Genomic DNA, 57,671 nt, shown 5'->3' on the forward strand with positions numbered 1-57,671 from the left:
AACCTTCGTCCGATTGTCCGGTTGAACGGCCAAGTGCTGATACAATGCCTGATGTTACAGTTTGCCCTAAACCAAAAGGATTTCCGATTGCCACAGTAAAGTCGCCTACACGGAGTGTATCTGAATCGGCAAATTTAATTTCGGTAAGATTCTTAGGATTTTCAACTTGAATTAATGCGACATCTGAAAGTGGATCGCTACCTACTAATTTTGTTTTAAACTCACGTCCGTCTTCCAGTTTTACTGTGATTTTATCTGCATTGTTAATGACGTGATTGTTAGTAATAATATAGCCTTTTTCTGCATTAATAACCGCACCAGAACCCATTCCACGGAAGTTACGAGGGCCGGAGCGATCTCCGAACATATCTACATTCGGACCAAAGAAGAATTCAAATTCCTCCGGAATATCGCGGGTATGACGAGATTCCCCTTTTGTTTTACCTTCAACAGCAATACTCACTACTGCAGGTCGAACTTTTTCCAGCATTGGAGCAAGGCTTGGTAATGCTTGACCGTTTACTTCTGTCGGTAAGGTTGCTTGTGCAGCAATCGGCATTGCAGCGATTGTTGAGCCTAAAATTAATGCAGTTAAAAATGATTTCTTCATTGTTCTATTCATATTGTGTATGTTCCTTATATCCTATGTTTTTTATATTTACGAGTGCAAACACTCGTATTTGCTAAGACAAAACCTTTCTTTTTCAGTTCAGCGAATTTGCAAAAAATTTAGAATATCTGACCGCTTGTTACTCAATTTTTTTGTCAGATTCTTAAAAGTATTTTGACATTCGCTGAAATTTGATAGACCATAACTGCCATTTTTATTAATTTGAGTCCATATTTTGATGTATAAAACGGAAAATTTGGTTGAAGTGAAGAATCTGACCTTTAAACGAGGGGAAAGAGTCATTTACGATAACCTAAATCTGCAAGTGCGCAGAGGGAAGGTTACTGCCATTATGGGGCCTTCCGGCATTGGTAAAACAACTTTGCTACGTTTGATTGGTGGGCAGATTTTACCGCAATCCGGTGAAATATTATTTGATGGAAGAGATGTTTGTAAAGCTAATAACAAAGAGCTTTATGAGATCCGTCAACGTATGGGAATGTTGTTCCAATCTGGGGCGTTATTTACTGATATGTCAACTTTCGATAATGTAGCATTCCCGATTCGAGAGCATACCCGTTTGCCCGAAGAAATCATTCGAAAATTAGTTTTGCTAAAATTAGAAGCGGTTGGACTTCGTGGAGCGGCTAATTTAATGCCGTCTGAATTATCGGGCGGTATGGCTCGCCGTGCGGCTCTTGCTCGTGCGATCGCATTAGATCCTGATTTGATTATGTATGATGAGCCGTTTACCGGACAAGATCCTATCAGTATGGGGGTGATTGTTGAGCTCATTAAAGAGCTGAATCAGGCGTTAAATTTAACCTCAATTGTGGTTTCACACGATGTAAAAGAGGTACTGAGTATTGCCGATTATGCTTATATTGTGGCAGATAAGCGTGTGATTGCAGAAGGCACGGCAGAGATGTTATTGGCAAGTGAAGATCCACAAGTGGTACAGTTTTTGAGTGGTAAATCAGATGGACCGGTAAGGTTCCATTATCCGGCAAAAGATTATACAGAGGAGCTATTTAATGGTTAAGTTTATTAGCTCAATTGGGGCTTTTGTGATTAACTTTATCCGCACATTTGGGCGTTCTACCTTTATGTTATGGGGAGCGTTAGTCGGTAAGCCGGAATTTCGTAAACATACGCCGTTATTGATTAAACAACTTTATGTTTTGGGTGTACAATCCTTGCTGATTATTATGCTCTCAGGCTTATTTATCGGGATGGTATTAGGCTTGCAAGGCTATGTGGTATTGGTTGATTTTGCAGCAGAAAGCAGTTTAGGTACTTTGGTTTCCCTTTCGCTTTTACGTGAATTAGGGCCTGTGGTAACAGCATTATTATTTGCCGGGCGGGCAGGTTCGGCATTAACGGCTGAAATTGGTTTAATGAAAGCAACAGAGCAGCTTTCCAGCCTTGAAATGATGGCGGTAGATCCGTTAAGACGAATTATTGCACCGCGTTTTTGGGCGGGTGTAATTTCAATGCCGATTTTAGCGGTAATTTTTACTGCAATCGGAATTTGGGGCGGTTCTCTTGTCGGGGTTGACTGGAAAGGAGTCGATGGTGGAAGTTTTTGGTCTGTGATGCAAAATTCAGTGACCGCCACCGATCTGATCAACGGTTTTATTAAAAGCCTGATTTTTGCTTTTGCAGTCGTTTGGATTGCACTTTTCAATGGTTATGATTGCTTACCAACTTCAGAGGGGATAAGCCAAGCAACTACTAGGACGGTAGTTAATGCTTCATTAGTGATTTTAGGATTAGATTTTATTTTAACTGCCATTATGTTTGGTAGTTGATTTTAGTAAAAGGAACAGACAATGCGTCAATCAATTAAATATGAATTTTGGGTAGGTTTATTTGTATTACTCGGTTTAGCTGCACTCGTTTTTTTAGGCCTGAGAGTAGCAAATGTGCAGGGGTTTTCCAGTGAGAAAACTTACACCCTTTATGCAACTTTTGATAATATTGGTGGACTAAAAGTGCGTGCTCCTATTAAAGTAGGGGGCGTTGTAGTGGGGCGTGTATCTGATATTTCTCTTGATGAAAAAACTTATACTCCTAAAGTCGCTTTAGCAGTGAACCAAAGTTTTAACCAAATTCCAGATACAAGCTCACTTTCAATTAAAACCTCCGGTTTATTAGGTGAGCAGTATGTTGCGTTAAATGTCGGCTTTGTGATGGAAGGCGAAACCGCAATGATGAAAGAAGGTGATACTTTTGTTGATACAAATTCGGCAATGGTATTAGAAGATTTAATCGGTCAGTTCTTATATGGTGATAAAAAGTCAAATAAAACTGAAGATGAAAAAGCGAGTGACTCTGCAGAACCAAAAGCAGAGTAACTTAAGTAATAGTAACCTCTAATGAGAGTTTTGGAGATTATCAGTAATGTTAAAAAACATTAAAAAAATTATCGTGACAGCTTTAGTAGCTGTTTCTACATTATTTTCAACAAATGCGTTTGCAGAAAACAGCCCTTATGTATTAATGCAGCAAACTGCAGATAAATTATTTGGCAATATCAAAGCAAATCAAAGCAAAATCAAAGCAAATCCGGAATATTTACGTACTATTGTACGTAATGATTTAATGCCGCATGTTCACGTAAAATATGCAGGGCAGTTAGTGCTAGGTAAAAATTTAGCTTCAGCCACTGATGCACAAAAAGAAGCATTTTTTACCGCTTTTGGTCAGTTTGTTGAGCAATCTTATGCGCAAGTATTAACGCAATATCAAGATCAAAATGTGCAAATTGAAAGCCCGAAATCAGTTGATGGCAAATCTATCGTGAGTATTCGTGTAAATGTATTGGCGAATGGTTCTGCACAGCCAATTAAATTAGATTTTAAATGGCGTAAAAACAGTAAAACAGGCGAATGGCAAGCATACGATATGGCGGCCGAAGGTGTGAGTATGGTTGCAACCAAACAAAACGAATGGGCGGGTGTGATTCGTCAAAAAGGGATTGATGCTTTAACTGCACAAGTGGCTCAATCTGCAAAACAACCGATTACATTAAAATAAGTAGTTTAGTTATGCCTCAAAAAACATTACAATGGGACATTCAGCAAAACAATGAAAGTTTATTTGTGAGGTTGTCGGGCGAATTAACTCGTAACACGTTGCTTCCGTTATGGAAGCAACGTGCTTCTTTTTTATCACCAAAAGCGAATCAACATTTATATTGGGATTTAAAAGAAATTACTCGAGTGGATTCTGCCGGCTTCACTTTGCTTGCTGAATTATTAAACCATTATCATAAAATCATCCCAAACAGTTTGATTAATATCCCAGATTCTGTAAAAACATTGGCAGATTTATATGACTTAGACGGTTGGTTTGAGCAGTTTATTATTTAAGAATTGATTATCAGATCATAGTTAGGACTTAACATGAATCCATCACAAATTGAAGAAATTTTAAAACAGGCCTTTCCTGATGCAGCAGAAATACACGCACAAGGTGAAAATGCACATTTTGGTGTAATTGTAGTAAGTGACAGCATTGCGGCTCTTTCAAGAGTTAAACAACAACAAGCCGTTTATGCACCTTTAGCAGAGCATTTCACGACAAATGCTATTCATGCTTTAACTATTAAAGTATTCAGCGTAGAAAAATGGAAAACTGAACGCTTACTGAATATGGTTGGCTAATTCGAGCCTTTATCTTAATTAACAAGCGGTGCTTTTTACCTAAAACTTTGCAATTGCAAAAAAATTTACTTTTTTGACCGCTTGTATTTTGTTATAAATCGTTATTCTTAATATTAGGATTCCAAATGGAAAAATTTCGTGTACACGGCCCTTTCACTTTAAGCGGAACCGTTGATATTTCTGGTGCGAAAAACGCAGCACTACCTATTTTATTTGCTGCAATTTTGGCAGAAAAACCGGTGACGTTAAAAAACGTACCTGATTTAAAAGACGTTGATACTACTTTCAAAATTTTACGTCAGTTAGGCGTTGTAGTTGAAAAAGGAACAGAAAAAGGCGTGGTTCATATTGATGCAAGCCAAATTAACAACTATGTTGCACCTTATGAATTAGTGAGAACCATGCGAGCATCAATTTGGGCACTAGCACCGTTGGTAGCGCGTTTTCAAGTTGGCCAAGTTTCTTTGCCGGGTGGCTGTACTATCGGAGCTAGACCGGTAGATATGCACATTTCCGGTCTCGAAAAAATGGGGGCTCAAATTGAATTAGATGAAGGCTATGTAAAAGCAACATCTCATGGCCGTTTAAATGGTGCCAGAATCTATATGGATAAAGTCAGCGTTGGTGCGACTTTATCTGTTATGATGGCAGCGACTTTAGCAAGAGGGATAACTGTTATTGAAAATGCTGCCCGTGAGCCGGAAATTGTTGATACCGCTGAGTTCTTAAATGCTATGGGAGCGAAAATTTCCGGAGCAGGCAGTGATATGATCACCATTGAAGGTGTTGAGCATTTAGGTGGCTGTGAACATAGTGTGGTGCCTGATCGTATTGAAACAGGTACATTCTTAGTCGCTGCTGCCGTATCCGGTGGCAGAATCACTTGCCGTGGTACTAAAGCGGATACGCTTGATGCTGTGATTGAAAAATTACGTGAAGCCGGAATGCAGGTAGATGTTACAGAAGATACTATCACCCTTGATTCATTAGGTCGTAGACCAAAAGCGGTAAATATTCGCACTATGCCACACCCTGGTTTCCCAACGGATATGCAGGCTCAGTTTACTTTGTTGAATGCAGTGGCAGATGGTACAAGTCGTATTACTGAAACCATTTTTGAAAACCGCTTTATGCATATTCCTGAACTTAACCGCATGGGTGCAAAAGGTGAAATTGAAGGCAATACTGCTATTTGTTACGGGGTTGAGCGCTTAAAGCCTGCAGAGGTTATGGCAACAGATCTGCGTGCTTCTATCAGTTTGGTGTTAGCTGGTTGTATAGCAACCGGTGAAACTATTGTTGATCGTATTTACCATATTGATCGCGGATACGAGCATATTGAAGAAAAACTTCGTGGTATTGGTGCAAGAATTGAACGTTTTTCAGCACCATTTGAAGGTGAGTAAAATTTTATGAAAAAATGGCCGTTTGTCACAAAACAAGCGGTCGTTTTTTTATATTCATTTTGCAAAAGCAATGTTTAACCCTTCAGCCTAAACCGCCCGCGGCTATAGCGGGTTTTCATTAATGCTAAGATTTGTTCTTTTTCGCTGCTGACATTTTGGTTACTTTGTTTGGCGACAATCAGCGAATGTTGCATAGAATGGGCGTGTGTAATTGCAATTGCCAGTGCATCGGCTGCATCCACTTGTGGTTTAGCTGAGAGTTGTAGCATTCTGGTTACCATATCTTGTACTTGAACTTTATCTGCTGATCCAATCCCTGTAACCGTTTGTTTTACTAATCGTGCGGCATATTCAAATACAGGTAAATCGTGGTTAACTGCTGCCACAATAGCTGTTCCACGTGCTTGTCCGAGTTTTAATGCAGAATCAGGGTTTTTTGCCATAAAAACTTGTTCAATCGCAAACATATCTGGTTGAAATTGAATAATAATTTCACTCACACCTGCATAAATACGCTTTAAACGAGTTGGAAGATCGTCTGCAGCAGTACGTATAGAACCGCTGCCAAGATATTCTAAATTCCGACCGTTTTGACGGATAATACCGTAACCTGTTACCCTTGAACCCGGGTCAATTCCTAAAATAATAGACATTTTTCCATAAAATAAGCGAGAAGATAGAACATATCTTCCCGCTTTTTAAATTTAAATCAAGAGATTTTATTTATTCAATTTTGATGTGAGGCCTTTATTCACATTACAAAGTTTAGCTAAGATTTTATCCGTTTTATCACCATATTTCACTAACATACCGGATTGGTTGTTAGATGAAAGAGAAAAACCGCTCTCTAAACTCCAATTGTATTTGTCTGATTTAAACACTGGAAAATCTTGACTTGCAGTATCACGTGTTAATGTTTCGATTTTTTGCGATTTTTTACCGTTAGTTAAAACTAAATTTACTGCTTTAGCTTCTTCACCTTGGAAGGCATAAGTCGCGCTTACTTGTTTACCGTTTTGGCAACGATATACGATAGATTTCGCTCCATCAGTTGCTTTTTCTACTTTTACTGCACCTGTACCATGTGCTGTGCCTGCAATATCGTTAACTTGCTGAGCCGCTTTTTCTGCAGCTTGTGCTACAGGGTTCTCTTTAGGTTGAGCAGGCTGTTGATTACCAGCATTAGAACAGGCAGCTAAGACTAATGTTGCCGCTAAAGCAGGAACAAATTTCACTAATTTCATAGTTTTCTCCTTGTTGTTATAAATAAGTAGTCACATTTAGTTAGACCACTTATTTTGAAAAAGTTCATTTTCTTTAAAAGAATTGCAAACTTTTTAAAGAAGAGCAGCTACTTCATCACTGATTTCACCATTGTGATAAACATTTTGTACATCATCACAATCTTCAAGACGATTGATTAAATCAAGTAATTTTGGTGCGGTTTCTGCATCAAGTTCAACGGTGGTTGATGGAATCATTGTTACTTCTGCAGACTCAATTTTAAAGCCGGCAGCTTCGATACCATCACGCACATCGCCTAAATCTTCCCAAGCAGTGTAGATTTCAAATGAGCCGTCTTCTTGTACTTGAATATCATCTGCACCCGCTTCAATCGCCGCCTCGGTTAACGCATCTTCATCGCCTGATGCGATTAAAATTAAGCCTTTTTTGCTGAATAAATAGCCTACAGAGCCTTCTGTACCTAAGTTACCACCGCATTTGGTAAAGCTTGGGCGAACTTGAGAGATTGTGCGGTTTGCGTTATCACTTAAACATTCTACCATTACCGCCGTGCCACCCGGGCCGTAACCTTCGTAGATTTTGGTTTCCATATTGGTGTCATCACCACCACCTACACCACGCTCGATTGCACGGTTGATGGTATCACGCGTCATATTGCTGGATAACGCTTTATCTACTGCCGAACGTAAACGAGGGTTTGCACTTACATCACCGCCGCCTAATTTTGCTGCGGTTACTAATTCACGAATTAATTTAGTAAAAATTTTACCGCGTTGAGCATCTTGAGCTGCTTTACGGTGTTTAATATTTGCCCACTTACTATGGCCTGCCATTTTGTTGTCCTTATTTTAATGTTGTTAGATATTGTTTTATCGCCTGTGCGTTGTTCGGGGATTTCGTCATTTTGACCGCTTCCTCAACCGAAACCCAACGATAGGCTAGATGTTCGCTTAAAATTGGTTCTTGCTCGCTTTCAAGTGGCAGTAAGAACCAATGTTCGACACAATGTGTGATATTAGGTGCGTATTTATACCGAAAATGCGGAAAAATTTCAAATTCTATCTGTTGATTACAATCAACAAGCGGTTGTTTTTGTGTAGAAATTTGCAAGCCAGTTTCTTCAAATACTTCACGATATGCAGCATCAATAGGTTGCTCGCCAATGCCGATAGATCCTGTTACCGACTGCCAAAAATCGGGATCGTCTTTGCGTTGTAACATTAATACCCGGTTTGTGTTTTTTGCATAAATAATCACGAGAATGCTATAGGGGTTTTTGTATTGCATCACTTACAATTTTCTAAATAAGAATGAAGTAATAATACCTCAAAACCTATAATCTTACTCTGTTAATACTGATCTTTTTTATTTTATCTTGATAATGAGCCAAGGAGGTGTACATTTTAAGATTTACAACTCGCTGGGTAGTTATTGAGACACATTAGCTGTTTGGAGTGGCTTCGAAAAGTATTTGATTGTTTTAAGAGAATTGTTAATTCTAATCGTATCATTTTAATTGAAAAACAAAACAATAATTATTATTATTTAAAGATTGATGAAATCAAATGGACTCTAAAAATGAAATCTTTTTTTCTTTCTTTAATCGCAATTGTTTTATATTCAAATATAAATATCGCAAAAGCGGCGGATAAAATTGTATCTACTGCAGGCTATGCATCTGAAATTATAGCTATATTAGGAAAATCTGATAATTTGGTTGGGGTAGATACCACATCTGTTAAGCCTCGGGATATGATGGATAAAAAACCAAAAATCGGTTATCGTCGTCAACTTTCTGCAGAAGGGATTCTCTCATTACAACCAGATCTCGTTATTCTTGCTTCAGATGCGGGCCCACAAGCTGTAGTTGAACAAATTAAAGCCAGCGGTGTTAGATTACTAACCCTAGCTGGCAAACAAAGTTTAGAGGGTATTCGAGCTGATATTACGCAAATTGCCAAAGCGATTGAAGCAGAATCTGAATCTAAAACTTTAATTAAACAAATTTTGACTGATGAAAAAAAACTAGTTGAATTTCGTACTCAGCATGACACGGGTAAAAATGCATTAATACTCATTGATACTGCTTCCCAAGGGATTTTCGCTTTGGGTAAAAATAGTGTTGGTGATCATTTCTTACAATTAATTAATCTTACTAATAATTTTCAAGCGGAGGGGAATAAACCATTATCTACAGAGTCTTTAGCAAGCAGTAATGCACATGTAATTTTATTAGCTTCTCGAAATGAGGCAAAAGACTCTGTCACGATAGAAAAATTGGCACAAAACCACCCACAATATGCTCAGTTATTCAATACGCAAGCGGGCAAAAAAGGTTGTATTTTTGCAATTAATATTTTAGATGCATTAGGCTTTGGACCTTATACTGCAAATTATGCGTACCAAATTTTAACCACCATTCAACCTTGCTTAAAATAAGTGGATAAGCCTTGAAACTGCCTTTAATCTTAATTTTTACCCTCATTATCGGTGTAGTGGTTTGTACCCACCTTGGAGCAATGCCATTACCCTTATCAGCTTGGCATTGTACCTCTGTTGATTGTGAAAGTTCTGCCTACATTTTATGGCAGATTCGTCTTCCACGTTTGCTTGGATCCTTGTTTATTGGGGCAGCCCTTGCGATTAGTGGTGCCACAATGCAAGGGTTGTTTCGCAATCCCTTAGTTGATCCTGGAATCATTGGGGTTTCTTCTGGTGCTGCCCTAGCAGCTGCTTTATATATTGTCATTATTCAACCATTGCTACCTGAATCTTTCAATGCCTATGCTTTGCTTATAGCTGCTTTTCTAGGCGGTTGGTTGGTTACTTTTGTGCTTTATCTACTTTCGCAACGTAACGGACAGTTACATATCGCTATTATGTTATTAATAGGTATTGCCTTAGCCGCTTTTACAGGAGCGTTAACTGGCGTGCTAATTTATATTGCTGATGACACTCAACTGCGTAGCTTGACTTTTTGGGGGATGGGATCACTTGCAGGAATGAACTGGCAAATGGTTACAACAATAGCAATAGTTGTGATTATTTGTGGTCCACTTATTTGGCGAGAACACCGAGTCTTAAATGCTCTAACGTTAGGTGAAGAAGATGCACAGTATATCGGTTTTGATATTGCTAAAGTGAAGCGACGTTTAGTGTTTTATGTTGCTCTATTAACTGGCGTAAGTGTAGCTTGTGTCGGCACTATCGGCTTTATTGGTTTGGTTATTCCGCACTTAATGCGATTAATGGGGGGGAGTAATCATCGTTATTTATTACCGAACAGTTTGATTTTAGGAGCAATTTTACTAATGCTAGCAGATACGCTAGCAAGAACTTTAGCTGCACCGGCAGAAATTCCAATTGGTATTTTTACCGCTTTATTTGGGGCTCCGTTCTTAGCTGTAATGGTTTGGAGAAGTGGGAAACATTTATCATGACAAATTTATTAAGCTGCCAAAATTTAAGTGTGTATCACCAGCAAAAAAGGTTATTACACATTCCAAGTACTACTTTTGAGCAAGCTAAATTCACTACTATTCTTGGACCGAATGGAGCAGGTAAAACAACCTTGCTCAAGGCATTAAGTGGGAATAATGTCAGCACAAACAATGCCGTATTTTATAAAAACCAAAGTCTGAAAAATTTAGCCGGTAATCTACTTGCGCAAAAACGGGCAATATTAAGTCAACAAAGTCAAATTGCCTTCCCGCTTAAAGTAAAAGAACTCGTTCAGCTTGGTAGAGAACCTTATCGCAATAGTGAATTTGCAAAATTTAATGAAAATATGACCGCTTGGGCGATAGAGGCGATGTCTTTAACTGAGCTACAAGACAGAAGTAGTACGCAACTTTCTGGAGGAGAGCAACATCGAGCGCATATTTCTCGTGTGTTGGCTCAATTATTGCCTGAACCTAATGCTGATTTAACAGGCAAATGGCTATTGCTTGATGAGCCGACTAACCATTTGGATATTCATCATCAGTATCAGCTTTTTGCTTTGTTACAGAATCTCAAACAGCAGGGTTTAACCATTATTGCGATTTTGCATGATCCGGCACTTGCGATTAATCAGTCTGATCGTATTTTAATGCTGAAAAATGGTGAGAAATTTGCTGAAGGAGCTGCTAAGGAAGTTGCAGAAAGTTCATTATTAGATGAGCTTTATCAAATGAAAATGGGATGTCGATACTGCCCTTATACTGAGCAGTATTATCTTTCTCCTAAATCAGCATAATTGCAATCAAGGAAACAAAATGACCGCTTGTTAGGCGGTCATTTTTTATATTAGAAGCGAACTTCTGCCCCTAAAGTGTAAGTTTTTCCCCTTGCACTGTTGGTAAAACGATAGGTGTTCGTATCGTAATCATAATCCTCTGACGGCGAAGAATTATAAGCATTTAGTGCATCAAGATAATTTCGGTTCATTAAGTTTTGTACACCTGCCTTTAATGTTAAATGCTTATTTACTTTATAGTTAGCGTATAAATCAATAATTACAGGAATGTTCGGTAAATTTTCGTGAATAATATTACCATCTTCATCTAAATCAATGCCGACACGTTTTGCTTTACCTGTATATTTAAAGGTGCTGGATAAGGTTAACTTTTTATCAAGCAATTTAGCCCCTAACTCCAGTGTAGCATAATCTTTTGGCAGTTTAGTATAAGCTTCTGCTCCAAACCCATAAAGAATAGCTGCCCCTTTTGAGGTTGGTGCCGTGCTTTCTGTACGAGTGTAGCTACCATTCACAAATAAGTAATCAGAATCATAAGCTAGCTCTACTTCCCAACCTCGGTTTTTTACTTTTTCATGATGATTCAGATAAATTTGAAAATGGGTTGTATCGGTAGAATCATTCACATTTCTACATACGGTTGGACCACAGCCATAAAGTGATAAGTTATACAGGTAGCCTTTAATATGTGAATTAAAGTACACTACTTTTAAACCTAGAAGGTCATTGTTTAACATTAAATTATCTTTATGAATATTAAAACCAACCTCATAAGTTTTTGCCTTTTCTGGCTTCAAAAACGGATTCACACTCAAGCCATTGCGGCTGGTGTTAAACATTTCTTGCACATTCGCCGAGCGAGAACTTTCTTTATAACTAACAAAAGGCTGCAGCCAATCTGTTAGTTCAAATGATAAGGTTGCAGATGGATTAACAGCGCTGTGTTTTTTATTCACATCAAATGCAAAAGAAGGGAAGCAATAATCCATATCATCAGCATCGCATTTTGGTTTGTGCCCTTTTAATTGATAACGCGAGTAGTGAATGCCTGCATTTAATGTTGCAATACCATATTTAAATTCAGAACCTAAATAAAGTGAATTGATATTCTGAGTGCCTTCGGGACCAAATGCTGCATTTCTGACTGCGCCATCATCATTGACATTTTTCGGCAGAAAACGAGAATATTTATTATGCAAAAGGTTCAGACCATAGGTAAATGATGTGGCTAATTTACCTATTTCAAAACGGCTGGTGTTATTTAAATCAAACATCCACATTTTGTTTTTGGTTGAGGCATCTTCTAATGTCCATAACTTCGCATCGTCATGGAAATCTTGGTTGGTTTTAGTCATTGCGGTTAGCAGTTTTATATCAATCCAATCTGATAGAGGGCGGTAGCTTGACTCTAAAGAATAAGTGGAGCTATTAATGTTTCGTCCAACTAAACTATTTTTATATTGGCGGCCTGATAGTTTGAACTCTGTATCTGCGTTTGGCTTAAACGCAATTTTTCCCATATAAGATTCAGGATGATTTTTTAGTCCTCGCATATAGGCTGAGTCCGTTGCGATTGTACCGTTACCACGACGATAATTCTGGCTAATACTGCTTTTACTAAAGGCCAATAAGCTGCCAAGTGAGCCAGTTTCTAACACGCTTGTTTTACCTGCTAAGGCAATCATCCCGTTTTTTCCTAGATCGTTATTGCCGTAATTAAAACGGCTTAAAATACCGACTTTGTTTTTATCTAATAAAATATCTTCTACATCAATGGTTTTAAAATTCGCACTGCCGGCTAATGCATTCAACCCTGCTGCTCCAGCGGAATTTCCTTTGGAGATATCTACTCGGGTTAAGAAATTTTGATCGATAAGCGTGCTAAATTGGCTCATTGGTCCATTACCATCTGCATGGAATTTGCCGCCACCATTTGCTGATGTACCAAGTTGAGTTTGTGGCACACCATCAATCATTGTATTTACACGACCAAGCCCTGTCATGCTACGAATATTCACACTCACGCCGCCTTGACCCGGGTCAATTTGGGTATAACCGCCAGCAACTGAACGAACAATGCTATCCAAACTTTGCATTGCGTTTACATTCATTGCGCGAGAACTCACCGATCCTGCCTTAGTAAAATTTCCAAAATTTGGATTTTCCAGGTTGCCATAAACGGTTACTGTATCAAGCTCAGCAATCTCTTTTTCTTCCGCTGCTGATACATTATGTAATAGTCCAACGCTCAAAAATGGCAGTAAAACACGTGTAATGATATTTAATTTCATAATTTTCCTTATTTTGTTAACCAAAGATAATCTGCTTGTGAAGAAGTGATATCTTCTTTCCTTGTTTTTAGCATTAACACTGCGACTTTTTTCGTTTTATCATATTCTGCAATATGTAACGGTACACCGAATTCTTTATTTACATGATGATTACCCGCAATAAGTATGCTCGTAAATAACGCATTTTTTATTAATTGTTCCGCCATTCTACGATCTCGAAATTGCTGCACGGCGACCATATTTTCAATTGAAGAAGGTGAGTGGTGACTTATTGAAGATACTAGTTGAGCAATTTTTTGTTTAACCTCATTAGAGGTTGAAAATGTACCGCTTAATGGCAATGCTCCTTGTAATAAAATTTCAACCTCTCTATCCGTTAAATTAGTCGCAATCAGGTGGCTTTTTGATTGCAAACTTTCAACAATTAAGTCTCGATACATTGCCCAATCCCAGCTTTTCCATCTAATTGCTTTTCTTAATTCAGAATCGGACAAAGAAAAGCGGCGATTGAATTGGATATCATTAATAAAAGGTTGCTGCTCAACATTTAACATTTCTAAAGCCAGTAAATGCACCCTAGTTTTTTGAGTGAGCTGATTGAATAAATATAATTCGATTTGATGATGAAGCTGATTATCGTGTTCTTCCCCAATCAAAATATAATCCTGAGTGGAGAGCCGAGATAATAAATCATTAACAGACATGAGCTGATTCGTCTTTAAATCAATAATTTGACCGATAGAATCCGCCTCTTTGGGCGTTAAAGGTTTATATGAAGACGAGCATCCTAAAATAAAAAAAGTAAAACCTAGACTAGTTAAAAAAGAGAAAATACGAGATAACATAATAAAATTAATTAATGAGAATTATTTTCATTATGTTGTATGAAAGAGGAAAAATCAATAATTTTCCACTAAAATATTTGGTTGATTCGATAAGAATACCGATATTGAGATTTCATTAGCCTAGCACCACCAAAATTGCTGCTACTACGACTAAAATTAGCCCGATAAAATCTTGAATTTTTAGGCGCTCTTTAAACACGAAATAGGAAATGCCTAAAATAAAGAAGATCTCAATTTGTCCGAGAGTTTTCACAAAAGCAACGTGGTTGAGGCTCATTGCATTAAACCAACCAAAAGAGCCGAGAAACGAGAACAAGCTTGTTAGGATCCCAAGTTTTGGGGAGCGGAAAAATTTCTTTAAAGTGTCAGGCTGGAAAATAGCTAAATAACCCACCAATAGCACCGCTTCAAAGCTGATGACGGAGAAAAGCACCCAAGCAGCGGAAATCAAAAAATGGCTATTCAGTTGCAAGCTGGCTTCTCGTACCCAAAGAGATGTGAGGGCAAAACATAACCCGCTAGAAATACCGAGAAACAGCATTTTCCACGAAAGCTGGCGTAAGTTACCGCTGCCGGTCATTAAGAAAATTGCTACACCGCCCAGTACCACGCCAAGCCAGCCTAGGGTACTGATAGTTACGCCGAAAAACAGCACCCCAAGCAACGCCGCCCACACCGCTTCACTTTTGGCTAAGCCGACACCGATGGCATAATTTTTGAGATGAAAAAGCTGCACCATTAATGAGGTTGCCCAAATTTGGGCTAAGCCAGCCCCGATTACATACACAAAAAAGAGCGGTGGAAAATTAGGGAGTTTTAGCGATTCATCGTGCCAATATAAAAACGCCAAATAGCCACTTGCCAATGGTACTGCATAGAAAAAGCGGGCAAGCGTTACCCCCAACACCGGCATATCTCGGCTAAGCTGTTTTTGAAACGCATTTCGACCGGCTTGAGCAATGGCTGCAAGCAGGGTAAACCAAATCCACATAGTGATTCCTAACAAGAAAAGAGAGTAAATCTTACTCTTTTATTAATAGTTTGCAAGCGGTCTAAAAATGGCTAAAATTTGCAAAATAATTTTGAAATGGTTGAATACAATGTCCCCACGCATTTATATTGGCACCGGTGGCTATGCTGACACCGACTTAATCGGCACGCTTTATCCTTACGGCACCAAAAAAGAGGATTTTTTAGCGGTATATAGCCAACATTACGACACCCTTGAAATCAACAGCACTTTTCATGTCCCGATTGGCTTAAAAGCTTTTGAGGGAATGGTAGAAAAGGCGGCTGGCAGACTAAATTTTTCGGTGAAGTTACATCAAGATTTCAGCCATAATCGCACGGCAACCCAAGAGCAAGCCGAGGCGTTTCTAACGGCTTTAACACCATTAAGTGAACAAGGCTTGTTAGCGAATTTGTTTGTACAATTTCCTACGCAATTTGAACGTACTACGGCAAACCGCCGTTATCTTGCCGAATTGTGCCAATGGTTTGAAGGTTACCCGCTTGCGATTGAATTCCGCCACCCAAGTTGGCATATTCCTGTTGTGTTTGATACCTTCGCCAAAAGCCCGAATTTGATTTGGTGCAATGTGGATTATCCGCAAAATATCGGTTTGCCGGCATTCCACTTTTTTGTGAATCAGAGAAATGCTTATTTGCGATTACATGGTCGTAACCCTAATTGGTGGAAAGGGCAAAGTGCCGCCGAACGCCACGATTACCGATATTCAGACGAGGAACTAAAAGGCTTGGCAGAGTTACTTTTTCAACATAAAACCGAATTTGACAGGCTCTATCTCTATTTTGAAAACACCACCAAAAGCCACGCCTTTTATAATATCCAAACGCTAAAAGGCTTTTTGGCGGAGATAGGATTTCAAATTAAACCTGTGCCGGAACATTTGTTAGGACAGCAGAGTTTGTTCTAGGCATAAAAAAGAGCAGCAGAGCTGCTCAATTATGTGGAACCCGGCACGGCTCGTGCCGGGAACTAAACAGGCGATTTACAAATTATTCTGCTTTTTCGACCGCTTTCACTGCAATTGCCAACTCATCCAACGCTTTCGGATTCGCAAAGCTCGGGGCTTCGGTCATCAAGCACGCTGCAGCGGTGGTTTTCGGGAAGGCGATAACATCACGGATATTATCGGTGCCGGTAATCAGCATCGTTAAACGGTCTAAACCGAATGCTAAGCCAGCGTGTGGCGGTGTACCGAATTTTAACGCATCCAATAAGAAACCGAATTTCTCTTGTTGTTCGTCTTCATTAATGCCTAAAATGCTGAACACGGTTTGTTGCATATGTTGGCTGAAAATACGCACTGAGCCGCCGCCTACTTCGTAACCGTTAATCACCATATCATAAGCGTTTGCTACCGCATTTTCAGGATCTTTCACCAACTCTTCAGGTGATAAATCTTTCGGTGAGGTGAACGGGTGGTGCATTGCTGAAAGATTGCCTTCATCATCACGCTCGAACATTGGGAAGTCAACGACCCAAAGCGGTTTCCACGCAGAAGTATCAGTTAAGCCTAAATCGTTACCCACTTTTAAGCGTAATGCACCAATTGCATTGGTTGCAACGTGCCAGTTATCTGCGCCGAAGAAAATAATGTCTTCATTTTGTACATTTAAACGAGCATAAAGTGCTTTTAACACCTCTTCATTTAAGAATTTTGCCACAGGGCTTTGAATGCCTTCTAAACCTGCATTTACATCATTGATTTTCGCCCAAGCTAAACCTTTGGCACCGTAAATACCAACAAATTGGGTGTATTCGTCAATATTTTTACGCGTTAAAGTTGCACCGTTTGGCACACGTAAGGCAACCACTCGCCCTTTTGGATCGTTTGCTGGGCTGCTGAAGACTTTGAAATCGACATCTTTAACGATATCCGCGACATCAACCATTTCCAATGGGTTGCGTAGGTCTGGCTTATCTGAGCCGAAACGTTGCATCGCTTCCTGCCAAGTCATCATTGGGAATTTGCCTAAATCCACGCCTAGGGTTGTTTTCCATAAACCGTGAATCATCTCTTCCATTAATGCACGTACTTCTTCAGCCGTGAGGAATGAAGTTTCCACATCGATTTGGGTAAATTCAGGTTGGCGATCTGCACGTAAATCTTCATCACGGAAACATTTCACGATTTGATAGTAACGATCAAAGCCCGACATCATTAAAAGCTGTTTGAAAAGCTGTGGTGATTGCGGTAGAGCATAGAATTTACCTTTATGCACGCGGCTTGGCACTAAATAGTCACGCGCACCTTCAGGGGTCGCTTTAGTGAGCATTGGGGTTTCAATATCTAAGAAACCGTGGTCATCCATAAAGCGGCGAACAAAGCTGGTGATTTTGGCACGGGTTTTCAGTTTTTCCGCCATTTCCGGACGGCGTAAATCTAAGTAGCGATATTTTAAACGCTGCTCTTCTGAGTTATTTTGGTTGAAGTCAAGTGGCATCACTTCAGCGTTGTTATATACCACTAAATTTTTTACTAACACTTCGATTTCGCCGGTCGCCATCTCTTTATTGATTTGCGATTCATCACGAGCAATCACTTCACCTTGAATCTGTACGCAAGCTTCTGAACGCAGAGCTGAGGCTTGCTTGAACAGAGTTTCGTCTTTTTCATCAAAGAACACCTGAACAATGCCTTCACGGTCACGAATTTGCATAAAAATAAAACGACCAAGGTTACGAACACGGTGTACCCAGCCACTTAGGGTAACAGCTTGTCCAACGTGCGAGCGGTTTAAGTTGCCGCAATAATGAGAACGCATCATAAAATTTTTCCTTTTCTAAAATTAGGTTCCGAATTTCGGAGAAAACTTAGGGATTATAGCGGAAATTTGAGGGGAAATGGATCAATAAAAGCACGCAAGCGGTTATTTTTTACAGAAATTTTGCAAAATTTCCTCAAAAATTGACCGCTTGTATTTTAGCCTTCCAAACCAATAAAAATCGCTAACAGTAGCGGAGCGGCTAAATTAACAATAAAACCAAAACTAATTGCAAGTGGCACGATTTGAATACCTCCCGATTTTTGGATGATTGGGAGCATACAATCAAGGGAGGTCGCTCCGCCAATGCCGACTGCGGTTGAGGGGAATTGTCGCATAAACAGTGGTACTAAAAACAGGCATAAGATCTCACGGGAAATATCGTTGAAAAAGGCGATACTGCCGTAAATCGGGCCCCAAGCATCGTTTACCAACACGCTTGAAAGCGAATACCAGCCGAAGGCTGAGGCAAAGGTTAGGCCTTTGGCGAGCGATAAATCAAGCAAAAAGGCTGCGATCACGCCGCCGACTAACGAGCTTGCCACCATAACGATAGAGGTGTAAATACCGCGTTTGTTGAAAAACACCTCGCGTAGCGGAATGCCGCTGTTACGGAGTTGAATTCCCACGCCGAAAATCATGATTTCCAAAATATAAGTGCTTGAGTGCAAAGGGAAATCAACAATACCTTTGGTAAAATAGCCGACTACTCCTCCAAGTAAAGTTGCACCAATCAGCTTAAAGGAATCCATCAGCAGATGCAGGCGAGATGGCAGTTCATCTTGATTCACTTTTGCCCGAGTCATCGGCTGGATTTTGTCGTAAATAATCAGACCGACAATATTTGAGAGCAATAAAATTACCACAAGGCTAAATGCCGTCCCGCCGATTTGTGGTAGTTCTGTTAAAATATTGTCGATTTGCCCAAGCGAAATCCCCATTACCAATAAAATCAAATAAAGGCAGATATTCACCACTTTATTGACACAAGCTAGGTAGCGGGGATTTTGGAGTTTAATCAAATAACCGAGAAATAAGGGAATTAGCACAATGGCTAAACCGTAGAGCATTTTTTATCCTTCTTTAATATTTATTTTAAGCTTGAAATTTTAACAATAAGGGCATAAAATAAAACTGTTTTTATATACAGTTATTTGTTGCAAGCGGTTGGTTCTTCAGGAAATTTTGCAAATGCCTATTCAAGCCAAAACTCAGCGAAAAATTATTCATATTGATATGGATTGTTTTTATGCCGCAGTCGAAATGCGGGAAAACCCTTTGTTGGTCGGCAAACCAGTAGCTGTAGGGGGGAATGCCAATCAGCGTGGGGTGCTGACTACTTGTAACTATGAGGCAAGAAAATTTGGGTTACACAGTGCAATGCCAACGGCTCAAGCATTAAAACGTTGCCCGAATTTGGTTTTGCTGCCGGTGAATATGCCGTTGTATAAAGCAGTTTCTGCCCAAATTCACCAAATTTTTCATCGCTATACTTCAATAATCGAAGCTCTTTCCCTTGATGAAGCTTATTTAGATGTGAGCGATTGCGAACTTTACTCTGGCTCGGCCACTTGGATTGCTAAAGCCATTCGCGATGATATTTGGAGAGAGTTACGTTTGACCGCTTCAGCCGGTGTAGCGCCGCTTAAATTTTTAGCTAAAATTGCTTCAGACCGGAATAAGCCAAACGGGCAGTTTGTCATTGTACCTGATGAAGTGCAAAATTTTGTGAAAAATCTACCGCTTGTAAAAATCCCCGGGGTGGGGAAAGTAACAAATGAAAAGCTACAAAAATTAGGGTTGGAAACCTGTGGTGATATTCAACAAGCTGAGCAGGCTATGATTTATCGGGAGTTCGGTAAATTCGGGCAACGGCTTTGGGATTTTAGCCACGGTATTGATGAGAGAGAAATTGAAATTAATCGTCCGAGAAAGTCGCTTGCTGTTGAGAATACTTTGTTGGAAGATATTTGGCAGATTGAAGTGGCAGAAAAAATCATTGCAGATTTATTTGAAAAATTGCTGTTTCGCATTCAGCGAAATTGGGGCGGCATTCCTTTAACCGATTTTAAAAAACTAGGTATTAAATTAAAATTTGATGATTTTAGCCAAACTACGCTAGAGAGAACGACCGAAGGGTTAAGTTATGAGCAATTTTGGAAATTATTACACCAAATTTTTAGCAGGCGGAATGAACGAAAGATTCGATTAGTAGGTCTAAGTGTTCACTTTCCTGAGAAAAAAGTAAATAATCAGTTAAATTTGTGGGAATAATGTAAATTATTACTTGAATTTACTGATGAAAACACCATTATAGTTTAGGCGATTGTGCATTTGTTATTTGGAGATTTACAACATTATGGCAAAACGTGTCATTCTATTTTTATTAACTAACTTAGCGATTACCTTTGTTTTAGGGATCGTGTTAAACATTATTTTTAATGTGACCGGCATTCAAGGGCAGAGTGTTGCTGGGATTTTAGTGCTTTCGCTAGTGTTTGGTTTTGCGGGATCATTAATTTCTCTGTTTATGTCAAAATCAATGGCATTACGTTCGGTGGGGGCAGAAGTGATTCAACAGCCTCGTAATGAAGCTGAACAATGGTTATTTAATACTGTTCAGCGTCAGTCTCAGCAGGCGAATATTCCGATGCCGGATATTGCGATTTATCACTCTGCAGATGTCAATGCATTTGCAACCGGGGCAACAAAGAGTAATTCATTAGTAGCCGTAAGTACAGGTTTGCTTAATTCAATGACGAAAGATGAAGCAGAAGCAGTTGTTGCGCATGAAGTTGCCCATATTGCTAATGGCGATATGGTGACAATGACTTTATTACAAGGTGTGTTAAATACCTTTGTGATTTTCTTGGCTCGCATAATTTCAACGGCAGCGGCAACTACTCGTGACAGTAATGGCAACTCAAGCACGAATACATTAGTTTTCTGGATTGTAGATATTGTGTTACAGATGGTATTCGGTGTATTAGCGACAATGATTGCAATGTGGTTCTCTCGTCAGCGTGAATTCCGTGCTGATGCCGGCTCAGCCCAATTAGTGGGTAAAGAAAAAATGATTGCTGCATTACAACGTTTACAACGCGTTCATGAACCGCAGGAAATGCAAGGGTCTTTAGCTGCCTTTATGATTAATGGTGTTCGTAGTAAAGAACTTTTTATGAGCCATCCACCACTTGAAAAACGTATTGAAGCGTTAAGAAATCTATAATTTATAAGCTCTACAAGCGGTTTGATTTTGTAAAAAATTTGCAAATCAAACCGTTTTTTATTGCCGTTATGATGCATATTGTAGAGTAGGATAGAGCATCGCCAGCAGAAACAGATAACGAAGCAGTTTTCCCATCACAACCAAAATCAAACTTTGCCAGAAGTTAAACCTCAGCCAGCCGGCGATACCACAAAATATATCTCCTATAATAGGCAGCCAGCTAAACAACAACACCCAAACGCCATATTTCTTGCTTTTTTCTAACGCCCAATTTAGGTAGCGATGTTGTTTCGGTTGAGGTAATAATCTTCCCATTGCATAAGTAATCAGGCTGCCTAAACTATTGCCGAGAGTAGCAACGGAGGTTAAGAAAATGAGTGAAATGGAGTGAAATCCGCTGTTTGCAATAATATCTTGGCTGGCAAGGGTGGTGAAAATAATTTCCGAGTTACCGGGTAAGAGGGTTGAGCTAAGCAAGCCACTGAAGAACATTATGAGCAGCTGATTTTCACCGGAAAAGAATAAACTGAAAAAAGAAGTAAGATATTCTGTCATTATTTTATGATCGATTTGTTATAAAAATGTTTTTGTAAATTTGATTAAATGTTGCGCTTTAAATGGATTTTGTTCTATATCAAAAAAAGGGATGGAAATACCTCTGATTAAGCAAGATTTCTATTTTAAGATGGAATGAAGAGATCTATAATTCTTTCAAAATATAGACATTTTTCAATTCACATTTTTAAGGTTAGCTGATGTTTTCTCCTGTTGAAATGGCAAAAATTGCTGAAGATGGCGCAGTTTATAAAGCAACAAAAAATCAATTCTACTCCTTTCTTTCCGCCATCACAGCAGGTGGTTTCATTGCAATCGCATTTGTATTTTATACTACTACGCAAGTCGGTGCGAGCCAAATGCCTTGGGGCGTTGCTAAATTAATTGGTGGTTTAGTGTTTTCGCTCGGTGTGATTATGTGCGTGGTATTTGGTTCGGAGTTATTTACTTCTTCCACACTTACTATCGTGGCTAAAGCGAGTAACCGCATTAGTTGGTTGCAGATGTTTAAAAACTGGGTGGTGGTCTATTTCGGCAACTTTATCGGCGCAATTTCTATTGTATTGCTGGTTTGGTTTAGCGGTCAGATTATGGCTGCCAAAGGGCAATGGGGCTTAACTATTTTAAACACTGCTCAGCATAAAATTCACCACGAATGGTTTGAGGCCTTTTGCCTTGGTATTTTCTGTAACATTATGGTCTGTATTGCGGTGTGGATGTCTTATGCCGGTAAAAGTTTAACCGATAAAGCCTTTATTATGATGCTGCCGATTGCAATGTTTGTGGCATCAGGGTTTGAACACTGTGTGGCAAATATGTTTATGATTCCAATGGGAATTTTAATTCAAAGCTTTGGTAGCCCTGAATTTTGGACAGCGATTAATGTGGAGCCGAGCCAATTTGCCGATTTGGATATTCAACATTTTGTTCTTAAAAACCTCATTCCGGCCACACTTGGTAATATTGTCGGCGGTGTGTTTTTCATTGGTCTCATGCAGTGGTTCTTATATATTAGAAAACATTAACAAAAGATTCCAACAAGCGGTTATTTTTAGCAAAAAATTTGCAATTTCCGACCGCTTGTAACCCTAATTATTAACTTAAAGAGGACTTAATATGACTCAATTAACAGACGCTCAACAAAAAGCGTGGGAAGGGTTTGCCGGTGGTGATTGGCAAACTGAAGTAAATGTACGTGATTTTATCCAAAAAAACTATACTCCGTATGAAGGTGATGAGTCTTTCTTAGCGGAAGTAACACCTGCCACCAGCAAATTGTGGGCGGATGTGATGGAGATGATCAAAGTGGAAAACAAAACCCACGAACCGTATGACATTGACTGTGATACACCATCTACCATTACTTCACATGCACCGGGCTATATCAACAAAGATTTAGAGAAAATTGTAGGACTTCAAACTGATGCCCCGTTAAAACGTGCGATTATGCCGTTTGGCGGTATCAATATGGTAAAAGGTTCATGTAAAGTTTACCGTCGTGAACTAAAACCTGAAGTAGAGCAAATCTTTACCGAATACCGTAAAACCCATAATCAAGGGGTGTTTGATGTTTATACACCGGATATTTTACGTTGCCGTAAATCGGGTGTAATCACAGGTTTACCGGATGCTTATGGTCGTGGTCGTATCATTGGTGACTACCGTCGTATGGCACTTTACGGTGCAGATTTCTTAATGAAAGACAAACAACGTCAGTTTGCTTCATTACAATCTCGTTTAGAAGCTGGTGAAGATATTCAAGCAACTATTCAATTGCGTGAAGAAATTGCTGAGCAACATCGTGCTTTAGGCAAAATGAAAGAGATGGCAGCAAGCTACGGTTTTGATATTTCAGGCCCTGCAACTAATGCACAAGAAGCGGTGCAATGGACATATTTTGCTTACCTTGCAGCGGTGAAATCACAAAATGGTGCAGCAATGTCTTTCGGTCGTGTTTCTTCATTCTTAGATATCTATATTGAGCGTGATTTAAAAGCAGGAAAAATTACCGAGCAAGAAGCGCAAGAGTTAATTGACCACTTAGTAATGAAATTACGTATGGTGCGTTTCTTACGTACACCTGAGTACGATCAATTATTCTCGGGTGACCCAATGTGGGCAACAGAAACTTTAGCTGGTATGGGATTAGATGGTCGTACTTTAGTGACGAAAAACAGTTTCCGTATCTTACATACCCTTTACACAATGGGTCCATCACCGGAGCCAAACTTAACTATTCTTTGGTCTGAGCAATTACCAGAAGGCTTTAAACGCTATTGTGCAAAAGTTTCTATTGATACTTCATCGGTACAATACGAAAATGACGACTTAATGCGTCCGGACTTCAACAATGATGACTATGCAATTGCGTGCTGCGTATCACCTATGATCGTGGGTAAAATGATGCAGTTCTTCGGTGCGCGTGCGAACTTAGCGAAAACTTTACTTTACGCAATCAACGGCGGTGTGGATGAGAAATCAGGCGACCAAGTTGGCCCGAAAACCACGCCAATTACCAGCGAATACTTAGATTACGATGATGTAATGAACCGTTTAGACGGCTTTATGGATTGGTTGGCAACGCAATATGTTACCGCGTTAAATATCATTCACTTTATGCACGATAAATATGCGTATGAAGCGGCATTAATGGCGTTACACGACCGTGATGTATTCCGCACAATGGCGTGTGGTATTGCAGGGCTTTCTGTTGCAGCAGACTCACTTTCAGCAATTAAATATGCGAAAGTAAAACCAATTCGTAGCGATATTGAAATTAAAAATAAAGCAGGCGAAGTGGTTGGTGTAGCGAAAAATGTCGCAACTGACTTTGAAATTGAGGGTGAATATCCACAATTCGGTAACAATGATAACCGTGTAGATGATATTGCTTGCGACTTAGTTGAACGCTTTATGAAGAAAATTCAAAAGCTTAAAACATACCGTAACGCAACACCAACACAATCAGTACTTACTATTACTTCTAACGTGGTTTATGGTAAGAAAACAGGTAATACACCGGACGGTCGTCGCTCAGGTGCGCCATTCGGACCGGGTGCAAACCCAATGCACGGACGTGACCAAAAAGGTGCGGTAGCTTCATTGACGTCTGTGGCGAAACTGCCATTTGCTTACGCGAAAGATGGTATTTCTTATACCTTCTCAATCGTACCAAATGCGTTAGGTAAAGATATTGATGCCCAAAAACGCAACCTTGCAGGCTTAATGGATGGTTACTTCCACCATGAATCTACTGTGGAAGGTGGTCAACACTTAAATGTGAACGTATTGAACCGTGAAACATTACTTGATGCAGTAGAGAATCCGGAAAAATATCCACAATTAACTATTCGTGTATCAGGTTATGCGGTGCGTTTTAACTCTTTAACCAAAGAGCAACAAATGGACGTAATTACCCGTACCTTTACTGAATGTATGTAATAGAAATTTGTAAAATTTCTAACAAAATCGACCGCTTGTAGCAGTTTATGCCGCAAGCGGTTTTTTCTTTTGTGATCTCACTCGAAAAAGTGACTATTCCTTTACACAGCCTTAGTAATATTGTTTATAATTACAGTATCCATATAGGAGAAAGAGATGTCTAAGCAAGATTTAATACGTTCCTCTGTGGCGGAATACCTCACTTTTATTACCGCCACCGGCGAGAGCCAAGTTGATGCCATTTATGCCGATGAGAATGTATGGCTCAGCCAAAAGATGATGGCAATGTTGTATGATGTTGAACGCCATACCATTAACTATCATCTTAAAAAAATCTTTACAGATAAAGAGTTAGCTGAAAATTCAGTTATTCGAAATTTTCGAATAACTGCTGAAGACGGTAAACACTATAATTCGTTTCATTACAACCTCTCGGCGATTATTGCCGTTGGCTATAAAGTCAATTCTGAGCGAGCGGTGCAGTTTCGCAAATGGGCGACTGAAATTGTACAGAGCTTTGCAATTAAAGGCTTTGCGATGGACGATGAACGCTTGAAAAACGACGGCACAATTTTAGGCAAAAAATACTTTGAAGAGCAGCTTGCCCGTATTCGGGAAATTCGATTATCCGAACGTAAGTTCTACCAAAAAATCACCGATATTTATGCAACCGCTGTGGACTACGACCGTACCGCCACTGCCACCAAACGCTTTTTTTCTACCGTGCAGAACAAACTCCATTGGGCAATTCACGGACACACTGCCGCCGAGTTGATTATGGCACGAGCCAACGCCGAAAAACCGAATATGGGGCTAACGAATTGGAAAGACGCACCACAAGGCAAAATTTACCCCTTTGATGTAGTAGTTGCTAAAAATTACCTGTCTGACCATGAACTGGCTCAATTACAACGGCTGGTATCGGCTTATCTAGATATGGCTGAAGATATGGCAGAACGCCAAATTCCAATGACAATGCAAGATTGGGAAACTCGCCTCAACCGTTTTCTTGCTGCTACTGATCGAGAAATCTTGCAAGATGCAGGCAAAGTAACCGCTGAAATCGCAAAATCGTTTGCCTTAAGCGAATTTGAAAAATACCGAGTGCAACAAGATCTTACCTACGAAAGCGATTTTGATTTGCTAGTTAAAGAGATGGCTGCTAAATACTACGCCGGCTAATTTTGCAAATTTTTACGGAAAATCGACCGCTTGCAAGCGGTTGAAGTGGGTTTAAGAAATTTGATTTTTTGCTGACTGTATGGAAGGCTTTGATTGGAATAGCGATGAAGCCGGCTGCTATTGGCAGGAGTTAACCCAAACGCAAAAATCACTCTTAGTTGATTTTCTGAAAGAGATCAAAAAATAGAGTCGGATTTCTCTTTGAGTAAAGCGTAGTTGCTTTATTTATTTCTGCGAAAAACCTAAAATTTTGCTACAATTTATCAAAATTTTTTGAGGGTTGAGGTGAGCAAATGTCTGTTGTTGGACGTATCCATTCTTATGAATCTTGCGGCACAGTAGATGGTCCGGGGATTCGTTTTATTCTTTTCTTACAAGGCTGTTTAATGCGTTGTAAATATTGCCATAATCGGGATACTTGGGATTTAGACGGTGGTAAAGAAATTACGGTTGAAGAGCTGATGAAAGAGGTTACTACCTACAAGCACTTTATGAAGGCGACCTGTGGTGGTGTAACGGCTTCGGGTGGCGAAGCGGTGTTGCAAATGGAATTTGTGCGGGATTGGTTTCGAGCTTGTAAAGCAGAAGGCATTAACACTTGCTTAGATACTAATGGTTTTGTACGCAGCTATAGCCCTGTGGTTGATGAAATGCTGGAAGTGACCGATTTAGTTTTGCTGGATTTAAAACAGCTCAATGATGAAGTTCACCAAGATTTGGTTGGTGTTTCTAATAAACGTACCTTGGATTTTGCTCGCTATCTGCAAAAAATGAATAAGCCGACTTGGGTTCGTTATGTAGTGGTGCCGGGTTATACGGACGATGATGACTCTGCTCACCGTTTAGGGCAGTTTATTCAAGGAATGGATAATATCGAAAAAGTAGAGCTTCTGCCTTACCATCGATTAGGGGTACACAAATGGGAAACCTTAGGCTATAAATATGAGTTAGAAGGCGTAATGCCTCCACCGAAAGAAAAGCTGGAGCATTTGCAGAATATTATTGAAAGCTACGGCCATAGTGTGAAATTCTAAAGACAAGCGGTCATATTTTGTGATTTTTTTGCAAAAAATTATTGAAATATGATCGCTTGTTTTCTTTTCTATCAAACTTTGTGTATTATCTGGTGACAAATTATTGATTTTGACCCTATAAGTAAGGAAAAAATAATGTCTAACCCTCTTTTAAATTACACAGGCTTGCCTGTGTTCTCACAAATCAAACCTGAACATATCAAACCAGCGGTAGAAGCCGTTATCAAAGAATGCCGTGAAACCGTAGAAGCGGTAGCGAAAATTGAAAACCCGACTTGGGAAAATTTCTATATGCCACAAGCAATGGCGGGCGATAAATTCTCTCGTGCGTGGTCGCCTGTCGGGCATTTAAATGCAGTGAAAAATTCTCCTGAATTGCGTGAGGCTTACCAAGCCTGCTTGCCGCTATTATCGGAATACAGCACTTGGGCAGGACAACACCAAGGATTGTATCAAGGTTATGTAAAGCTGAAAAATAGCCCTGAGTTTGAAACCTATTCGGTTGCACAGAAAAAAGCGATTGAGAATAGCCTGAAAGATTTTGAACTATCGGGTATTTCTTTGCCGGCGGATAAACAAAAACGCTATGGTGAAATTTCTGCCCGTTTATCTGAACTTAGCTCACAATTTAGTAATAATGTGCTAGATGCCACAATGGGCTGGGATATTGTGATTACTGATGAAGCTCAACTCAAAGGTTTACCGGAATCCGCCCTTGAAGCCGCAAAATTATCCGCTGAAAGCAAAGGCAAAAAAGGCTATCGTTTTACGCTTGAGTTCCCAAGCTATCTGCCTGTGATGACTTATTGTGAAAACAAAGCGTTACGTGAGGAAATGTACCGTGCTTTTGTTACTCGAGCCTCCGACCAAGGCCCGAATGCCGGCAAATGGGATAACAGCCCGATCATTGATGAAATCCTTAAATTACGCCACGAAAACGCACAATTACTTGGTTTCAAAACCTATGCCGATTATTCTCTTGCCACAAAAATGGCGGAGAATCCGCAACAAGTGTTGGATTTCTTAAACGATTTGGCTACTCGCTCAAAAGCACAGGGCAAAAACGAATTATGTGAATTGAAAAAGTTCACCAAAGAATACTTTGGCGTAGAGCATTTGGATTTATGGGATATCACTTTCTATAGTGAAAAACAAAAGCAAGCGTTGTTCTCAATTAACGATGAAGAACTTCGTCCATACTTTCCGGAAAACCGTGTGCTTTCAGGCTTATTTGAAGTGATGAAACGTGTTTTTGGTATGCGTGTCGAAGAACAGCAAGGCGTGGATGTTTGGCATAAAGATGTGCGTTTTTTCAATATTTTTGATAAAAACGACCGCTTGCGTGGCTCATTCTACCTTGATTTATACGCCCGTGAAAACAAACGCGGCGGAGCGTGGATGGATGATTGTATCAACCAAAAACGTTTGGCAGACGGCTCATTACAAAAACCTGTCGCCTATTTAACTTGTAACTTCAACAAGCCGATTGGCGATAAGCCAGCATTATTCACTCATGATGAGGTAACGACCTTATTCCACGAATTTGGGCACGGCATTCACCATATGCTGACTGAAATTGATGTGGGCGATGTTGCCGGCATTAACGGTGTACCTTGGGATGCAGTGGAATTACCAAGCCAATTCCTCGAAAATTGGTGCTGGGAAGAGGAGGCGTTAGCCTTTATTTCAGGGCATTATGAAACCGGCGAGCCATTACCAAAAGCAAAATTAGAGCAGTTATTGGCGGCGAAAAACTTCCAAGCAGCAATGTTCGTGTTACGCCAATTAGAGTTCGGCTTGTTTGATTTCCGCCTACATACCGAATACGACCCAACAAAACAAGGGCAAGTGTTGGCATTATTAAAAGAAGTGAAAGAGAAAGTGGCGGTGGCAAAAGGTGTGGATTGGGCTAGAACGCCACATAGTTTCTCGCATATTTTTGCAGGAGGCTATGCCGCCGGTTACTATAGCTACTTATGGGCGGAAGTGCTGTCAGCAGATGCTTATTCGCGTTTTGAGGAAGAAGGCATTTTCAACGCTAAAACAGGGCAATCGTTCTTAGATAACATCTTAACCTGTGGTGGTTCGGAAGAGCCAATGGTACTCTTTGAACGTTTCCGTGGGCGAAAACCAACTCTGGATGCCTTACTCAGACATAAAGGGATTTCAGGTAATTAAGACAGCGGAATATAGCATAGAATAATATTCAGATAAGCCTCCATTAATTGTAATAAATGGAGGCTTTATTATGGTTGACAATAAATAATCATTTACTTCAAATAAAGTATAAATAGTTTATTCTCTATGTTAAAATTTTGCGACTCAGTATTAGGATATAATTATATGAAACGTTATTCATTACTTTTATGGACTATTTTCCCTAAGTTAGTGGTTGCAGCACCTCAATTAGACCCTTATTTAAATCAAATTGATGCAACTCAGCAACAACGCCAAACCCAGCAACAAAAAGAGCAAGAACGACAATTTACCCCTTCTGCCGATGTGCGTACAGATTTAACTCAAGATAGTCTATTTTTATCAAATCACGAATCTCCTTGTTACCCTATTCACCAAATTACCATAACCGATTACGCTAGCCCCTCCCAAACCAGTCAATTCCAATGGGCATTTGAAAAAGCTGCCAAATCACTCCGTTTGACATTACCACACTGTTTTGGTGGTGAAGGTTTAGGTATATTGATGAAGCAGGTGCAAAATGAAATTATCGGTCGTGGTTATGTGACCACTCGAGTGGTGACTCAAGAGCAAGATTTGCGTGGCGGAAAGTTAGCATTAACAGTGATTCCCGGCAAAGTGCGTAATACGCTAGTTGCAGACAGCGGAATTGTGCCTCGATTCACACCGTTACACGCTTTTACAGCTTTAACCTTTGAGTCGGGTGATTTACTGAATGTTCGAGATATTGAACAGTCGTTAGAAAACTTAAAGCGAGTGCCAACGGTTGAAGCGAATATTGAGATTTTACCGAGCGAAAGTGATAAAGCTGAAGTGGGTGAAAGTGATTTAAAAATCAGCTATAACCAAGCTTTTCCATTTCGTCTGAATTTAGGATTAGATGATGCCGGCTCCACCTCAACGGGTAAATGGCAAGCCAGCGGCACACTTTCTATTGATAATATTTTTTCTGCAAACGACCTTTTCTATACTTCTTTTACTCACTCCATTAAACAAAAAGGCGATGATAACGGCAAGCGTGCCAGCAAAAATTTCTCTCTTTACTATTCGATTCCGTTTGGCTATTGGCAGCTAGCCTTTTCCCACACCCAAAATCGTTATCACCAAGAAGTATTTGGGGCTTTCGATAAAAGCTACATGTATGCAGGTGAAAGTGATACTGATAAGTTAACCCTTTCTTACTTGATTTACCGAGACAGCACACGCAAAACCGGTATTTCCGGTTCGCTTTGGTCTCGTCAATCTCAAAACTATATTGACGGTGGTGAAGTTGAGGTACAAAAGCGTCGAATGGCAGGTTGGGAAGTCGGTTTTAACCATAAAGAATACTTTCCAGCGGCAACTTTAGAGTTTTCTGCAAGCTTCAAGCGTGGTACTGCTGCTCGGGGTTCCTTATCTGCTCCTGAAGAGCTTTATGGCGAAGGCACATCTCGTCCGAAAATCATTACAGCCGGCGTGAGCTTAACCAAACCGTTTCAATGGGAAAATCAATCTTGGCAGTGGCAAAGTAGTTTGAATGCTCAGTGGAACAAAACCCCATTGATTCCGCAAGACCGTTTTTCGATTGGCAGCCGTTATACGGTTCGAGGCTTTGATGGTGAACTTTCACTTTCCGGTGAGCGTGGCTGGAACTGGCGAAATGAACTGGTTTGGCAGTTTAGACCAACGCATGCTTTTTATTGGGCGGTTGATGGTGGGCGGGTATCCGGCTGGTCTACGGAAAATCGGCTGGGACATCACCTAATGGGTACGGCGATTGGTTTACGCGGTAGTGTAAAAGGGTTTAGTTATGATGTTTTTATGGGCAGACCGATGCGTAAACCGGAAGGTTTTAGAACCTCTGATGCCGTTGCCGGTTTTAATATCGGCTACAATTTTTAATTTATTTTTCGGGCAAGCCAAATTTTGGCAAAGATTTAAGGATTAAAGTATGAACAAACAATGTTTCCGAGTCATTTTCAGCAAAACATTACAACGTTTAGTTGTCGTTTCTGAATTAGCCAAATCTGAAGGGAAATCAACAGAATCCTCGTCAAGCGGTCAGATTTTGCAAAAAATTTGCAAGATAAGACCGCTTGTATTTAGTTTGTTCTGTGCCTTGGGCTTTGTCAGTTTTTCGGAGAATGTCTTTGCGGACTTAATTATTCAAGCTGATAGTTCTGCTTCGAAAAATCAGCAGCCGATTATCTTACAAACCGCAAACGGCTTACCTCAAGTCAATATCCAAACCCCGAACGATAAAGGGCTTTCTCACAACAAATACAGCCAATTTGATGTTGCCGAGAAAGGGGCGATTTTAAATAACAGCCGCACGACTACCCAAACCCAACAAGCAGGATTAGTGCAGGGCAATCCTTATTTAGCACGCGGTGAAGCGAAGGTGATTTTAAACGAAGTCAATTCCAACAAACCTTCTGTAATGAAAGGCTATGTGGAGGTTGCGGGGAAAAAAGCCGATGTGATTATCGCCAACCCAAGCGGCTTACATTGCGAAGGCTGTGGGATTATTAATTCCGACCGAGCGACTTTTACTACCGGCAAGCCGGAAATCAAAAACGGGCAGGTGGATAACTTCAAAGTTGAGGCGGGCAAAGTAAAAGTCAGTAGTAAAGGGCTGGACAACAGCCGTGTGGACTACACCGAAATTCTTGCCCGAGAAGCCGAGGTGAATGCCGGAATTTGGTCGAAGAAAGAGACAAAGGTGATTACCGGTAAAAACACCGTCAAGCGGTCGGAAACGGACAAAAATTTGCAAATTATTAATACAAAACAACCGCTTGCAGGTGAGACTAAACCACAGGTAGCAATTGATGTGGGCGAACTGGGCGGCATGTATTCGGGCAAAATCCACCTCATCGGCACGGAAAAGGGCGTGGGGGTTCGCAATGCAGGACATATTGGCGCGAGTAGTGAAACGCTACAAATCGACAGCCAAGGACGAATTGTGAATACCGGCACGCTCAATGCAGCCAAACCGGTGATATTAACCGCAAGCCAAGGAATTGAAAATAAAGGGAAAATTGAGAATAGGCAGGGGGATATTACATTTAATACATTGGCTGATATTAAGCAAGATGGCTCTATTGTTGCTCGTGCAGGGAATATCTATAAAACCGCAAATCAGGCTATTACTCAAAATGGTGAAACGGTCGCAAAAGATAATATTACCTATAAATCACCAAAAGTGGTTGCATCAACTCAATCACTTATTGCTGCCGGTATTGATGTTAAAGACACCGCGCAGGGTGAGGTACGTTCTCTTGAAAAAGCATCTGCTAAAACGATTACGGTTGCTACAACAGGCAAAGCGACTTTACAGGGCAAAAATATTGCTTCAGGTAATATTAAGATAAGTGCTTCAGAGGCAAATTTAGATAATAGTCATACCTCCGCGTATTCCATTAATGCCACCGCTTCTCAAGGCAAAATTCAAGCGAATAATGCTACAGTAATTGCAAATAAAGATTTAACTCTAGCGACTCCAACTTTGCTTGAAACCAAGGATAGCTATTTAAAAGCAGAACGTATCACAACCAAACAACGCTCGCTAAATACTCAAAATGCGATTTTGGAGCAAACCGGTACTGGAGAATTGACTATCAAAGTAGTAGATAGGCTACAAAATCAAGGCGGGACATTTAAAACTCAAGGTGATTTAGACATTAAGGCAAACGGTGTAGACAATCAACAGGGGCGATTGTTAGCCAATGGAAAATTAACCGTGAATACCGGAAAAGGTAAAGTTGATTCAATCAATGGAACAATGTTATCTAATCAGAGTCTTTCGATAACTTCGGGTGAGCTGATTAATGATGGAGGTTTAATTCAATCTAATCAAAATGTTACTATCAATACTCAAGGACAAGCCCTATCTAACAAGCGGACTTTAACTGATACACAAGATAAAGGAATTGTGGCACTTGGTGCTTTAAATATTCAGACAGCAAATGTTGCTAACAAGCAAGGGCGGATTGTTAGTGCAGGTAAGCAGGCTCTTAATATTACAAATATCGATAATCAACAAGGTTTGGTTTACGCTCAGCAGGATTTAACGCTAAGCGGTACTAATCTTGCTAATAATAAAGGTAATATTCGTTCTGGTACGCAGGCTAATATTACGTTATTGGCTAATTTAAATCAGCAGAATGGCACGATTCAAGCACAGGAATTAAATTTAACTGCTAATACACTAAATTCAATTACTCAAAGTTTAATTTTTGCTGATAGTCTGAATATTACAACATCAACAGAATTAAGTAATAAAGATAGCCGAATTATTTCGAAATTTGATGGTAATATTAAAACTGGCAGTAAGTTAGATAATACGAATAGTACTATTGGCAGCCAGAAACTCTCTTTAACGATTGATACGAATAATCACCGCCTAGAAAGTAAAAAAGGAAATATTGTTGCTGCTCAAAATATTAATATTAACAGCGGGATTATTGAAAATAATCAAGGCCTGATCTCAGCAAATGAAGTTATTCTTAATAGCAATAATCATTCAATTAATAACCAAGATACATTATTAGAAAATCAGGATAATAGAGGAATTATTGCACAGCATTCATTAACTTTAAATACAGGCTCTCTGAATAACAATAATGGCAATATTCTTTCACGAAAAAATAGTACCATAAATACTACATCACTCGTTAATAATCAGGGTGAAATACGTACACAATCACAGATTAATTTAAATACCAATACACTCTCACAGAATTCAGGTTTAATTACCGCAAATATTGTCAATTTGGTTGCTGACTTCATTAAATCAAGTAAGCAGAGCGAAATCAGCGGCAATCAAGTGAATGTGGCTGCACAAACTCTCAATAATCAAGAGAGTAAATTGATTGCACAACATTTAGCAAATATTGACGTAAATCAGGGGATTCAAAATCAAAATGGCGTACTTGCTAGCCTTGGAGAAAGACTGACTATTAATAGCTACCAATCTGATCTAAATAATGTAAAAGGCATTATTTCAGCGCAAAATGGTACACTGAGCTTAGATACTAATACTCTCAATAATCAACAGGGAGCTATTCGTGCAAAAACAGCAGGGATTACTACATTACAAACCTTGGATAATCGCAATACGCCTTCAGATAAGCATCAAGGTATTGTAGTAACAGATTTAACCTTGAATGCTAAACAACTTGATAACCAAGGTGGGCGGGTTGCGGTCTTGAATCATGCTAAACTTCAAGTCTCTGATATCCAAAATCAGCTAGGTGAAATCCTAGTGGTTAATGATGGTTTATTGAATGCAAATAAAATCAATAACCAAGCAGGTCAAATTGTTTCTACATCTGCTAACTTAACTATTACTACACAAACAACACTAAATAATCAACAAGGAATAATTGGTGCAGAAAATAAGCTTACATTGACGACCAAAGGCTTGTTAAACCAACAAGGTAATATCACTTCATCAAATCAGCTGGTACTTAATACTGCTCAACAACAGATTGATAACCAATATGGTCTAATTTTCTCTAAAAATCAGGCTAGTATTCGTTCAGGCGAAATGAATAATCAGAACGGTCTTATTCGTGCAGATAATTCACTCTTAATTAATACTAACCAAAATGTGATTGATAACCGGAATACTCAAGATGTCGCAAAAGGGATTATTGGATTAGGTAGTGTGATTTTACAAGGCGTATCAAATCTACTTAATCAACAAGGTAAGCTCTATGGTGAAAATATACTTAACATTACTACCGTAGGCAGTACACAAAATCAACAGGGCATTATTCAAAGTAACGGTAATTTAACCTTATCTACCAAAGCACTTGATAACCAAGAGGGTAAGATTTCTTCTTCTATTTCAAATATTACTGCACAAACCATCAATAATCGTGCGATATCTGATAAAGGTTCGCTAATTTATGCGGACAAATTAACACTTAATACAGAGCAAATTAATAACCAAGGTACAAAAGCAGAAGGTAATACCCCAAAACAAGGCATTCAAGGGAAAGATATTACCTTAGAAACCTCATTATTAAATAACCAACAAGGTGGTGTTTATAGTTCGAATAATGTCTCTATAACTTCAAATAATCTGTTGAATAATCAGGAAGGGGAGCTATTAGCCGTTAATACAGTGAATGTATTAAATAGTGGTAATTTAACAATAAATAATGATAAAGGGCTAATTCAAGGTAATAAAACCCTTGATTTAAATGCAAAAAGCTTGGAGTCTGAAGGTAGTATCAGAACTAAAGGAAACTTAAATATTACCTTAAAAGATAGTTTTGTCTTAAATAATGCTTTTGAAGCTGGTAATCTCGTTTTTAAAACAAAGGGGGATTTCACCAATAATGCTGAACAGACCATTACGAATAAAATGACAATTTCGGCAAATAACATTGTGAATAATGCCAATGCTGAACTTTCATCAAATGAGACAACGCTTAATTCAAATACCTTAACGAATCGCGGTTTAATTGATGGGGTTAAAACCTTAATTAATAGTACTACTGTAACAAATATCGGTACAGGAAAAATCTATGGCGATCATTTGGCATTTAATTCCTCTACGGTTGAAAATTTAACTGAAACAATAGATGGGGAAGCTAAAGCAGGTACGATTGCGGCAAGAGAAAGACTAGATTTTGGTGTAGGAAAACTCATTAACCGTGATCACGCATTGGTTCTGAGCTTAGATAAACTTTCAATTGGCGGTCAATTAGATGAAAATCATCATGCAATAGGTAAAGCTACCCTTGTAGATAACGGCAGTGCAACAATTGAGTCTCTTGGAGACGGTAAAATCAATACCGCTCATCTATTAAATCAAGATCTTTATGTAAAAACTGGAATTGACACTAAAGTTGAAAGAATTGTTGAGCATGCATTAGGTAATAATTCTAACCGTTATCGAGAAGGAAGAGACGGTTATTATAATATCAATAATGGTTCTAGAAACCCAAATTCTTATTTTCAATTAAATAATGGTACGAGAATTGAGGGATTTGGTTGGTATTCTTGGTTTTACAATCAAACAACGAACACAACTACACTAGAATATACAGACCCAGCTAAAATATCTATAGGTGGTTCATTGAGGTTAGATGGGGAAGACCTACATAATAAATATAGTCATTTATTAGTGGGTAAACAACTATGGTTAGGTGATGTAGTATTTAAAGAAAATACACAAAATAGCTCTTTAGATAGTGGAAAAGTCAAATTAAATAATGAAGATATCCGAGGTGAAATTAACCGTAATGATAAAGGAGAATACCGCATCGAATACCGAGTTAGAAAGAAAAAGGGAAGAAAGGGACATAGCCATTACCATTATAATGGATTGAAATATGGACCTTATGATCATCCAACGGAACATTTTTCATTTAATCGAGTGCTTAATACTATCGGTATTCCAATCACATCCGATGCAACCGTTGATGACAAAACGAAAGTAAAAGATATTCAGTTAGATACCGTTTCTGTCGTATCGAATAATGCAGATAAACCAACAGCAGTTTCTATTGGGAAAACTCAGTTAAACTCTTCTATTGGTGTAAATACAGAAATTACGCTTACTCCAACTATTGATAACCATAATATTATCAGTTCCGGACAAGTTGTTGCTAAATTACAGACAACCGTTGAGAAATTTGATGCTGAGTATGTATCTAACATGACTATGCCGATGGTAAAAACCCATCTCCCGGATGTTCGTTTACCTCAAGCTAGCCTATACAAAATCAATCCGGATGCGACGAACGGCTATCTGGTTGAAACCGACCCTAAATTTACCGACCGCAAACAGTGGCTGAGTTCAGATTATATGTTTGAACAGCTTCGTCACAACTTTGACAACGTGCATAAACGTTTGGGTGATGGTTTTTATGAGCAACGTTTAATCAACGAACAAATAAATCAACTGACCGGTCGCCGATTTATTCAAGGCTACTCCAACGATTTAGAGCAATACCAAGCCCTAATGAATAGCGGGGTGAAGTATGCCAAGCAGTTTAATTTATCTGTGGGTGTTGGCTTAACGGCAAAACAGATGTCGGAACTCACAACTGATATGGTTTGGTTAGTGAATAAAGAAATTACACTTGCAGATGGTCGGAAAGTAACAGCCTTTGTGCCACAAGTTTATTTAGTGGCTCGCAATAGCGATATTACTTCCCGAGGAGCGGTGATTTCAGCGAATAAAATCATTGGCAGTGCAGATAAAGTTGAAAACAGCGGTGTGATTGCAGGGTTAGATTTAACCCGCTTACACAGCAATCAACTGGAAAATCGAGGCACGGTGTTAGGGAATGCGGTGGATTTATCCGCCAAACAAAACCTGATTAACTTAGGCGGTAAGATTGAAGCCGTGAAAGATTTGTCACTCTATGCAGGAAAGCATCTTGAAATTAGCTCTACCCTCTCATCGAGTCAAAGTGCTGACGGCAACTTTGCCCGCACGGTGTTAGACCAACTCGCCTCGGTAAAAGTCACCGGTGAAGGCGGACGTTTAGCTTTACACAGTGATGATAACCTCACGATAAAAGCGGCGAATATTGAAAGCCAAGGCACGTTAAATGCTATGGCAGATAACGCCTTACAGATTACCACACTGAATATCAGCAACAAAGAACACTACAACGGCAATGCGGATAACTACTACCGTTTAGAGCAACAAGGTGAAATCGGCTCTACCCTTAAGGGTAAAGATGGCGTTCGCCTTGTTGGAATGGAAAATGCAATCCTTCGCCAAGCCACGGTGAGCAGTGAAAACGGTGATACTTTTATCGGCTCAAAAGGCGATGTGCGTATTGAATCGGGCGTGCAATCCGAACAATTAGCCAGCAGCTCGAAAGGGAGTACCAAAGGTCTATTCAGTAAAACTACCGAAACCCGCCGCCATTATCATGATACCACTGAACATATCGGTAGTGAGATAGATGGTAAGAACGTGACGCTCTATTCGGAAACCGGCAAAGTGGATATTCACGGCTCTGCGGCAGTTGCCGATAAACAACTACTGATTGACGGCAAAGCCGGTGTGAATATTACCTCTGCGACTAATACGCACTATGCTGAAGATGAACACATTAAAACGAAAAGCGGTTTAATGGGGACGGGCGGTATCGGCTTTAGTGTGGGTAAGAAGAAAGAGCAAATTGAGCAAGACCGCACTCAACAAAGTGCGGCTCGTAGCCACGTGGGGAGCTTATCGGGCGATACAATAATCCGCACAGACGGACATTACCAACAAACCGGCAGTATCGTCACCTCTCGAGACGGTGATGTGGACATTACAGCGAAGTCTGCCAATATTACCGCAGCTCGTTCGGATTATGAGAGTAATTATAAACGGACGATGGAGCAGAAAGGAGTGACGATTGCAGTGAGTTCACCAGTAACGAATGCGATACAAGCGGTCGAAAAAACCGTAAATTCTGCAAAATCGGTGGGAAGTAGCAAGAATGACCGTATTAATGCGTTAGGTGCGGTGAATGCAGGCTTTGAAGCAATGCGAACAGCGGAGCAAGTTGGCAAGTTAGCCGAAGCAATGGGACAAAACCCAACCCAAGCTCTGAGTCAAGATGTGAGCGTATCGATAACCTATGGCGAACAAAAAAGTGTTGAAACCCAACATAGTGAGGGGAATAAGTCCGAAAAAAGCCAAATCAACGCCGGAGGCAAGTTGAATATCAAAACTGAAGGCGGCGGTAAAGATTCGAACTTAACGATTGCAGGTAGCGATGTCTCAGGCAAAGGCGGTACACACTTAAAAGCAGAGGGCGATGTCAATATTTTGGCAGTGGATGAGAACCACCTTGAACGGAGTAAAAACAAATCCAGCGGCTTTAATGCTGGTGTTGCTGTTCAGTTTGGTGGAGCAGGTAGCGCAACGCTAGGTGTAACGGCAGGTGGCAATGTGGCAAAAGGCTACGGCAATGGTGAAAGCCGTGCTTGGGTGGGCAGCCAAGTCGGTAGTCAATCTAGCAAAACGGAGATAGAAAGTGGCAACACAGCGAACGTTATCGGCTCACAGGTGCAAGGCAAACGGGTTGAAGTGAAAGCCCAAGACCTGAATGTTCAAAGTTCACAAGACACGATGACGTATAAAGGCAAACAAGAAAGTGCCTCTGCCCAAGTCACGGTAGGCTATGGAGCTTCCGGTAGTGCTGGTTACAGCAAGTCAAAAATGACTGCGAATTATGCGAGTGTGAAGCAACAGGCAGGGATTTTTGCAGGGGATGAGGGCTACGACATCGATGTAAAACAGCATACCGAGCTAACAGGTGGTTTAGTGACCTCAACCGAAAAAGCTGAAATGGAGGGGAAAAACCGCTTTGCGACAGGCACGCTGAATACAACCAATTTAGACAATCATGCAGACTATAAAGGTAGTGCGATGAGTGCTAATGTAGCCGGTGATTATAAAGGTGGTTGGAACGGACAAAGAGTGGATAAAGAAGGTAATCCGACTCATAGTCTAAGTAATGTGATGGGCTATGGTTCAGATAAAGATAGTCAATCCAGCCAAACAACATCCGGCATTAACTCTCAGAATCTGATTATTCGGAATGAACAAGCTCAGTTGGAGAAAACCGGCAAAACGGCAGAGCAAATCAGAGAAGAGGTAAAAACCAGCACAACAACGGATAATGCCGAAAGCCGTTCGGGTAAGTTAGAAAACCGCTTTGACAAAGATAAGTTGCAAAAAGAGTTGGACTATCAGGTGAAGGCAATAACTGATTTCCAAACCATTACCATGGCAACTATTAATGAAAAAGTGGCAAGCCAGGCTGAAAGCAAACGAGCGGAAGCAGAGCAGGCAAAAGCTGAAGGCAACACAATCAAAGCCCAAGAACTGGAAAACGAAGCGAAGAAATGGGAAACAGGAGGTGCTTACCGACAAGGGGTAGATGCGATAACGAATGCGGTTGGTTTAGCCTTAGGCGGCAGCCCAACGGCAGGGGTAATCGCTGGAGCAGCTTCGCCTTATATCAACACAGAAATCAAACAGGCAACAGAGGGCAATGAACAAGCTAACCTGATTGCTCATGCTATTTGGGGAGCAGTAGAGGCTTATACACAAGGCGGTAAGGCAGGCACAGGAGCGGTTGCAGCAGTAACAGGCGAGGTTGGAGCAGACATCATCGCCCGTAACCTCTTCGGCAAAAAGCCTGAAAACCTGACGGAAGCGGAAAAGCGGACAGTATCAGAACTCAGCCAAGTTGCTGCTGGGCTGGCTGGTGGTTTAACTTCAAGTTCAGGCAATTCGTTATCCATAGTTCAAGCAGTGAAAACTGGACAGAGAATTGGGAAGAATGCGGTGGAGAATAACTACCTATCCAAACAAGACTGGATTGACTACAAAAGAGAGGTAACTTCTTGTGGCAACAATCAAGAATGTATTGAAAAAGTAAAAGAAGAATTTACTGATGTGAATAAAGCAAATAGTGAAACATTAAAAGCTGCTTGCAGATTGGGAGGAAATACAGAGGAATGTGCTAAACAAACATCGCTTGCTAAAGAGGGATTTGATTATGCTAGAGACAATGTCCGATTTGATGGTTCAGGCTGGATGGCAAAAATAATGAATACTAATAAAGCTGAGGCTAAAATAAAACCAACAGAAGGGCTATTAGGTAGTGAGGCGATTACTCAGATAGAGAATGCTTTATCTAATCCAGAGATTAGAAATAAGGTTGAAAATGATCCTCTTATAAAGCGAGAGCTTACAAAAGGTATTGATCAAGCCGCTAGTGCAGTAAGAGCTGAAAAAACGAATGCCTATGAATTTAGTGCAAAATTTGAATACCCAAATATATCAGGGCTTTCAAATGATTATAGAGTATTTGGACGAGAATTAGGTGCTGAACCCGTTTTTCCAGAATATTATCTCTATACAGCATTTGGGGTAGGCAAATTAGGTAAAACACTATTTGACCTCTCATCAACATCAACTCGTGTGATAGTGGGAGCGAATGGTGCTGTAAGTGCTGGTGCTCAATACCTGACTAATGGACAGGTTAGTGTAAAAGAGACCTTAAAAGATATGAGTGAAGCCTATATCACAAAGGGCTTTGGTTTTAAAGGATATACCGCTTGGAATTTAGGCACTGGATTCTTAGACGGAGGGTTAGAAAATGCCAAATGGCAAGATGGTAAATTACAAGGATTTTCTATTGAAAATGGCTTAGAAAAAGCTGGGGTAAAAACTGCAACAAGTACGTTTGGCTATGTGTTTGGTAAAGGCGTTGAAGGTACTTTGAATAAAAATATCAATACTTATGGAAATAGTCTAAGGACAGAGCCGATTAGAGTAGGAAGCCCAATTAGTCGGTATGTTGAGCTTAGTCCAATTCCAGTAGGGGTTGGGAATGCTGTAGATAGCATTAGTAATAAATTTTCAGAAAATGAATATGAAAAATTTAAACTTTTAAATGGAGTGGAAAAATGAAATACCCTCTAAGAGTTTATGTTTTTGCATTTTTTATATCATATATTTTTTCTAATATTGCTATATTAGGTATATTTTCGCTTATAAAATTATATTTTTATTTTTTTAAGTACAAAATGGGGATACCTTTTTTAAATTTTATGCTTGAGGATCTTAGATTTTTATTATTTATGCCTATTATTACTGCACTAGCTATTATGGTCATGTATTTTGGACAAAGGAGATAGTTTGTGTATGGTATTAGGAAATGTTAACTACCATCAGTTATTGAATATGCGATCTCGACAGGAGAGAAAATTGTCAATAATTTAGGAGTAACTATTTACAAAGACAGAACTAATGGCGTTAAAATTATTCCTAATGAAAAAGGAAAGGTTATTACTGTTACTTATGAAAAATAATATTTCACATCATACTAAAGATATTTTTTTATATAATGAATTTGTATGTTCACTAGAAAATGATTATGGCTATCTAGATAGTTGGTTGAATATGGAAATTCTAAATGCACTAGCTCTTGATGAATGGGAAGTGAATGGATGCCCTGTTAGGTGGAATTTATGGAATTATAAATATAAAGAAAAAGCAATAAAATTGGTTGAGCAATTTTTGTTAGAACAGAAATGCAATAGTGCCTAGTCTCACAGATAGGGATAAAGTAAATGAAATTTAATGGTGAAATTGATGTGCTTCTTAAAGCATTAGGCAAATATGAAGGAGGTAAATATAATTTATTCCCACAAGATGCTAATTTTAATAACTCTGCATATAAAATTTATTTTGAGAATATTATTGCCAAAGCGGCAAAGGAGGGGAAGGCGGTTAATGTAAATGCAAGATTCCGAATATAAATATTTACCAAAGAAATTAGGAAATGTGGCTGATTCTTTATATAGTGAATTTATCAATAATCGTATAAATAAAATAGATAATAATAAACAAGGAGGCAATGATGAGAAGTAATTTACTTGTTATTTTACATTTTTTCTATTTTTTTGTTGCCTCTTTTTTAGGACTGTTTTTAACATTGTTTTTAACATTTGGTTTATTTTCTATTTTTACTAATGCGAATTATTATTTCTATAAAGATATATTTTTAATATTAAAGGATAGTGTTAATTTAAGCTTCATGGGGGCTATTTTGTTATCTATATCTCCGCTCTTTAAAACTATACTGTATTTTTGCAAAAAGGAATAAAGGGTAACAAAATGGAAAATAGATTTTTTGTTATTTTCCTACAAAAAAACTGGAGAAAGAAACAAGATTTGGTATAAAAGAAGATCTTGAATACTTTAAGAAAGGGGTAAGTGTTAGTATAGGAGCTATTAGTAGCAAAAAAATCGATAACATTTCTCAAAACTCTCAGAATCCGTATGTTAAAAATATTATAAAACCTACTGTAAATTCTATTTTTAGTAAGGTGTTGTCAACAGGTGTAGATAAAACAGAAGAGTTTATGAATAAGACTATGGAGAGTAAATAAAATGAAATGGATTTTATATGTTTTTTCATATTCTATAGCTTATTTCATCTTTTCTTTTGTAATTTTATTATTGTTCTTTGGCGGGTATTCCTTATATTATTCAAAGGTAAAATATGGAGCGTTTGAACTATATATAATTTATGGTGATGTTTTTTTATGTCATTGAGGGTGGCTTTCTTTGTGTTTCTATCTATATCTTTGCATGTTATTTTTATTCAAATGCCTAGAGAGAGAATAAAGTATTCTAAAGTAGAAAAGTTAAAATCAAGAAATAAAGGGATATAGCCTGTATGTTGGATTGAGCATGATAGAGCGCCCATGTTAGTGCTATTTAATATATGTTACAAGCGGTTAACTACCTTATCATCAAAGGTGGCAATAATGTGACGATACAAAACGCTGTTAATCGCTTTAAAACCACGAGTGTGAGAGAAAAAACCAAATCAGGGGTATTCTCCGGCTGTGGGATTGGCATCACCTTTGGTAAGCGGTCGGAAAAACACGAGCACGAAACAGAAGGCTGGCGAGGTAGCGAAGCCCGCAGCACCTTAGGCAGTCTTTCAGGCAATATCACGGTGTCTGCCGGCAATCATGTACACCTAGCGGGCGTGGATGCGGTTGCCTCTAAAGAGTTGGGTAAACAAATTTTAGTGGAAGGCAAATCGACCTATATTGGTGCGAGTGAAGATAGTCTCTCCTCTAAGGAGCGTCATGAGAAGAAACAATCGGGCTTAACCGTCTCTTTCAGCTCAGCGGTAACAGATGGCGTGATGGTAGCCAAACAAGCCTTAAGCCGTTCAGGTGAGGTAAAAGACGAACGTTTAAGTCAATTACTGAAAGTGAAAGCGGCGAATGAGGTTTATGAGACGGCACAAAAAGCGGCAAAAGTGGTTGATGCCCTGAAATCAAATGGCGACACCGCAGAAAAACTGGCAAACAGTGACGCTAAACTCTCAGTCAGTGTGGGTTCAAGCAAATCGGTTTCCACCAGCCACACTCAACAAACCACCCACAAAGGCAGCGAGCTGGAAGCAGGTAAGGTGCTAGTGAGGGCAACGGATGGCGATAACACCATTGCCGGTTCAAAAATTAATGCCACCCGCACAGAGCTTGAAGGTAACAATGTCAACCTACTTGCCACTACAGACAGCCAAAGCAACCGCTCAGATAACAAGAGCAGCAGTTGGAGCGTGGGAGCGTTTTTGGGTAAATCACAAGGGGCAAACGGCTTTGGGTTAGAGGGTGCATTGAATGTAGGTAAAGGGCATTCCAACAGCGATTCCAAAGTACAAAACCGGACTGAAATCAACAGTGACAGCCTAAGTATCAAAGCCAAAGAAACCACCACAGTCAAAGGTGCCACAGCGAACATTAATCACTTAACGTTAGAGACGAAAAATCTGCATATAGAGAGTGTGCAAGACACGGAAAATTACCACAGTAAACAAACGCAAGGTGGGGTAAGTGGAGCAGTGGCATTGATTGGAGAAGGTGCGAGTGCTTCGGCACAGTTCAGCCAAAACAAGGCGAAGGTGGACTATGCGCAGGTGACTCAACAATCGGGCTTTAATATCAAGACAAGCTCAAATATCAAGGTCGTAGAAAATACGCACTTAAAAGGCGGGATTATCAATGCAGAGGGTGATAAACAAAATCACCAAATGACGACCGGCACGCTTACTACAGAAACCATTGAAAACCGTAGTGACGTTAAAGTCAGCACCATCAGTGCGGGAGCAAGCACAGATATGTCGAAAATGGCAACCTCTGCAGTGGGCTCAGCATTAAGTGCATTGGGGAATATGAACGAAAGCGAACGCAGTCAAACCAAGGCGGCGATAAGCAGTAATATCAACCTCACCATTACCGACAGCGAGAAACAAAAAGCTCTCACAGGCAAAACCGCACAAGAGACACTCCAAAGCCTGAACAGAGACACCGAACATGCTAATCAAGCGGTCAAAAAAGCGGATTTAGTTGCAATTCAAGAGAAGCAGGAAACGGCACAGGTGATAGGTGAGCTTTCGCAATCTTGGACAAGCCGCTTAGTGCAACCGCATTTAGAGGAAGCCAATAAAAAACGCCAAGAGGCAAAAGAGATTGAAAAATCCAATCCCGAAAAATCAGCCCAACTGAAGGCAGAAGCTAAAGCGATAGAAGCGGAATACGGCTTAGGCAGTAATCTGCAAATGGGCATTCGAGCGGCAACGGCTGCTTTACAAGGCTTGGCGACAGGTAATGCGAACCAAGCAGCAGTAGGCGCTTTATCACCTTATGCGAATAAGCTGATTAAGGAGCAAACGACCAATGCAGACGGCACAGTCAATACTGAAGCGAACTTAATGGCTCACGCGGTATTAGGTGCAGTGGAAGCCCATATCACCGGTAATAATGCCGCAGCCGGTGCGGTGGGGGCGTTTACTGCGGAAGCGGCAGCCCCTTATCTAATGCAAGCCCTTTACCATACGGACAAAGCCGAAAATCTGACGGATAGTCAGAAGCAGAATATTGCGAACTTGAGCCAGATAGCGGCTGGGTTAGCTGGTGGTGTAACAGGGGATGGCACAGCAGACTTAATCTCAGGAGCTGAGATTGGGAAAAGGGCAGTGGAGAATAACTATCTGAGTGCAGATAAAGCTAAAGAACGTTTTGAAATTGAAAATCGGATTAAATTGGGTATTGCAACAGAAGAGGATTTAGCTCGTAAGCAAGTTTTAGACACAGAAGATATTGTAAATGATCAAAAAGTTATAACAGCTTGTAAAAGCGATATTACAAGTGACGGCTGTCAAAATGCTGTTTCTGAGGCACTTTCTACTCAACAAGGCTATCATAAAGGTTATCCAAATGAAACTTGGAGAAACTATAGCGATATTCTGGCGAGTGACTACCATAAATTTAATGAACTGTTATATGACAAAACAGGCGTTGCTTTAGATTTTGAGCAACGAGCTAAATTAGTTGCAAAAGGGAAAGGGATTTCTATTGAGGAAGCGAGAACACAGCTTAAATATCTTGATCGTTATCATATGGTAATGGGTGGTTTAGCAACTTTTGTAGGAGCTAAACATTTACCGAATAGTGCAGCACTTAAAACTCAATTAGAGGTTAAGCCGAAACTTAAAACAGAAGGAGATAAGCCTGATTATAGAACTGATGTAGGTAGTTTAGGAGTAAATAATTCTAAATATAACAAGGATTTGAATGAGTCTATTAATAATAGAAATCCTGAGCATTATATCAATGAGCAGGCAAGCAAAAGAGTCAATACGGTTACAGCCCCGATTGATTTTGATGGGCATATTATTAATGGGGAAGTTAAGGGGAAAAGAGTCACAGGAGGGCATTCCGCTTTAGGTAATGTGAGAGTTGATGAAGTTTTAGAAACATATCCCAATGGTGTTTATCAAGCAAAAATATCAGTGCTAAATCCTAATACTGGAGAATATAAAGCAAAAACAAATGGAAAGGGAGAATCAACAATGTTTCCTCGCAATTGGACTGCGGATAGAATAAAAGTAGAAGTTCAGCATGCTTACGATAATAGACATGAATTTATAAATACACATGGACAACGTCAATGGCGTGGAGAAACAATATCAGGGGTAAAAGTTGAAGGCTTTTTAGATGAGAAAGTGACAGTTTATCCTCTAAAAGGACAATAATTGGGATGTTATATGAAAACTATAGAATTAAAATTTAGTTATTATGATTTTAAGATACATAAGCCTAGAAAATTAGTGTCAGTCTGCTCTAGTCTTAATGATGAACTAATAAGTTGCTTGTGCGCTGTTTATTTATCTCAAGTTGATTTTGATTTTTCAGAGTATATTTTAGGAAATCTAAAAAATCCCGAAATAATAGAAAAAGATCTTGGGGCAGAATCTTGGGGAGCAGATTTATTAGATGGGAGTATGATTGAAATGAGATCATTATTTGATTTTGATAATATTGATCGTGTTGATTATATTGCTCGGATGGACTTTGCAAAGATTATTGAAAAATGGCAAGAGTTTTTAAAGCGTGAGCCGGATGAAAATTATGAAGAAATTGTGACCTTTGAAATTTAAGAGCTCGATCGGGAAAAATTATTAGAGTTATGGAATTAAATAAAATCTTATAACAAGTGAGGTAATGAAATGACAGTTGCAGTCGGCGGACATACGACCTTGGGTAATATTCGAGTAGATGAAGTATTACATAAATTTAAGAATGGTGTATATATTGCCAAAATATCTTTATTTGATGCTGAGAGTAATCAATATATTGCTAAATCCAATAATAATGGTGAAGCAATGATGTTTCCTGAAACTTGGACGGCAGATCGTGTTAAAGTTGAAATTAATTCAGCATATTATAATCAAATTGAAATTGTAAATAGAGCAAGAAAAGCTGAAGGAATGTGGATGGGGATTTCTCAATCAGGTGTAAAAATTGAAGGATATACTTATCCGAAAGTGACCGCTTTTCCTAGTTTAGTTCAGGATTAAATGATGAAATTATTATTTTCTTATTTTAATGATAAAAATACACTCTATCCAATGTGTGAGTTAGCTGAAAATCATCGATTAAACCCACTTACAGGTTATTTGAATGATCCTATGGGTGGGATAAATTACTTTGCATTTTTAGATTCATCACTGTCTATTTTAAGAGATCGAACAATCAATAATGCAGATATTTCTTCGAATTCTTGGGGGGTTGAAATTGAAAATGAAATTGTTCATATTCATTTTTTATTTGCTCCTGATGTGGATGAGTTACGATTAACTATGCCGAGAAATATTTTTATTGATATTTTAGTTGTATGGTTGATTTTTTGCAGTAAAGAAAAAGTTTTAGGTTATCAAGAATATTTGGAGTTTAAAGTATAATGTCTCAATATGGTCTTTACTTTTCCCCGATGACGCTCGTCGCTAACGAGTGTCAATTCTTATCTGTTACAAACGGTTAATTAAAGCGGTGAATGAAGCCTATGATACGGCACAAAAAGCGGCAAAAGTGGTTGAAGCCCTGAAATTAAATGGCGACACCGCAGAAAAACTGGCAAACAGTGACGCTAAACTCTCAGTCAGTGTGGGTTCAAGCAAATCGGTTTCCACCAGCCACACGCAACAAACCACACACAAAGGCAGCGAGCTGGAAGCAGGTAAGGTGATAGTGAGAGCAATGGATGGCGATAACACCATTGCAGGCTCAAAAATCAACGCAAGACACACAGAACTTGAAGGTAACAATGTCAACCTACTTGCCACTACAGACAGCCAAGGCAACCGCAGCGACAACAAGAGCAGTTGGAGTGTGGGAGCGTTTTTGGGTAAATCACAAGGGGCAAACGGCTTTGGGTTGGAAGGTGCGGTAGGAATATTAACCAGTTGGAGCTAGAGACGAAAAATTTATATATCAAATATAAATCAAGCGGTCAATTTTATTTAAATTTTTGCAAATTTAAGTGATATATTGACCGCTTGTTTTTTTATATCAATTAGTGATGCCCTTTCACTTTCGGGTGGTTTGCCGGTTTTTCAAAGCCTTTTTCTTTTAAGCAGGCTTCAAATTTTGCACTGTCTTTTTTGCTTTTCACACCTTTATGGCACTCTTTCATTGCTTTTGAAAGAGCGGGGTCTTTGTGTTTATGCATGCCGTTTGCTTTCGGGTGATCTGCCGGTTTTTCGAACCCTTTGTCTTTTAAGCATTTTTCAAACGCAACCATATCTTTATTTTCTTTAATAGTGTTGTGACATTCTTTCATTGCTTGTGCAAGTGCAGGATTTTTGCTGTGTGCTTCTTTGCCGTAATGATGGTCATGGTCTTTGTGGTGGTGATGTGATTGGCTGCAAGCTGCTAAAAGAGCAAGTGCTGAAAGTGCAAGTAATTTTTTCATAGTCAATTCCTTCTGTTAAATACATTGCTTGGCAAATGCCGAAAGCACTTCTTATTCTATCAGAAAAGTAAGTGCTGTAAATGAAAGGCTCTCGTTAGTAGAAAGCATTACATTTTGTTGCAAAAAAACTTGTAATTTTAACCGCTTGTCTTTTCTTTATTTTGGAACAGGTTATAATTTCTGCCACATATAATATAAGAGAATGTAATAATGTCTTTAGATTTATCCGATATTCGAACACAAATCACTACCCTTGATCGCAATTTATTAAAGCTGCTTGCTGAACGTCATCGTTTGGCGTTTGATGTGGTGCGTAGTAAAGAGATCACTCAAAAACCCTTGCGGGATTTAGAGCGTGAAAAAGCCTTGTTGCAAGAGTTAGTCAATTTTGCAGAAGCAGAGAATTACCAGCTTGATCCGCAATATGTTACGCAGATTTTCCAACGTATTATTGAAGATTCAGTGCTGACTCAGCAGCATTATTTGCAAAATAAGCTTAATGCTCAAAAAGAAGAGCAGGTGTCGATTGCGTTTTTAGGTATGCGTGGCTCTTATTCCAATATGGCGAGTCGCCAATTTGCCAATAAATATCAAGGGGCATTGATTGAATTAAGTTGCGCTTCGTTTAATGAGGTGTTTGATAAGGTGAGTCTGGGTGAAGCTGATTTTGGTGTATTACCGCTCGAAAATACTACCTCGGGTTCTATTAATGAAGTATATGATTTATTACAACATACTAATTTAACTTTGGTAGGGGAGTTGGCTTATCCAATTAAGCATTGTGTTTTAGCGAATGGCAATGTGGATTTAGAAGAAATCGATACGGTTTACACTCACCCTCAGCCGGCACAGCAATGTAGTCAATTTTTAGCGACTTTAGATAAAGTGCATATTAAATATTGTGAGAGCAGCTCACACGCAATGCAAATGGTGGCTCGTTTAAATAAACCGAATATTGTGGCGTTGGGTAATGAAGATGGCGGTAAACTTTATGGTTTAACTAATATTAAAACTGATATTGCCAATCAGCCGAATAATATTACACGCTTTATTGTGTTATCTAAGGAGGCAGTAAAAGTTTCTCCTCAGGTGCAAACTAAAACGCTGTTATTGATGACAACTACTCAACAAGCTGGAGCGTTGGTGGATGCACTAATGGTGTTTAAAACCCATAACATTCGTATGACCAAATTAGAATCCCGCCCAATTTACGGCAAACCATGGGAAGAGATGTTCTATGTGGAATTAGAAGCGAATATCCATTCACAAAATACGCAAGCTGCTTTAGCTGAGCTTGAGAAAGTAACAAGCTATCTCAAAGTATTAGGCTGTTACCCAAGTGAAATTATTGAGCCTGTCAAACTTTAACCTGCAAAAACGACTTACTTAGTAAGTCGTTTTATTTTGAAATCCATTAATTAGTTTTATGCATGCTTTTCTGCTGCTTGTTTAATTTTTTGCATTTCTTGCTCATCGTCTACTTCAACTTCTACCACTTCAATGCTTTCGCCTAGTTCTTCCAGCATATCAGCGGTTTCAGCATTCAGTGCCGTGCCCTCGTGTTGCGGATTTACCCACGGTGTTGGCATCCAATATTTACGTATCACTTCGTCTGAGAAGCCATAGAGGATCTCTTCGTTTAAGCGTTCTGTGTCTAAACGGCGGACGTAATTGATGATATCGGCTGCCTCTTCCTCGCTTGAGCCTAAACGTTCAATTGCTGCTTTACTTAAGGTGAGTGCGGATTCAAAGGTTTCACGCACATAGTAATCTACGTGGTGATTTTTCACTAAATTTGCTGCACTTTGACGGTCAAAAGTGCGTACGAAAACCGGTACAAGAGGGTATTCTGATTTGATTAATTCAACAATTTTTTCAGTTCTTTCCGGATTCCCGACCCCGACAATCACACAGTTTGCATTGGCAATACCTGAGGCTCGCAATACATCTAAACGCGCACCATCACCATAATACACTTTAAAGCCAAAACGAGCTGCAGCACGAATATGATCAGTATTAGAGTCAATGACAGATACGCTTAACCCTTTTGCCAATAACACTTGGCAGACAATTTGATTGAAACGACCAAAGCCGATTACCAAAACATTTGCCTCTAAATCGTCCGGAATTTCAATACCTGCCATATTGGGTAGGCTGCGTTTGGCTTTTTTCTTTTTCACCCCTTGTTTAATTAGAATTAATAGTGGCGAAAGTAGCATTGATACAATAACCGCTGCAGTAAATGTTGCGTGGTTATCTGGTGATAGTATGCCTGCTGTTGCTGCTGCCGAGAACAGAACGAAGGCAAATTCTCCTCCATGAGCCATAATAGTAGTTCGCATAATAGACTCGGTGAGCGATAATCGGGTTACAACCGAGATAATAAAAATCCCCAATCCTTTGCCAAGCACATAAACAGCAACAATTGCCAGTAACCAGAGCCAGTTAGTTAAAACCAGGCTAAGATCTAACGACATCCCCACACCCATAAAGAATAAGCCGAGTAATAAGCCACGGAAGGGTTCGATATCTGCTTCTAATTGATGGCGGAATGAGGATTCTGACAGCATTACGCCAGCAAGGAATGCTCCCATTGCCATAGAAAGCCCACTGATTTCCATTAATAATGCCGCACCTAGTACGACTAACAAGGCTGCTGCGGTCATCATTTCACGTATTTTAGCTTTTGAAATGATGCGGAAAATTGGATTAATTAGCCATTTGCCGGCAGCGACTAAAAGCAGTACCGCAGCGAGGCTTAAGCCAATTGCGGCCCAATTTGTGCTGGATTCAATATCGACTTGATTTGGCGCAAGGAAAGCGACAGAAGCCAATAAAGGAACGATAGCTAAGTCTTCAAATAAAAGTGTTGCAACAATACGTTGTCCTTTAGGTGTTGAGTTGATGCCTTTATCTTCAAGCACTTGCATTACGATTGCGGTAGAGGAAAGAGTAAAACCCATTCCGGCAATAAAGGCGACTTCTTTTGAAAAACCTAGCAGATAAATGCCGGCGAGTGTTAATAATGTACCGCAGGTGGCAACTTGTAAGAAACCTCGCCCGAAAATAGCTTTACGCATCGCCCAAAGCAATTCGGGATGCATTTCCAAACCGATGATGAATAAGAACATGACCACACCAAGTTCTGCCATGTGAACAACGGCACTTGGGTCTTGGAATAAGCCGATGCCAGATGGGCCGACTAAGCAACCTGCAACTAAATATCCTAATACGCTACCTAATCCGATTCGTTTAAAAAGAGGCACAATAGTGACGCTGGTTGCAAGTAACACAACAGTTTTGATTAATTCTGGACTGACTAAACTCGACATTTTTCTACCTGTAGATTGTTTCTTTTTGTTAAATTTGTTTTTGTTGTTGTGCCAAATACTCTAGGTGCTGCCTACTTTGGAACGGCACAATACAGATTTCATTATTTGGCGAAATTAATTGATAAAATTGTGGGTGATTAAAACTACTAAATTCAGATGTGGTTTCTGAGTTTAGTTGTTTTTCATTTTGTAACTTATTGATTTTTCTGATTTTTTCTTCTTTGTTACCTAGGCAATTGTAGTAGCTTTCTACGCTATTACGCTCATCTACGACATACACATTAAAGCTGTTATCGGGATTATCTTCAAAGAAAAACTGTAAGAAGCCTTCGCTGGCAAATTCGCTGATCTGTTGGGGGAAGACTTTTTTGGTTTTTTTCGGTGCTTTTACTTTTAATCCGGTATTTGCAAAATTATGTGTATTTTTGACCGCTTGTTCCTCAAGTTGTCTGATCTTAAAACTTTGTTTACTAAAAACTAACTGCCAGGTTTTACCTGCAATTTTTAAGGTGCTGAGTTCATCTGTTTGTAACACGCAACCGGTTTGAATGGTAATACATTTGTGAACCAGATTAGCAACGAATTCACGTAGTTCACTGCGTAAATGTTTGCTATAACAAAATACATTGATAGATTGAGGAGAAAAGACTCCTTGATAAATGCGGTTAGAAACCAATTTTAGTGATTTTAAAATAGCATCATCACCTTCAAAATGCTGGGTTCGGATTTCATTCCATACATTGCGATAAATAATGCTGACACTACCAACTAACGGTTTCTGAGCATTTCCAAAATTAAATAAATCGCTTTGATGGACTTTTTTCGGCAGATCAGGAATATGCTGGGTAGGATCTTGCACTAAATTAATAGCAATAGCTAAATTACGAATTTCATTTGGATGGTGCATATCTTCGTTAGTAATTTCCGGTGCTTGGGTAGGGAAAGATAAACGTAAATCCGTAATAAATTGGCGTAATTTATCTGTGTCTAAATTCTGACTGGTTGTATGTAAATGAGTGTTAGCATTGATAATGCCGTTAAAATAGCCCCATGCAATTAGCTTAATTGGACTTTTGTTATAGTGAACATAACGGTTTTCTGAATCATATTGGCTTTTGGGGGCTTGATTTAATAAATACCAACCGGGTTGGATTGAACAACCTTCTTTTGATTCAATAAAAGTGATGTTTTTTTCTGCTAAGTTTGAAGAAATTTTAGGATTAATTAACGGTACTTTGCCCGGTAAGGTTTCAAAAACAGAGTAAAGGCGACGCATTAAAATATCAATGTCGTTAGTCATAATACTCGGGTTAATATGAAATTTACGGGCAAAATGGATTAAATTGCGATAACTTTGTAGCAGATGATCCACCAACATTATTTCGTGTTTCATCACTTGCTTAATTTTCCAATTGGAACGGTTAGCAAGTAATAATGTTTGCTTATCAGACCAACGCCACTGTGTTACTAACTCTTTTAAGTCGGCAGCACGCCAGCTTTTACTGACTTCACCCTCAATTGCTTTTGTGTAAAAACAAACACGCAAGCGGTCTAATTTTACCCATTCTTTACGGGTGGTAAGCGTTTCACTGACTAATTCAAGCATTGCCAGATAAGGGTCAAAGTGATATTGCACGGCATCATCACTTAAGATTTTCTTTTTAAATTCTTTTGAAATTAATTTTGTTTTTGGGTAGGTGTAGGCGTAGCACTCCAGCAGCAAAATTTTGATTGCTGATTTATATGGATTGTTGATCCCTTTGTAGAGTTGCCATAAGCTTGCACCGAAAAACTCACTGGTAGAAAGGCTGGAGAAATCACCAAAATCCACCCATTCATCTAAATTAATTTCGGGATTATTATGGACGTTTTGATATTCATTTTTATGCAAATGTAGCCAAAGTAGGCGTTTTCCTGCCAGTAAAATAGCTGAGCGATAAAACTCATCCAACAAGAAAAAATGTTGGGCAGAACCACTGTGTTCATCGGTAACACCACTGCTATAAGTCTGGCTTTTAAATTGCTCTGGATTCATCAAATAAATATTGATATCAACTTGAAAGCTTTTCGCCCACTCTTGTAATTTGGCAATTTTAATTTCCATTAATTTATATTGCTCAATAGTTAGATGATTCGAATAGCATAGCCATAAATCGAGATCAGATAAACTAGTTTGGGTAATAGAGCCGGTACTTCCCATAGAATAAAGTGCATCAAAGTCTGCTCGGTTTTCGCTGTGATAAGCTGAAAGTGACTCATCAAAGCTATATGACATTAGGAAGTATTTTTGATAATCGGAGAGTTCAAAATGCCAAATACCTTGTGGAGCATTTTCCACATAAGCAGGCAAAGCAGGGTGATTAAGATGAATCAGTAAGGGAATCAGTGAAAAAATATGGGTGAAGTTTTGATTATTCGCACTTATTGCACGTTCAATTCGATACTGATTGAGTTTGTTGATTCTCTCTTTCGTGAAAGCGAGTTTTTGAGCAAAGCTTACTCTATTTACAGCATGAATATCAGTTCCATCTAAATAATTAGCATGCAGTGTCAATTCTTTCACGTCAGTGTTCCTTGCTAAAAAGTGATCTGTTAATATTTTATCTGAAATATGGATATTTTGTAATAAAGTCAGTTAAAAAAGTCGAGAAATTCAAATTTTTCTCTATTTAGTAAAAAACAACTCGGATCTGGACGCCAGCATGCATGAAAAGAGTTCAGACCAGTCATGAAATCGTGTAAAATAGTCAAGTTTTAGTAGCTTATTTCAGTGAACAAGTGTAAGCTGATTCAGCTATTTTTTCAGAACATAAAATGAAGGAAACAAAATGAAAAGAGTCGTTATTACTGGTTTAGGTGTTATTTCAAGTATTGGTAACAACAAAGAAGAAGTATTGGAGTCGCTTAAAGCAGGTAAGTCCGGTATTGAATTTGTGCCGGAATTTGCTGAAGTTGGTATGCGTAGCCAAGTAGCCGGTACAATCAAATTAAATCCGGCAGAATTGATTGACCGTAAAGTTTACCGTTTTATGGGAGATGCGGCCGCTTATGCGTATCTTTCAATGAAAGAAGCGATTGAAGATTCGGGTTTAACTGAAGAACAGATTTCTAATGATCGTACCGGTTTGGTGATTGGTGCCGGTACCGGTTCTGCACATAGCCAATTAGTGGCATGTGATGCTGTGCGTGGTCCGCGTGGTGTAAAAGGTATTGGTCCTTATGCGGTAACGAAAACGATGGCATCTAGTGTTTCAGCCTGTTTAGCAACGCCATATAAGATTCGTGGTGTAAACTATTCGATTAGCTCTGCGTGTGCGACTTCTGCTCACTGTATCGGTCATGCAATGGAGTTAATTCAATTAGGTAAACAAGATATTGTTTTTGCCGGTGGTGCAGAAGAGCTTTCTTGGGAATGTGCAACAGAATTTGATGCAATGGGTGCAGTATCAAGTAAATATAATGATACTCCAACTAAAGCTAGCCGTGCTTATGATGCAAACCGTGATGGTTTCGTTATTGCAGGCGGCGGTGCGGTTGTGGTTGTAGAAGAATTAGAACACGCTCTGGCTCGTGGTGCAAAAATCTATGCAGAAATTGTTGGCTACGGTGCAACTTCTGACGGTTATGATATGGTTGCTCCAAGTGGTGAAGGTGCTGAGCGTTGCATGAAACAAGCGATGGCGACAGTAAATGGTGAAATTGAATACATCAACGTACACGGTACTTCTACACCGGTAGGGGACGTGAAAGAGTTAGGTGCAATTCGCAATGTATTTGGTGATAAAATCCCAGCAATCTCTTCAACCAAATCAATGACCGGTCACTCATTAGGGGCAGCAGGTGCGCATGAAGCAATCTACTCATTATTAATGTTAGATAATAACTTTATCGCACCAAGCATTAACATTGAAACTTTAGATGAACAGGCTGAAGGAATGAATATCGTGACTGAACGCCAAGACAAACCATTAACAACGGTAATGTCTAACAGCTTCGGTTTTGGTGGAACTAATGCTTGCTTAGTGTTCCAACGCTATACTAAATAATCAATATTAAGTTTTTAAACTGCACCAAAAAGTTGGATTTGTCTAACTGACTAAGGTGCAGTTTTTTTATTCTTAAAATTGAGCCTAAATAACAAGTTTTAGCTAAAAATACAAAAGAAAAGGCGAACAAAATCGTTCGCCTTAATTTAATACTTATTTTAGAATTTACGCGTAAACCGGTAAGCGTTTACAGATATCTAGTACTTTCGCTTTAGTTTCAGCGATCACTTGTTCGTGATTATCTTTACCTAAGCTGTCTAACACATCACACATCCAGCCGGCTAATGCCGCTACATCCTCTTCTTTAAAACCACGGCGGGTAACAGATGGAGTACCTACTCGGATACCTGATGTTACAAACGGTTTTTGTGGGTCGTTTGGTACCGAGTTTTTATTTACGGTGATGTTTGCTGCACCTAAAGCGGCGTCTGCTGCTTTACCTGTTAAGCCTTGTTTTACAAAGCTCACAAGGAATAAGTGATTTTCCGTACCGTTTGAAACCACATCAAAACCACGTTGTTTAAATACATCCACCATAGCTTTAGCGTTTTTTACCACTTGTTGTTGGTAAGCTTTAAATTCCGGCTCTAAAGCTTCTTTGAAACACACGGCTTTCGCTGCGATCACGTGCATTAATGGACCGCCTTGACCGGCAGGGAAGACAGCAGATTGCAGTTTTTTATACATTTCTTCATCGCCTGAAGCAGATAAAATTAAACCACCACGAGGGCCGGCTAAAGTTTTATGTGTTGTTGTCGTAA

General features: G+C 39.4%; 44 protein-coding genes (2 of these 44 cut by a window edge). 29 read left to right on the forward strand and 15 right to left on the reverse strand.

Going from position 1 to position 57,671, the window contains the following annotated elements:
* On the reverse strand, nucleotides 1–622 hold the 5' portion of the coding sequence (locus A4G16_RS00275; protein WP_165888196.1) for a Do family serine endopeptidase. The gene continues 770 nt to the left of window position 1, outside the view; the window shows 622 of its 1,392 coding nt (coding positions 1–622); its start codon is at nucleotides 620–622; its stop codon lies beyond the left edge, outside the window.
* A 226-nt stretch (nucleotides 623–848) separates the two neighbouring features.
* On the opposite strand from A4G16_RS00275, the gene mlaF reads away from it, so the two are divergent.
* The 7 genes from mlaF to murA all read left to right on the forward strand — a co-directional run bounded on the left by mlaF (nucleotide 849) and on the right by murA (nucleotide 5,684).
* Complete coding sequence (gene mlaF, locus A4G16_RS00280) at nucleotides 849–1,652, forward strand: phospholipid ABC transporter ATP-binding protein MlaF (RefSeq protein WP_165888197.1); 804 nt, start codon at nucleotides 849–851, stop codon at nucleotides 1,650–1,652.
* Nucleotides 1,645–2,421, forward strand: a complete 777-nt coding sequence (gene mlaE / locus A4G16_RS00285; RefSeq protein ID WP_165888198.1) for a lipid asymmetry maintenance ABC transporter permease subunit MlaE — start codon at nucleotides 1,645–1,647, stop codon at nucleotides 2,419–2,421. The genes mlaF and mlaE overlap by 8 nt, the downstream gene beginning before the upstream one ends.
* A gap of 21 nt (nucleotides 2,422–2,442) precedes the next feature.
* Nucleotides 2,443–2,967, forward strand: a complete 525-nt coding sequence (mlaD, locus tag A4G16_RS00290; protein WP_165888199.1) for an outer membrane lipid asymmetry maintenance protein MlaD — start codon at nucleotides 2,443–2,445, stop codon at nucleotides 2,965–2,967.
* Between the two features lie 46 nt (nucleotides 2,968–3,013).
* Complete coding sequence (mlaC, locus tag A4G16_RS00295; protein WP_165888200.1) at nucleotides 3,014–3,649, forward strand: phospholipid-binding protein MlaC; 636 nt, start codon at nucleotides 3,014–3,016, stop codon at nucleotides 3,647–3,649.
* 11 nt (nucleotides 3,650–3,660) lie between these two features.
* Entirely contained in the window at nucleotides 3,661–3,984 is a 324-nt protein-coding gene (locus A4G16_RS00300; RefSeq protein WP_027075061.1) for an STAS domain-containing protein, read from the forward strand.
* 33 nt (nucleotides 3,985–4,017) lie between these two features.
* The gene (locus tag A4G16_RS00305) at nucleotides 4,018–4,278 is read left to right on the forward strand and encodes a BolA family protein (RefSeq protein ID WP_027075062.1); all 261 of its coding nucleotides are present in this window, start codon (nucleotides 4,018–4,020) and stop codon (nucleotides 4,276–4,278) included.
* Between the two features lie 125 nt (nucleotides 4,279–4,403).
* On the forward strand, nucleotides 4,404–5,684 hold the full coding sequence (gene murA, locus A4G16_RS00310; protein WP_165888201.1) for a UDP-N-acetylglucosamine 1-carboxyvinyltransferase: 1,281 nt from the start codon (nucleotides 4,404–4,406) through the stop codon (nucleotides 5,682–5,684).
* 74 nt (nucleotides 5,685–5,758) lie between these two features.
* Here the strand turns inward: murA and ruvC are convergent, their stop codons facing one another.
* From ruvC to nudB, 4 genes are all read right to left on the reverse strand, one after another.
* The gene (gene ruvC, locus A4G16_RS00315) at nucleotides 5,759–6,337 is read right to left on the reverse strand and encodes a crossover junction endodeoxyribonuclease RuvC (RefSeq protein ID WP_165888202.1); all 579 of its coding nucleotides are present in this window, start codon (nucleotides 6,335–6,337) and stop codon (nucleotides 5,759–5,761) included.
* Nucleotides 6,338–6,403: 66 nt separating this feature from the next.
* On the reverse strand, nucleotides 6,404–6,928 hold the full coding sequence (locus A4G16_RS00320) for a DUF7606 domain-containing protein (protein ID WP_165888203.1): 525 nt from the start codon (nucleotides 6,926–6,928) through the stop codon (nucleotides 6,404–6,406).
* Between the two features lie 93 nt (nucleotides 6,929–7,021).
* Entirely contained in the window at nucleotides 7,022–7,762 is a 741-nt protein-coding gene (locus tag A4G16_RS00325; protein WP_165888204.1) for a YebC/PmpR family DNA-binding transcriptional regulator, read from the reverse strand.
* Between the two features lie 10 nt (nucleotides 7,763–7,772).
* Nucleotides 7,773–8,216 (reverse strand): dihydroneopterin triphosphate diphosphatase, encoded by a 444-nt coding sequence (gene nudB, locus A4G16_RS00330; RefSeq protein ID WP_165889865.1) that lies wholly within the window; start codon nucleotides 8,214–8,216, stop codon nucleotides 7,773–7,775.
* A 144-nt stretch (nucleotides 8,217–8,360) separates the two neighbouring features.
* On the opposite strand from nudB, the gene A4G16_RS00335 reads away from it, so the two are divergent.
* Genes A4G16_RS00335 through A4G16_RS00345 form a run of 3 tightly spaced genes read left to right on the forward strand, consistent with a single transcriptional unit; the run spans nucleotide 8,361 to nucleotide 11,166 of the window.
* The gene (locus A4G16_RS00335) at nucleotides 8,361–9,368 is read left to right on the forward strand and encodes a heme/hemin ABC transporter substrate-binding protein (RefSeq protein ID WP_237052376.1); all 1,008 of its coding nucleotides are present in this window, start codon (nucleotides 8,361–8,363) and stop codon (nucleotides 9,366–9,368) included.
* A gap of 11 nt (nucleotides 9,369–9,379) precedes the next feature.
* Nucleotides 9,380–10,369, forward strand: coding sequence for a FecCD family ABC transporter permease (locus A4G16_RS00340; protein WP_165888205.1), 990 nt, complete (start codon nucleotides 9,380–9,382; stop codon nucleotides 10,367–10,369).
* Entirely contained in the window at nucleotides 10,366–11,166 is an 801-nt protein-coding gene (locus A4G16_RS00345; RefSeq protein ID WP_165888206.1) for an ABC transporter ATP-binding protein, read from the forward strand. The genes A4G16_RS00340 and A4G16_RS00345 overlap by 4 nt, the downstream gene beginning before the upstream one ends.
* Before the next feature lie 50 nt (nucleotides 11,167–11,216).
* Here A4G16_RS00345 and A4G16_RS00350 read toward each other — a convergent pair whose 3' ends face one another.
* From A4G16_RS00350 to A4G16_RS00360, 3 genes are all read right to left on the reverse strand, one after another.
* A complete protein-coding gene (locus A4G16_RS00350) occupies nucleotides 11,217–13,457 on the reverse strand; it encodes a TonB-dependent receptor domain-containing protein (RefSeq protein ID WP_165888207.1) in 2,241 nt (746 codons plus the stop codon).
* Between the two features lie 8 nt (nucleotides 13,458–13,465).
* The gene (locus A4G16_RS00355; RefSeq protein ID WP_165888208.1) at nucleotides 13,466–14,302 is read right to left on the reverse strand and encodes a ChaN family lipoprotein; all 837 of its coding nucleotides are present in this window, start codon (nucleotides 14,300–14,302) and stop codon (nucleotides 13,466–13,468) included.
* 115 nt (nucleotides 14,303–14,417) lie between these two features.
* Complete coding sequence (locus A4G16_RS00360; RefSeq protein ID WP_165888209.1) at nucleotides 14,418–15,293, reverse strand: DMT family transporter; 876 nt, start codon at nucleotides 15,291–15,293, stop codon at nucleotides 14,418–14,420.
* A 109-nt stretch (nucleotides 15,294–15,402) separates the two neighbouring features.
* On the opposite strand from A4G16_RS00360, the gene A4G16_RS00365 reads away from it, so the two are divergent.
* Nucleotides 15,403–16,239: a DUF72 domain-containing protein gene (locus tag A4G16_RS00365; RefSeq protein WP_165888210.1), complete on the forward strand. Its 837-nt coding sequence runs from the start codon at nucleotides 15,403–15,405 to the stop codon at nucleotides 16,237–16,239.
* Between the two features lie 82 nt (nucleotides 16,240–16,321).
* Here the strand turns inward: A4G16_RS00365 and aspS are convergent, their stop codons facing one another.
* Together aspS and A4G16_RS00375 are read right to left on the reverse strand one after the other, a co-directional pair.
* Nucleotides 16,322–18,097: an aspartate--tRNA ligase gene (aspS, locus tag A4G16_RS00370; RefSeq protein ID WP_165888211.1), complete on the reverse strand. Its 1,776-nt coding sequence runs from the start codon at nucleotides 18,095–18,097 to the stop codon at nucleotides 16,322–16,324.
* Between the two features lie 155 nt (nucleotides 18,098–18,252).
* Complete coding sequence (locus tag A4G16_RS00375; RefSeq protein WP_165888212.1) at nucleotides 18,253–19,164, reverse strand: lysine exporter LysO family protein; 912 nt, start codon at nucleotides 19,162–19,164, stop codon at nucleotides 18,253–18,255.
* A 121-nt stretch (nucleotides 19,165–19,285) separates the two neighbouring features.
* Between A4G16_RS00375 and dinB the strand changes: the two genes are divergently transcribed.
* Both dinB and htpX read left to right on the forward strand, forming a co-directional pair.
* Nucleotides 19,286–20,368: a DNA polymerase IV gene (gene dinB / locus A4G16_RS00380; RefSeq protein ID WP_165888213.1), complete on the forward strand. Its 1,083-nt coding sequence runs from the start codon at nucleotides 19,286–19,288 to the stop codon at nucleotides 20,366–20,368.
* Nucleotides 20,369–20,453: 85 nt separating this feature from the next.
* Nucleotides 20,454–21,323, forward strand: a complete 870-nt coding sequence (htpX, locus tag A4G16_RS00385; RefSeq protein WP_165888214.1) for a protease HtpX — start codon at nucleotides 20,454–20,456, stop codon at nucleotides 21,321–21,323.
* A gap of 66 nt (nucleotides 21,324–21,389) precedes the next feature.
* Here the strand turns inward: htpX and A4G16_RS00390 are convergent, their stop codons facing one another.
* Nucleotides 21,390–21,878 (reverse strand): YqaA family protein, encoded by a 489-nt coding sequence (locus A4G16_RS00390; RefSeq protein WP_165888215.1) that lies wholly within the window; start codon nucleotides 21,876–21,878, stop codon nucleotides 21,390–21,392.
* 200 nt (nucleotides 21,879–22,078) lie between these two features.
* On the opposite strand from A4G16_RS00390, the gene focA reads away from it, so the two are divergent.
* The 14 genes from focA to A4G16_RS00465 all read left to right on the forward strand — a co-directional run bounded on the left by focA (nucleotide 22,079) and on the right by A4G16_RS00465 (nucleotide 49,033).
* Nucleotides 22,079–22,903 (forward strand): formate transporter FocA, encoded by an 825-nt coding sequence (focA, locus tag A4G16_RS00395; RefSeq protein WP_165888216.1) that lies wholly within the window; start codon nucleotides 22,079–22,081, stop codon nucleotides 22,901–22,903.
* A 91-nt stretch (nucleotides 22,904–22,994) separates the two neighbouring features.
* Nucleotides 22,995–25,319, forward strand: a complete 2,325-nt coding sequence (pflB, locus tag A4G16_RS00400; protein ID WP_165888217.1) for a formate C-acetyltransferase — start codon at nucleotides 22,995–22,997, stop codon at nucleotides 25,317–25,319.
* A 156-nt stretch (nucleotides 25,320–25,475) separates the two neighbouring features.
* Nucleotides 25,476–26,501 carry a virulence RhuM family protein gene (locus A4G16_RS00405; RefSeq protein WP_165888218.1) on the forward strand — a complete coding sequence of 342 codons (1,026 nt, stop codon included), beginning with the start codon at nucleotides 25,476–25,478 and terminating at the stop codon, nucleotides 26,499–26,501.
* A 293-nt stretch (nucleotides 26,502–26,794) separates the two neighbouring features.
* Nucleotides 26,795–27,535, forward strand: a complete 741-nt coding sequence (pflA, locus tag A4G16_RS00415) for a pyruvate formate lyase 1-activating protein (RefSeq protein ID WP_165888219.1) — start codon at nucleotides 26,795–26,797, stop codon at nucleotides 27,533–27,535.
* Nucleotides 27,536–27,670: 135 nt separating this feature from the next.
* Complete coding sequence (gene prlC, locus A4G16_RS00420; protein WP_165888220.1) at nucleotides 27,671–29,713, forward strand: oligopeptidase A; 2,043 nt, start codon at nucleotides 27,671–27,673, stop codon at nucleotides 29,711–29,713.
* A gap of 165 nt (nucleotides 29,714–29,878) precedes the next feature.
* Nucleotides 29,879–31,612 (forward strand): ShlB/FhaC/HecB family hemolysin secretion/activation protein, encoded by a 1,734-nt coding sequence (locus A4G16_RS00425; protein ID WP_165888221.1) that lies wholly within the window; start codon nucleotides 29,879–29,881, stop codon nucleotides 31,610–31,612.
* Between the two features lie 49 nt (nucleotides 31,613–31,661).
* Nucleotides 31,662–42,164 (forward strand): hemagglutinin repeat-containing protein, encoded by a 10,503-nt coding sequence (locus A4G16_RS00430; protein ID WP_165888222.1) that lies wholly within the window; start codon nucleotides 31,662–31,664, stop codon nucleotides 42,162–42,164.
* A 339-nt stretch (nucleotides 42,165–42,503) separates the two neighbouring features.
* Nucleotides 42,504–42,803 carry a hypothetical protein gene (locus A4G16_RS00435; RefSeq protein WP_165888223.1) on the forward strand — a complete coding sequence of 100 codons (300 nt, stop codon included), beginning with the start codon at nucleotides 42,504–42,506 and terminating at the stop codon, nucleotides 42,801–42,803.
* A gap of 23 nt (nucleotides 42,804–42,826) precedes the next feature.
* Nucleotides 42,827–43,015, forward strand: a complete 189-nt coding sequence (locus A4G16_RS00440; RefSeq protein ID WP_027075094.1) for a hypothetical protein — start codon at nucleotides 42,827–42,829, stop codon at nucleotides 43,013–43,015.
* Nucleotides 43,016–43,986: 971 nt separating this feature from the next.
* Entirely contained in the window at nucleotides 43,987–47,313 is a 3,327-nt protein-coding gene (locus A4G16_RS00445; RefSeq protein ID WP_165888224.1) for a hemagglutinin repeat-containing protein, read from the forward strand.
* Between the two features lie 12 nt (nucleotides 47,314–47,325).
* Nucleotides 47,326–47,718 carry a DUF5376 family protein gene (locus A4G16_RS00450; RefSeq protein ID WP_165888225.1) on the forward strand — a complete coding sequence of 131 codons (393 nt, stop codon included), beginning with the start codon at nucleotides 47,326–47,328 and terminating at the stop codon, nucleotides 47,716–47,718.
* Nucleotides 47,719–47,787: 69 nt separating this feature from the next.
* The gene (locus A4G16_RS00455; RefSeq protein WP_165888226.1) at nucleotides 47,788–48,138 is read left to right on the forward strand and encodes an EndoU domain-containing protein; all 351 of its coding nucleotides are present in this window, start codon (nucleotides 47,788–47,790) and stop codon (nucleotides 48,136–48,138) included.
* Nucleotides 48,139–48,522: a DUF5376 family protein gene (locus tag A4G16_RS00460; RefSeq protein ID WP_237052377.1), complete on the forward strand. Its 384-nt coding sequence runs from the start codon at nucleotides 48,139–48,141 to the stop codon at nucleotides 48,520–48,522.
* A 49-nt stretch (nucleotides 48,523–48,571) separates the two neighbouring features.
* Nucleotides 48,572–49,033, forward strand: a complete 462-nt coding sequence (locus A4G16_RS00465; RefSeq protein ID WP_165888227.1) for a hemagglutinin repeat-containing protein — start codon at nucleotides 48,572–48,574, stop codon at nucleotides 49,031–49,033.
* A gap of 100 nt (nucleotides 49,034–49,133) precedes the next feature.
* Here A4G16_RS00465 and A4G16_RS00470 read toward each other — a convergent pair whose 3' ends face one another.
* Entirely contained in the window at nucleotides 49,134–49,532 is a 399-nt protein-coding gene (locus tag A4G16_RS00470; RefSeq protein WP_165888228.1) for a hypothetical protein, read from the reverse strand.
* Between the two features lie 210 nt (nucleotides 49,533–49,742).
* On the opposite strand from A4G16_RS00470, the gene A4G16_RS00475 reads away from it, so the two are divergent.
* A complete protein-coding gene (locus A4G16_RS00475) occupies nucleotides 49,743–50,900 on the forward strand; it encodes a chorismate mutase (RefSeq protein ID WP_165888229.1) in 1,158 nt (385 codons plus the stop codon).
* 56 nt (nucleotides 50,901–50,956) lie between these two features.
* Here the strand turns inward: A4G16_RS00475 and A4G16_RS00480 are convergent, their stop codons facing one another.
* Nucleotides 50,957–52,864 (reverse strand): monovalent cation:proton antiporter-2 (CPA2) family protein, encoded by a 1,908-nt coding sequence (locus A4G16_RS00480; RefSeq protein WP_165888230.1) that lies wholly within the window; start codon nucleotides 52,862–52,864, stop codon nucleotides 50,957–50,959.
* 28 nt (nucleotides 52,865–52,892) lie between these two features.
* The gene (locus A4G16_RS00485) at nucleotides 52,893–55,427 is read right to left on the reverse strand and encodes a class I adenylate cyclase (RefSeq protein WP_165888231.1); all 2,535 of its coding nucleotides are present in this window, start codon (nucleotides 55,425–55,427) and stop codon (nucleotides 52,893–52,895) included.
* Between the two features lie 265 nt (nucleotides 55,428–55,692).
* Between A4G16_RS00485 and fabB the strand changes: the two genes are divergently transcribed.
* Complete coding sequence (fabB, locus tag A4G16_RS00490; protein WP_165888232.1) at nucleotides 55,693–56,910, forward strand: beta-ketoacyl-ACP synthase I; 1,218 nt, start codon at nucleotides 55,693–55,695, stop codon at nucleotides 56,908–56,910.
* A 165-nt stretch (nucleotides 56,911–57,075) separates the two neighbouring features.
* Here fabB and glyA read toward each other — a convergent pair whose 3' ends face one another.
* Nucleotides 57,076–57,671, reverse strand: the final stretch of a protein-coding gene (gene glyA, locus A4G16_RS00495) for a serine hydroxymethyltransferase (protein WP_165888233.1). The gene runs 667 nt beyond the window's last position; 596 of the gene's 1,263 nt are visible here — the last part of the coding sequence; its start codon lies off the right edge, out of view; it ends in the stop codon at nucleotides 57,076–57,078.

It is taken from the genome of Mannheimia granulomatis (assembly GCF_011455695.1).
Lineage (GTDB): Bacteria > Pseudomonadota > Gammaproteobacteria > Enterobacterales > Pasteurellaceae > Mannheimia > Mannheimia granulomatis_A.

Bases quoted from the DNA above. Each gene is read 5' to 3' on its own strand.
- prlC (WP_165888220.1), top strand. From the start codon at position 27,671: ATGTCTAACCCTCTTTTAAATTACACAGGCTTGCCTGTGTTCTCACAA.
- A4G16_RS00475 (WP_165888229.1), top strand. From the start codon at position 49,743: ATGTCTTTAGATTTATCCGATATTCGAACACAAATCACTACCCTTGAT.
- A4G16_RS00360 (WP_165888209.1), bottom strand. From the start codon at position 15,293: ATGTGGATTTGGTTTACCCTGCTTGCAGCCATTGCTCAAGCCGGTCGA.
- A4G16_RS00325 (WP_165888204.1), bottom strand. From the start codon at position 7,762: ATGGCAGGCCATAGTAAGTGGGCAAATATTAAACACCGTAAAGCAGCT.
- htpX (WP_165888214.1), top strand. From the start codon at position 20,454: ATGGCAAAACGTGTCATTCTATTTTTATTAACTAACTTAGCGATTACC.
- A4G16_RS00480 (WP_165888230.1), bottom strand. From the start codon at position 52,864: ATGTCGAGTTTAGTCAGTCCAGAATTAATCAAAACTGTTGTGTTACTT.
- aspS (WP_165888211.1), bottom strand. From the start codon at position 18,097: ATGATGCGTTCTCATTATTGCGGCAACTTAAACCGCTCGCACGTTGGA.
- pflA (WP_165888219.1), top strand. From the start codon at position 26,795: ATGTCTGTTGTTGGACGTATCCATTCTTATGAATCTTGCGGCACAGTA.
- A4G16_RS00350 (WP_165888207.1), bottom strand. From the start codon at position 13,457: ATGAAATTAAATATCATTACACGTGTTTTACTGCCATTTTTGAGCGTT.
- A4G16_RS00320 (WP_165888203.1), bottom strand. From the start codon at position 6,928: ATGAAATTAGTGAAATTTGTTCCTGCTTTAGCGGCAACATTAGTCTTA.
- nudB (WP_165889865.1), bottom strand. From the start codon at position 8,216: ATGCAATACAAAAACCCCTATAGCATTCTCGTGATTATTTATGCAAAA.
- A4G16_RS00390 (WP_165888215.1), bottom strand. From the start codon at position 21,878: ATGACAGAATATCTTACTTCTTTTTTCAGTTTATTCTTTTCCGGTGAA.
- dinB (WP_165888213.1), top strand. From the start codon at position 19,286: ATGCCTATTCAAGCCAAAACTCAGCGAAAAATTATTCATATTGATATG.
- A4G16_RS00300 (WP_027075061.1), top strand. From the start codon at position 3,661: ATGCCTCAAAAAACATTACAATGGGACATTCAGCAAAACAATGAAAGT.
- A4G16_RS00470 (WP_165888228.1), bottom strand. From the start codon at position 49,532: ATGAAAAAATTACTTGCACTTTCAGCACTTGCTCTTTTAGCAGCTTGC.
- A4G16_RS00460 (WP_237052377.1), top strand. From the start codon at position 48,139: ATGATGAAATTATTATTTTCTTATTTTAATGATAAAAATACACTCTAT.
- A4G16_RS00365 (WP_165888210.1), top strand. From the start codon at position 15,403: ATGTCCCCACGCATTTATATTGGCACCGGTGGCTATGCTGACACCGAC.
- mlaC (WP_165888200.1), top strand. From the start codon at position 3,014: ATGTTAAAAAACATTAAAAAAATTATCGTGACAGCTTTAGTAGCTGTT.
- A4G16_RS00440 (WP_027075094.1), top strand. From the start codon at position 42,827: ATGAAATTTAATGGTGAAATTGATGTGCTTCTTAAAGCATTAGGCAAA.
- A4G16_RS00375 (WP_165888212.1), bottom strand. From the start codon at position 19,164: ATGCTCTACGGTTTAGCCATTGTGCTAATTCCCTTATTTCTCGGTTAT.
- murA (WP_165888201.1), top strand. From the start codon at position 4,404: ATGGAAAAATTTCGTGTACACGGCCCTTTCACTTTAAGCGGAACCGTT.
- A4G16_RS00305 (WP_027075062.1), top strand. From the start codon at position 4,018: ATGAATCCATCACAAATTGAAGAAATTTTAAAACAGGCCTTTCCTGAT.
- pflB (WP_165888217.1), top strand. From the start codon at position 22,995: ATGACTCAATTAACAGACGCTCAACAAAAAGCGTGGGAAGGGTTTGCC.
- A4G16_RS00405 (WP_165888218.1), top strand. From the start codon at position 25,476: ATGTCTAAGCAAGATTTAATACGTTCCTCTGTGGCGGAATACCTCACT.
- A4G16_RS00435 (WP_165888223.1), top strand. From the start codon at position 42,504: ATGGCGTTAAAATTATTCCTAATGAAAAAGGAAAGGTTATTACTGTTA.
- A4G16_RS00455 (WP_165888226.1), top strand. From the start codon at position 47,788: ATGACAGTTGCAGTCGGCGGACATACGACCTTGGGTAATATTCGAGTA.
- A4G16_RS00345 (WP_165888206.1), top strand. From the start codon at position 10,366: ATGACAAATTTATTAAGCTGCCAAAATTTAAGTGTGTATCACCAGCAA.
- A4G16_RS00445 (WP_165888224.1), top strand. From the start codon at position 43,987: ATGTTACAAGCGGTTAACTACCTTATCATCAAAGGTGGCAATAATGTG.
- A4G16_RS00425 (WP_165888221.1), top strand. From the start codon at position 29,879: ATGAAACGTTATTCATTACTTTTATGGACTATTTTCCCTAAGTTAGTG.
- A4G16_RS00430 (WP_165888222.1), top strand. From the start codon at position 31,662: ATGAACAAACAATGTTTCCGAGTCATTTTCAGCAAAACATTACAACGT.
- mlaD (WP_165888199.1), top strand. From the start codon at position 2,443: ATGCGTCAATCAATTAAATATGAATTTTGGGTAGGTTTATTTGTATTA.
- A4G16_RS00450 (WP_165888225.1), top strand. From the start codon at position 47,326: ATGAAAACTATAGAATTAAAATTTAGTTATTATGATTTTAAGATACAT.
- focA (WP_165888216.1), top strand. From the start codon at position 22,079: ATGTTTTCTCCTGTTGAAATGGCAAAAATTGCTGAAGATGGCGCAGTT.
- fabB (WP_165888232.1), top strand. From the start codon at position 55,693: ATGAAAAGAGTCGTTATTACTGGTTTAGGTGTTATTTCAAGTATTGGT.
- mlaF (WP_165888197.1), top strand. From the start codon at position 849: ATGTATAAAACGGAAAATTTGGTTGAAGTGAAGAATCTGACCTTTAAA.
- ruvC (WP_165888202.1), bottom strand. From the start codon at position 6,337: ATGTCTATTATTTTAGGAATTGACCCGGGTTCAAGGGTAACAGGTTAC.
- A4G16_RS00355 (WP_165888208.1), bottom strand. From the start codon at position 14,302: ATGTTATCTCGTATTTTCTCTTTTTTAACTAGTCTAGGTTTTACTTTT.
- mlaE (WP_165888198.1), top strand. From the start codon at position 1,645: ATGGTTAAGTTTATTAGCTCAATTGGGGCTTTTGTGATTAACTTTATC.